Annotated in this window: 57 protein-coding genes and 1 riboswitch (2 of these 58 running past the window's edge); of the genes, 32 read left to right on the forward strand and 25 right to left on the reverse strand. The window is 72.0% G+C overall.

Annotated features, from left to right (window positions below):
* Both ACSMX9_RS16595 and ACSMX9_RS16600 read right to left on the reverse strand, forming a co-directional pair.
* On the reverse strand, positions 1-356 hold the start of the coding sequence (locus ACSMX9_RS16595) for an aspartate dehydrogenase domain-containing protein (protein WP_445394884.1). Its footprint begins 451 nt before the window's first position; 356 of the gene's 807 nt are visible here — the first part of the coding sequence; its start codon is at positions 354-356; the stop codon falls past the left edge of the window.
* Positions 353-1,276: a VOC family protein gene (locus ACSMX9_RS16600; RefSeq protein WP_445394885.1), complete on the reverse strand. Its 924-nt coding sequence runs from the start codon at positions 1,274-1,276 to the stop codon at positions 353-355. The genes ACSMX9_RS16595 and ACSMX9_RS16600 overlap by 4 nt, the downstream gene beginning before the upstream one ends.
* Positions 1,277-1,838: 562 nt before the next feature.
* Between ACSMX9_RS16600 and ACSMX9_RS16605 the strand changes: the two genes are divergently transcribed.
* The 6 genes from ACSMX9_RS16605 (at position 1,839) to otsB (ending at position 9,469) form a co-directional block, all read left to right on the forward strand.
* Complete coding sequence (locus tag ACSMX9_RS16605) at positions 1,839-2,417, forward strand: MarR family winged helix-turn-helix transcriptional regulator (RefSeq protein WP_445394886.1); 579 nt, start codon at positions 1,839-1,841, stop codon at positions 2,415-2,417.
* Positions 2,418-2,817: 400 nt separating this feature from the next.
* A complete protein-coding gene (locus tag ACSMX9_RS16610) occupies positions 2,818-4,014 on the forward strand; it encodes a M24 family metallopeptidase (protein WP_445394887.1) in 1,197 nt (398 codons plus the stop codon).
* A gap of 405 nt (positions 4,015-4,419) precedes the next feature.
* A complete protein-coding gene (locus ACSMX9_RS16615; RefSeq protein WP_445394888.1) occupies positions 4,420-5,529 on the forward strand; it encodes an ABC transporter substrate-binding protein in 1,110 nt (369 codons plus the stop codon).
* A gap of 2 nt (positions 5,530-5,531) precedes the next feature.
* Complete coding sequence (locus ACSMX9_RS16620) at positions 5,532-7,328, forward strand: ABC transporter permease (protein WP_445394889.1); 1,797 nt, start codon at positions 5,532-5,534, stop codon at positions 7,326-7,328.
* Between the two features lie 10 nt (positions 7,329-7,338).
* A complete protein-coding gene (locus ACSMX9_RS16625; protein WP_445394890.1) occupies positions 7,339-8,478 on the forward strand; it encodes an ABC transporter ATP-binding protein in 1,140 nt (379 codons plus the stop codon).
* A gap of 136 nt (positions 8,479-8,614) precedes the next feature.
* Positions 8,615-9,469 (forward strand): trehalose-phosphatase, encoded by an 855-nt coding sequence (otsB, locus tag ACSMX9_RS16630; RefSeq protein ID WP_445394891.1) that lies wholly within the window; start codon positions 8,615-8,617, stop codon positions 9,467-9,469.
* A gap of 19 nt (positions 9,470-9,488) precedes the next feature.
* On the opposite strand, the gene ACSMX9_RS16635 is transcribed toward otsB, so the two are convergent.
* The 3 genes from ACSMX9_RS16635 to ACSMX9_RS16645 all read right to left on the reverse strand — a co-directional run bounded on the left by ACSMX9_RS16635 (position 9,489) and on the right by ACSMX9_RS16645 (position 12,434).
* Positions 9,489-10,922, reverse strand: coding sequence for an alpha,alpha-trehalose-phosphate synthase (UDP-forming) (locus ACSMX9_RS16635; protein WP_445394892.1), 1,434 nt, complete (start codon positions 10,920-10,922; stop codon positions 9,489-9,491).
* A complete protein-coding gene (locus ACSMX9_RS16640) occupies positions 10,903-11,184 on the reverse strand; it encodes a hypothetical protein (protein WP_366117256.1) in 282 nt (93 codons plus the stop codon). Before ACSMX9_RS16640 ends, ACSMX9_RS16635 begins: the two co-directional genes overlap by 20 nt.
* 290 nt (positions 11,185-11,474) lie before the next feature.
* Positions 11,475-12,434: a glucosyl-3-phosphoglycerate synthase gene (locus ACSMX9_RS16645; protein ID WP_445394893.1), complete on the reverse strand. Its 960-nt coding sequence runs from the start codon at positions 12,432-12,434 to the stop codon at positions 11,475-11,477.
* Between the two features lie 132 nt (positions 12,435-12,566).
* Positions 12,567-12,743, forward strand: a riboswitch (SAM riboswitch).
* Positions 12,744-12,760: 17 nt separating this feature from the next.
* Between ACSMX9_RS16645 and thrC the strand changes: the two genes are divergently transcribed.
* The 4 genes from thrC to groL all read left to right on the forward strand — a co-directional run bounded on the left by thrC (position 12,761) and on the right by groL (position 17,130).
* Complete coding sequence (thrC, locus tag ACSMX9_RS16650) at positions 12,761-14,056, forward strand: threonine synthase (protein WP_445394894.1); 1,296 nt, start codon at positions 12,761-12,763, stop codon at positions 14,054-14,056.
* A 115-nt stretch (positions 14,057-14,171) separates the two neighbouring features.
* Positions 14,172-14,447 carry a MoaD/ThiS family protein gene (locus tag ACSMX9_RS16655; RefSeq protein ID WP_351243525.1) on the forward strand — a complete coding sequence of 92 codons (276 nt, stop codon included), beginning with the start codon at positions 14,172-14,174 and terminating at the stop codon, positions 14,445-14,447.
* 423 nt (positions 14,448-14,870) lie between these two features.
* Positions 14,871-15,074 (forward strand): cold-shock protein, encoded by a 204-nt coding sequence (locus ACSMX9_RS16660; RefSeq protein WP_037910665.1) that lies wholly within the window; start codon positions 14,871-14,873, stop codon positions 15,072-15,074.
* 433 nt (positions 15,075-15,507) lie between these two features.
* Positions 15,508-17,130: a chaperonin GroEL gene (groL, locus tag ACSMX9_RS16665; protein WP_351243527.1), complete on the forward strand. Its 1,623-nt coding sequence runs from the start codon at positions 15,508-15,510 to the stop codon at positions 17,128-17,130.
* Between the two features lie 84 nt (positions 17,131-17,214).
* Here groL and ACSMX9_RS16670 read toward each other — a convergent pair whose 3' ends face one another.
* The 3 genes from ACSMX9_RS16670 to ACSMX9_RS16680 form a co-directional block, all read right to left on the reverse strand.
* A complete protein-coding gene (locus tag ACSMX9_RS16670; protein ID WP_445394895.1) occupies positions 17,215-17,460 on the reverse strand; it encodes a hypothetical protein in 246 nt (81 codons plus the stop codon).
* Positions 17,457-17,681 (reverse strand): hypothetical protein, encoded by a 225-nt coding sequence (locus tag ACSMX9_RS16675; RefSeq protein ID WP_445394896.1) that lies wholly within the window; start codon positions 17,679-17,681, stop codon positions 17,457-17,459. The genes ACSMX9_RS16670 and ACSMX9_RS16675 overlap by 4 nt, the downstream gene beginning before the upstream one ends.
* Before the next feature lie 461 nt (positions 17,682-18,142).
* A complete protein-coding gene (locus tag ACSMX9_RS16680) occupies positions 18,143-18,412 on the reverse strand; it encodes a hypothetical protein (RefSeq protein WP_445394897.1) in 270 nt (89 codons plus the stop codon).
* A gap of 116 nt (positions 18,413-18,528) precedes the next feature.
* Here ACSMX9_RS16680 and ACSMX9_RS16685 point away from each other — a divergent pair, with 116 nt between their 5' ends.
* The 4 genes from ACSMX9_RS16685 (at position 18,529) to ACSMX9_RS16700 (ending at position 21,722) form a co-directional block, all read left to right on the forward strand.
* Complete coding sequence (locus ACSMX9_RS16685; protein ID WP_445394898.1) at positions 18,529-19,398, forward strand: helix-turn-helix domain-containing protein; 870 nt, start codon at positions 18,529-18,531, stop codon at positions 19,396-19,398.
* Positions 19,391-19,603, forward strand: a complete 213-nt coding sequence (locus ACSMX9_RS16690; RefSeq protein ID WP_445394899.1) for a DUF397 domain-containing protein — start codon at positions 19,391-19,393, stop codon at positions 19,601-19,603. The genes ACSMX9_RS16685 and ACSMX9_RS16690 overlap by 8 nt, the downstream gene beginning before the upstream one ends.
* A gap of 131 nt (positions 19,604-19,734) precedes the next feature.
* Positions 19,735-19,947 carry a DUF397 domain-containing protein gene (locus ACSMX9_RS16695; RefSeq protein WP_445394900.1) on the forward strand — a complete coding sequence of 71 codons (213 nt, stop codon included), beginning with the start codon at positions 19,735-19,737 and terminating at the stop codon, positions 19,945-19,947.
* Between the two features lie 257 nt (positions 19,948-20,204).
* Complete coding sequence (locus ACSMX9_RS16700) at positions 20,205-21,722, forward strand: alpha/beta hydrolase (protein ID WP_445394901.1); 1,518 nt, start codon at positions 20,205-20,207, stop codon at positions 21,720-21,722.
* A 61-nt stretch (positions 21,723-21,783) separates the two neighbouring features.
* Here ACSMX9_RS16700 and ACSMX9_RS16705 read toward each other — a convergent pair whose 3' ends face one another.
* Together ACSMX9_RS16705 and ACSMX9_RS16710 are read right to left on the reverse strand one after the other, a co-directional pair.
* On the reverse strand, positions 21,784-22,140 hold the full coding sequence (locus ACSMX9_RS16705; protein ID WP_351241560.1) for a hypothetical protein: 357 nt from the start codon (positions 22,138-22,140) through the stop codon (positions 21,784-21,786).
* Positions 22,141-22,257: 117 nt separating this feature from the next.
* Complete coding sequence (locus tag ACSMX9_RS16710) at positions 22,258-22,623, reverse strand: SH3 domain-containing protein (protein ID WP_445394902.1); 366 nt, start codon at positions 22,621-22,623, stop codon at positions 22,258-22,260.
* A gap of 228 nt (positions 22,624-22,851) precedes the next feature.
* Between ACSMX9_RS16710 and ACSMX9_RS16715 the strand changes: the two genes are divergently transcribed.
* On the forward strand, positions 22,852-23,469 hold the full coding sequence (locus tag ACSMX9_RS16715) for an HAD-IA family hydrolase (protein WP_445394903.1): 618 nt from the start codon (positions 22,852-22,854) through the stop codon (positions 23,467-23,469).
* A gap of 298 nt (positions 23,470-23,767) precedes the next feature.
* Here ACSMX9_RS16715 and ACSMX9_RS16720 read toward each other — a convergent pair whose 3' ends face one another.
* From ACSMX9_RS16720 to ACSMX9_RS16750, 7 genes are all read right to left on the reverse strand, one after another.
* Entirely contained in the window at positions 23,768-24,181 is a 414-nt protein-coding gene (locus ACSMX9_RS16720) for a hypothetical protein (protein ID WP_445394904.1), read from the reverse strand.
* A 34-nt stretch (positions 24,182-24,215) separates the two neighbouring features.
* Complete coding sequence (locus tag ACSMX9_RS16725; RefSeq protein ID WP_445394905.1) at positions 24,216-25,733, reverse strand: PTS transporter subunit EIIC; 1,518 nt, start codon at positions 25,731-25,733, stop codon at positions 24,216-24,218.
* Between the two features lie 59 nt (positions 25,734-25,792).
* A complete protein-coding gene (gene murQ / locus ACSMX9_RS16730; protein ID WP_445394906.1) occupies positions 25,793-26,755 on the reverse strand; it encodes an N-acetylmuramic acid 6-phosphate etherase in 963 nt (320 codons plus the stop codon).
* Between the two features lie 80 nt (positions 26,756-26,835).
* Entirely contained in the window at positions 26,836-27,801 is a 966-nt protein-coding gene (locus ACSMX9_RS16735; protein ID WP_366117237.1) for a MurR/RpiR family transcriptional regulator, read from the reverse strand.
* Between the two features lie 150 nt (positions 27,802-27,951).
* Positions 27,952-28,218, reverse strand: a complete 267-nt coding sequence (locus ACSMX9_RS16740) for a DUF4031 domain-containing protein (RefSeq protein WP_445394907.1) — start codon at positions 28,216-28,218, stop codon at positions 27,952-27,954.
* 10 nt (positions 28,219-28,228) lie between these two features.
* Positions 28,229-28,600, reverse strand: a complete 372-nt coding sequence (locus ACSMX9_RS16745) for a hypothetical protein (protein ID WP_445394908.1) — start codon at positions 28,598-28,600, stop codon at positions 28,229-28,231.
* Between the two features lie 69 nt (positions 28,601-28,669).
* Positions 28,670-29,506 carry an SDR family NAD(P)-dependent oxidoreductase gene (locus ACSMX9_RS16750; RefSeq protein WP_445394909.1) on the reverse strand — a complete coding sequence of 279 codons (837 nt, stop codon included), beginning with the start codon at positions 29,504-29,506 and terminating at the stop codon, positions 28,670-28,672.
* 87 nt (positions 29,507-29,593) lie between these two features.
* On the opposite strand from ACSMX9_RS16750, the gene ACSMX9_RS16755 reads away from it, so the two are divergent.
* The 3 genes from ACSMX9_RS16755 (at position 29,594) to ACSMX9_RS16765 (ending at position 31,940) form a co-directional block, all read left to right on the forward strand.
* Positions 29,594-30,166: a TetR/AcrR family transcriptional regulator gene (locus ACSMX9_RS16755; protein ID WP_351241534.1), complete on the forward strand. Its 573-nt coding sequence runs from the start codon at positions 29,594-29,596 to the stop codon at positions 30,164-30,166.
* Positions 30,167-30,318: 152 nt separating this feature from the next.
* Positions 30,319-30,897, forward strand: a complete 579-nt coding sequence (locus ACSMX9_RS16760; protein ID WP_445394910.1) for an EF-hand domain-containing protein — start codon at positions 30,319-30,321, stop codon at positions 30,895-30,897.
* Positions 30,894-31,940 carry a terpene synthase family protein gene (locus ACSMX9_RS16765; protein WP_445394911.1) on the forward strand — a complete coding sequence of 349 codons (1,047 nt, stop codon included), beginning with the start codon at positions 30,894-30,896 and terminating at the stop codon, positions 31,938-31,940. Before ACSMX9_RS16760 ends, ACSMX9_RS16765 begins: the two co-directional genes overlap by 4 nt.
* Before the next feature lie 25 nt (positions 31,941-31,965).
* Here the strand turns inward: ACSMX9_RS16765 and ACSMX9_RS16770 are convergent, their stop codons facing one another.
* Both ACSMX9_RS16770 and ACSMX9_RS16775 read right to left on the reverse strand, forming a co-directional pair.
* Positions 31,966-33,201: a Cmx/CmrA family chloramphenicol efflux MFS transporter gene (locus ACSMX9_RS16770; protein ID WP_351241596.1), complete on the reverse strand. Its 1,236-nt coding sequence runs from the start codon at positions 33,199-33,201 to the stop codon at positions 31,966-31,968.
* Positions 33,202-33,443: 242 nt separating this feature from the next.
* Positions 33,444-34,142, reverse strand: a complete 699-nt coding sequence (locus tag ACSMX9_RS16775; RefSeq protein WP_445394912.1) for an HD domain-containing protein — start codon at positions 34,140-34,142, stop codon at positions 33,444-33,446.
* 435 nt (positions 34,143-34,577) lie between these two features.
* Between ACSMX9_RS16775 and ACSMX9_RS16780 the strand changes: the two genes are divergently transcribed.
* Positions 34,578-35,276 carry a copper homeostasis protein CutC gene (locus ACSMX9_RS16780; RefSeq protein WP_445394913.1) on the forward strand — a complete coding sequence of 233 codons (699 nt, stop codon included), beginning with the start codon at positions 34,578-34,580 and terminating at the stop codon, positions 35,274-35,276.
* Positions 35,277-35,304: 28 nt separating this feature from the next.
* Here the strand turns inward: ACSMX9_RS16780 and ACSMX9_RS16785 are convergent, their stop codons facing one another.
* The gene (locus ACSMX9_RS16785) at positions 35,305-37,425 is read right to left on the reverse strand and encodes a HelD family protein (RefSeq protein ID WP_445394914.1); all 2,121 of its coding nucleotides are present in this window, start codon (positions 37,423-37,425) and stop codon (positions 35,305-35,307) included.
* Positions 37,426-37,632: 207 nt separating this feature from the next.
* Here ACSMX9_RS16785 and ACSMX9_RS16790 point away from each other — a divergent pair, with 207 nt between their 5' ends.
* From ACSMX9_RS16790 to ACSMX9_RS16820, 7 genes are all read left to right on the forward strand, one after another.
* Complete coding sequence (locus ACSMX9_RS16790; protein ID WP_445394915.1) at positions 37,633-38,139, forward strand: SRPBCC family protein; 507 nt, start codon at positions 37,633-37,635, stop codon at positions 38,137-38,139.
* 243 nt (positions 38,140-38,382) lie between these two features.
* Positions 38,383-39,276 (forward strand): glycosyltransferase family 2 protein, encoded by an 894-nt coding sequence (locus tag ACSMX9_RS16795; RefSeq protein WP_445394916.1) that lies wholly within the window; start codon positions 38,383-38,385, stop codon positions 39,274-39,276.
* Positions 39,277-39,330: 54 nt separating this feature from the next.
* Positions 39,331-39,807: an RpiB/LacA/LacB family sugar-phosphate isomerase gene (locus tag ACSMX9_RS16800; protein WP_445394917.1), complete on the forward strand. Its 477-nt coding sequence runs from the start codon at positions 39,331-39,333 to the stop codon at positions 39,805-39,807.
* 37 nt (positions 39,808-39,844) lie between these two features.
* Positions 39,845-40,375 carry a DegT/DnrJ/EryC1/StrS family aminotransferase gene (locus ACSMX9_RS16805; RefSeq protein WP_445394918.1) on the forward strand — a complete coding sequence of 177 codons (531 nt, stop codon included), beginning with the start codon at positions 39,845-39,847 and terminating at the stop codon, positions 40,373-40,375.
* Between the two features lie 49 nt (positions 40,376-40,424).
* Complete coding sequence (locus ACSMX9_RS16810; RefSeq protein ID WP_445394919.1) at positions 40,425-41,045, forward strand: DegT/DnrJ/EryC1/StrS family aminotransferase; 621 nt, start codon at positions 40,425-40,427, stop codon at positions 41,043-41,045.
* Between the two features lie 64 nt (positions 41,046-41,109).
* Complete coding sequence (locus tag ACSMX9_RS16815; RefSeq protein WP_445394920.1) at positions 41,110-42,915, forward strand: B12-binding domain-containing radical SAM protein; 1,806 nt, start codon at positions 41,110-41,112, stop codon at positions 42,913-42,915.
* Complete coding sequence (locus tag ACSMX9_RS16820; protein WP_445394921.1) at positions 42,912-43,703, forward strand: nucleoside phosphorylase; 792 nt, start codon at positions 42,912-42,914, stop codon at positions 43,701-43,703. Before ACSMX9_RS16815 ends, ACSMX9_RS16820 begins: the two co-directional genes overlap by 4 nt.
* 102 nt (positions 43,704-43,805) lie before the next feature.
* Here the strand turns inward: ACSMX9_RS16820 and ACSMX9_RS16825 are convergent, their stop codons facing one another.
* Complete coding sequence (locus tag ACSMX9_RS16825; RefSeq protein ID WP_445394922.1) at positions 43,806-44,324, reverse strand: hypothetical protein; 519 nt, start codon at positions 44,322-44,324, stop codon at positions 43,806-43,808.
* 191 nt (positions 44,325-44,515) lie between these two features.
* On the opposite strand from ACSMX9_RS16825, the gene ACSMX9_RS16830 reads away from it, so the two are divergent.
* Positions 44,516-44,707 (forward strand): hypothetical protein, encoded by a 192-nt coding sequence (locus ACSMX9_RS16830; RefSeq protein WP_445394923.1) that lies wholly within the window; start codon positions 44,516-44,518, stop codon positions 44,705-44,707.
* 66 nt (positions 44,708-44,773) lie between these two features.
* On the opposite strand, the gene ACSMX9_RS16835 is transcribed toward ACSMX9_RS16830, so the two are convergent.
* The 3 genes from ACSMX9_RS16835 to ACSMX9_RS16845 all read right to left on the reverse strand — a co-directional run bounded on the left by ACSMX9_RS16835 (position 44,774) and on the right by ACSMX9_RS16845 (position 49,412).
* Entirely contained in the window at positions 44,774-45,040 is a 267-nt protein-coding gene (locus tag ACSMX9_RS16835; RefSeq protein WP_445394924.1) for a hypothetical protein, read from the reverse strand.
* 9 nt (positions 45,041-45,049) lie between these two features.
* Positions 45,050-46,699 carry a DNA repair helicase XPB gene (locus ACSMX9_RS16840; protein ID WP_445394925.1) on the reverse strand — a complete coding sequence of 550 codons (1,650 nt, stop codon included), beginning with the start codon at positions 46,697-46,699 and terminating at the stop codon, positions 45,050-45,052.
* A 184-nt stretch (positions 46,700-46,883) separates the two neighbouring features.
* Positions 46,884-49,412, reverse strand: a complete 2,529-nt coding sequence (locus tag ACSMX9_RS16845) for a helicase-associated domain-containing protein (protein ID WP_445394926.1) — start codon at positions 49,410-49,412, stop codon at positions 46,884-46,886.
* Between the two features lie 170 nt (positions 49,413-49,582).
* On the opposite strand from ACSMX9_RS16845, the gene ACSMX9_RS16850 reads away from it, so the two are divergent.
* The 4 genes from ACSMX9_RS16850 to ACSMX9_RS16865 all read left to right on the forward strand — a co-directional run bounded on the left by ACSMX9_RS16850 (position 49,583) and on the right by ACSMX9_RS16865 (position 53,700).
* Positions 49,583-50,680 carry a hypothetical protein gene (locus tag ACSMX9_RS16850; protein WP_445394927.1) on the forward strand — a complete coding sequence of 366 codons (1,098 nt, stop codon included), beginning with the start codon at positions 49,583-49,585 and terminating at the stop codon, positions 50,678-50,680.
* Between the two features lie 391 nt (positions 50,681-51,071).
* Positions 51,072-51,539: a hypothetical protein gene (locus ACSMX9_RS16855; protein WP_445394928.1), complete on the forward strand. Its 468-nt coding sequence runs from the start codon at positions 51,072-51,074 to the stop codon at positions 51,537-51,539.
* A 35-nt stretch (positions 51,540-51,574) separates the two neighbouring features.
* On the forward strand, positions 51,575-53,059 hold the full coding sequence (locus tag ACSMX9_RS16860; RefSeq protein WP_445394929.1) for a hypothetical protein: 1,485 nt from the start codon (positions 51,575-51,577) through the stop codon (positions 53,057-53,059).
* Positions 53,060-53,226: 167 nt separating this feature from the next.
* Positions 53,227-53,700 (forward strand): hypothetical protein, encoded by a 474-nt coding sequence (locus ACSMX9_RS16865; RefSeq protein WP_445394930.1) that lies wholly within the window; start codon positions 53,227-53,229, stop codon positions 53,698-53,700.
* A gap of 190 nt (positions 53,701-53,890) precedes the next feature.
* On the opposite strand, the gene ACSMX9_RS16870 is transcribed toward ACSMX9_RS16865, so the two are convergent.
* Positions 53,891-54,439, reverse strand: coding sequence for a DUF1062 domain-containing protein (locus ACSMX9_RS16870; protein WP_445394931.1), 549 nt, complete (start codon positions 54,437-54,439; stop codon positions 53,891-53,893).
* A 369-nt stretch (positions 54,440-54,808) separates the two neighbouring features.
* Between ACSMX9_RS16870 and ACSMX9_RS16875 the strand changes: the two genes are divergently transcribed.
* Positions 54,809-55,495, forward strand: partial view of a class I SAM-dependent methyltransferase gene (locus ACSMX9_RS16875; protein WP_445394932.1) — the 5' portion only. Its footprint extends 135 nt past the window's final position; 687 of the gene's 822 nt are visible here — the first part of the coding sequence; its start codon is at positions 54,809-54,811; its stop codon lies off the right edge, out of view.

The raw sequence follows: 55,495 nt of genomic DNA on the forward strand, positions 1-55,495 counted from the left end.
CCCGAGGTGATCAGGTAGCGTCCCGGGCCGGCCGCGTCGAGTGCCGCCGCGACCTCGGGGTCGCAGAGGGCACCGACCGAGGTGACCAGGAGGTCGACCCCGTGGTCGAGGATGGTCGGGCCCGACTGGGCGATCACGGTCCGCCCCGCGCATTCGACGATCACGTCGGCCCGCTCCATCGCCTCGGCGAGACTGATCTGCGGCAGGCCGAGGTCGCCCGTCCGACGGTCGTTGACGAAACCGACGGGCTCGACTCCGGGCAGACGCCCGGCCCTGAGGGCGCCGATCACCGTGGTCCCGATCGCTCCGGCGCCGATGACCGCGGCGCGTACCGGTTTCGGCACGGGGCGGGTCACCGGCTCTGCTCCGTTCCCGTGAACGCTCCGCGGTCCTCGACGCCGGCCATGTGGCTGCGCACCTGGCGCGAGGGCGGACCGGCGGTGCCCCACAGGTCGGACAGCTCCGGTACCCGGCGCCAGACCCGGCACAGCCACTGGTCCTCGACGATCTGGGCGACGTCCGAGGTGTACTCGCACACGAGCCCTGCCGGGTCCGCGAAGTAGGAGAAGGTGTTGTTGCCCGGGCCGTGCCGCCCGGGGCCCCACAGGGGGGTGATCCCGTGGTGCTTCAGCGAGCCGATGCCGCGCATGAAGTGGTCCATCGACGGCATCTCGTACGCCACGTGGTTGACCGAGGTCCATGCGGCCTGGTTGAAGGCGATGCTGTGGTGGTCGGCGTTGCAGCGCAGGAACGCCATCTGGTGCTCCGACCAGTCCGACACCCGCATGCCGAGCACCTCGGTGTAGAAGGTGACGGCCGCGTCGATGTCGACGGTGTTGAGGACGACGTGCGTGACACCGGTCGGCACCGCCCCGTCGTGGCCCTGCGGGGTGACCGCGTGCACCTCGCAGCTCAGTTCGATGCGGCGGCCCTCGGGGTCGACGAGCTCCAGCCCGTAACCACCGCCGACGGCGTCGAGGGGGCCCGGCTCGCGCAGCAGCGGCACGCCCCGGGCAACGAGCCGGCGGCCGGCCTCGTCGACCTCGGCCCGGGTGCGGACGGCGAAGCTGATGCTGCCCAGCGCGTTCCGTTCCGTACGGGAGAGCTGGAGCACGTGGTGGTTCGTGCCGGTGCCCCGCAACCAGGTGTCGTCGGAGTCGCGCTCGACGACCGAGAGTCCCCAGACCTCCGAGTAGAAGTCCGTACAAGCGGCCAGATCAGGCACCTTCAGCTGCACCGAGCGCAGTGAGTGCAAACGCACGACCGGCTGTTCCATGACCCACCTCCATTTACCTCAGGGCTTAATTATTAAGAGCTGAGAGGCTTATAGTCAAGATGTCCCTTGCGGTGCGTCATCTCGGGGAGGCGTGCAGTCGCCCCCTCGCAGCCCCGTGTCACCGTGTTGGCCGCACGTGCGGTGCGGGGTCCGCCTTGCCTTCTCCGTCGGCCCGGGTCGGCCGCTCGGTCGGGGCGGGGTGACGGATGGGTGGGGTCGGTTCGGTCGCCGAGGCGGTGGGTCGGCGCCCGCCCTCCGGTGTCGGGTTCGCCCCGGGGGTCGGCTCGGCGAGTCGACCGGGCGGGTCGGAAAGGCCGCTGCCGGGGGTCGGCGGGCCGTGGTCCGTCCGGCTCGGGTCGCCCGCCGGGTGGCCGGCGCAGCCGCCGGGTCGCGTCCGGAGGGGCGGTGCACCGCCCCTCCCTGGTCGTAGGTGCCGACGACCCTTGTGTACCGGTCCGGACGGGAATAACTACTTTGATCTAAGCATCTCAGAGCGTCAATACATAGGGCTGTTACTCTTCACGCCCAGCCTTTCCCTCACAACCCGAAGGCAGGGGTACTCGTGAGCCAGCGAACCGCCAAGCGTTCCGCACTGTCCCGACCGGCACCTCAGGAGCCTGGGGATGCGGGCCCGGCCCCTGAGGGCCGCCCCGACGAAGTGGACCGGATCATCGCCGAATGGCGGACCGAACGGCCGGGGCTCGACGCCAGCAGTGTCGACGTCGTGGGGCGGGTCACCCGCTGCGGACTGCTCGTCCGCAACCTGTCGAACCGGATGCACGACCGCCACTCCATCAACGAGTCCATGTTCGACGTGTTGGCGAGCCTGCGACGGATGGGCCCGCCCTACCGCAAGACCGCGCGGGAGTTGGCGTCGTCGTCCCTGCTGACGTCGGGCGGGATGACGATGCGGCTCGACCGGATGGAGCGGGACGGGCTGATCAGGCGGATCCGCTCGGAGGAGGACCGGCGGAGCGTGTACGCCGAGCTGACCCCGGCTGGCTTCGCCCTGATCGACCGGGTCATCGACGAGCACCTGGAGCGGGAGCGGGAGATGCTGGCGACGCTCAGCGGCGAAGAGCGGGAGCAGCTCGCCGGGCTGTTGAAGAAGCTTGAGGCGCGGCTGCGCGACCTGGACTGACCGGGGCCGCCACCTGCGCAGACTCCCGGCCCCTGGGGGAGTCGCGCCGCGCCTCCGAGGGTCGGTGCCGTCCGGCTCGCCCGCGAAAACATCTCAGATAAAAGCTTCTTTGGTCTAAGTATTGTGGATTCGGGAGAGTGGGGTTTATGGTCTCGGCACACAGATCGATCGTCCGGATCACGGGCCCTCCAGCGCCAAGCGCGTCGCCCCTGCGGCCCGGCGGACGGCCGACCACAAGGACTTGAGTCCACGCCCCTCCCCGTCCCCCGCGCGGGAGACCTCCCGAGGGGCCCGAAGGGAGCCATCCGTGCCGACTCCGACCACCGCCGGGACCGCCCCGCGAAACACATCAGCGACTGTGACCTCCGAGGGGACACCGCACGACGAGCGCGCCTTTCGGATGCGTCGCACCCAGGAGTTCATGGACGCCCATGACCTGGACGGGCTGCTGGTCTTCGGCGCCGACCGGAGCGACCGGTACGACGCGGGCCAGTACCTCTTCCGCGACCGCCGCTACCAGCACTACGTGGTGCCCCGGCACGGCGAGCCGGTCATGGTGGCCTTCGCCGCCCAGGTCCCGGCGCAGAACCTGCTCACCCGTGAGCGCGGCCTGGAGACCTGGATCGATGACATCCGCGTGGGGTCCGCGCCGGAGCTCCTGCCCGAGATAGCCCGGGAGAAGGGGCTCGGCAGCGGCCGACTCGGCGTGATCGGGGCCGGGTACGGATCACCGTTCTACCCGGGCGGCTGGGTCTCCCGGTCCGTCTGGGACGCGATCGGCGAACGGCTCCCGGACGCCACGCTCCTCGACGTCACCCGCGACTACGGGCTGGTCATGGCCCGGCGCAGCGACCAGGACCTGGAGCACCTCGCCACCGCCGCCGCGGCGGGGGACGCGGCGATCGAGGCCATGATGGCGCTCGCCGCGCCCGGCGTGGACGAGAAGGCGCTGTACGCCGAGGGCGTCGCGACGATGCTGCGCAAGGGCATGCGGGTCACCTGGATGCTCTTCCAGACGGGTCTCGACAACTACGCCTGGGGCGAGCCCACTTGGCTGACCCGCCCGGAGCCGGCGAGGCGGCTGGAGCGCTCGGACATGGTGTGGGCCGAGATCTTCCCCAACTACGCCGAGCTGAACACCCACGTCAACATGAGCTTCACCCTGGGGACCCCGCCGGCCGAGACCCTGCGCTGCGCCGAGGCGGCCCGCGCCTCCTACGAGGCCGGCGTCGCCGCCGTGCGGCCCGGCGCGTCCTTCGCGGGGGTGTGCGCGGCGATGGAGGAACCCCTGACCGAGGCGGGGATGTGGCATCTCACCCCCCAGTTCGCCTCGCTCAACCCGCTGCTCTCCGGTGGTGGCTCGGGCCTCGGCGTACGGGAGCACATCGCCGGGTTCGCGGGCGCGTACCCCCTGGCCGACGGACACGAGAAGCCCTTCTTCGACTTCGAGATCGAGCCCGGCATGACGTTCTCGCTCCAGCCGGACGCCAGGCTCGGCAGGCGGGGCGCGATCGTCGGCGGCGTGGTCGCGGCGACGGAGTCGGGCTGCCGCGAGTTCAACACCGTGTCCACCCGCCTGAACTCGGTCGAGGCGTAGCCCGCGGCGGGAGCCGGGCCCGGAGGGCACGGCCGCCGCGCCCCGCACCTTCCGGGCTCCGCCTCCGCCACCAGGAGCGGGGCACCCACCCCCAAAACGGCACATTCCCTTCACATGTGCTCGGGCCCCCGCCGCGCGCGGTCACCACCGTCGGCCCGGGCCCGGCGCCCCCTGGCTCGATCCTGCGCGATCACGTGCCCGTACACGTGTCACCAACTCCCGCCCGCCATCAGTCCGGCGCCGGGAGCCGGCCCGCCCCTCGGGCCCGCAACCGGCCTCGCACCACGACAGAGTTCCCGGCCCCCGCAGCCGGTTCCCCCACCGCCGGACACCCCACGCCCCGGTGCCCTGCCCCCCTTTCCGGCCGGACCGTCCGGCCATCCTCCCGGCAAGGTGGTATTGATCATGAGAAAGCGCTCCTCGTCGCTCGACCGGCGGTCCCTTCTGTACGGCATGGCAGCAGTGGGAGCCGCCGGTCTGCTGACCGCCTGCGGCGACGGCGACGGCTCCGGCAAGACCGGACCGAAGTCCGGTACCGGGGCCGGCGGTACGCTGCCCTCCTCCCTCCGACCGCTCGCCGACGAGGCTGCGAAGGAGGGGAAAGTGCGGGTCTTCGTCAGCACCGACTCCCGCACCCCCGCCCATGCCCGCAAGCTCTCCCGGGCCCTGCGCGCCGACACCGGCGTCGACCTCGGGATCGAGTTCGTCGGTGGCGAGCCCGACCCGGCGTTCGCCAACAAGCTCGTCCAGGAGGCGAAGGCGAAGGTCGCCCCGTCGATCGACGTGTTCGCCACCACGCCCCTGGTGGTCAAGCAGCTCGGCGGCGGGGGCCTGGTCCACCCGGTCGACTGGGCCGCCATGGAAGGCGTGGCCGCCACCGACGTCTGGACCGGCCACCACGGCATCGTCGTCGCCGAGATCGCCCGGACGGTGCTCTACAACACCAAGAGCGTCAAGGCCGAGGACGCCCCGAGGACCCTGGACGACCTGCTCTCCGACCGCTGGCGCGGCAAGATCGTCACCTCCGGGCTGCCCGACGTGTTCAGCCCGCTCGCCGCCGGCCTGGGCGCCGACGCCACGCTGGACTTCGTTCGCCGGCTGCTGGAGAAGGGCCGGGTGTCGCTCGCCTCGGTGCCGACCGCCATCCGCACCCAGGTCAGCAGCGGCGAGTTCCCCGTCGGCTACGGGATCCGGATCGGCGAGCGCCAGCGCACCGCCAAGGCGCCGGTCGACTACGCGCCCGTCAAGGTGCCCGTCGTGCCGCGCGCAGGGCTCGTCGTCAAGGGCGCCAAGAACGCCTCCGCCGCCCAACTCTTCCTCTACTGGCTCAATGCGACCGAGCAGGGCCGCCAGCAGGCGTACGAGGTCCTGGACTGGCCCCGTCACACCACTCCCGGCACCGATCTGCACGCGCTGGCCCAGAAGGCGGGCGGTGTGATGACCGCGGACACCGACTGGTGGATGAACGAGTACGAGCAGGTCAACAAGCAGGTCGCCGGCCTGCTGAGGAAGTAGCGATGCCCGAGAAGACCTCTGCTCCGGCCGCCACCCGTACCGCCGCCGGCGGCCGGAGCACCGCACCCGGGGGAGCGTCGCCGCCCGGCGCTCCCCCGCCGGGGCGCCGCTCCCGGCGGCGGATCGACCCCCCGCTTGCCGTGGTCGGCGTCCTGATCGTCCTGCTGTGCGTCGTGCTCGTCATCCCCCTGGCCGGACTCGTCTGGGCGGCCTTCGGCCCGGGCGAGGGCTTCGGCGGCGGAGACCTGTCGCTCGACAACTTCCGCACCGTGCTCGCCTCCGACGGCCTTGCGGGGACGCTGCTGCGGACCCTGGCGCTCGGCATCGGCAGCGTGGTCGTGATGTTGGTCGTCGCCGTCCCGCTGGCCTGGCTGTACACGCGGACCGATCTGCGCGGGAAGTCGGTCATCCTCTTCCTCGCCGCCGCGAAGACGGCGATCCCCGGCTTCCTCGTGGCCCTCGGCTACATCTTCATGTTCAACCCGAGCAACGGGATCATCAACAGCTGGTGGGCGGGATCGGGAGGCGATCCGCTGACCGACGTCTACTCCCTGAAGTGGATCATCCTGCTCCAGGGGTTGGACTTCGCCGGCCCCGCCTTCTTCATGCTCGTGCCCACGCTCCGGGTGATCGACGTCAACATCGAGGAGGCGGCGGCGGTCCACGGCATCCCCCGGTGGCGGGCGGCCCTGCAACTGCTGCTGCCGGTCGCCGCGCCCGCGATCGCGGGGGTGTCGGTGTTCTTCTTCATCGTCGCCGTCGAGGTCTTCGACTACGCGGGGATGCTCGGGATGCCCGCCCGGATCACGGTCCTGTCCACTCTGATCTACCAGTACACGCAGGGGACCACCGGCGCCCCCGAGTACGGCAACGCGGCGGCCGTCGGGCTCGGCATGGCGCTCGGGATCGGCCTGATCATGTTCGCCTACTACCGGGCGACCCGGCGGGCCGGGCAGTTGGCCACGGTCACCGGAAAACGGGCCGCCCGCGAGCCCATCGCGCTCTCCCGGGCCGGCCGGGTCGGCGGGTACGCCTTCATCGGGCTGTACGCCCTGGTGGGCGTCGTCCTCCCGGTACTGACACTGGTCTGGGCCTCACTGGTCCCCTATTTGCAGCCGCCGTCCCTGGAGGCGTTCGGGGAGTTGTCGCTGGACGCCTACCGCGACGCGTCCTACGACCTGGGCGAGGTGCTGCCCACCACGCTCCTGATGGTGGCGGTGGTGCCGACGGTCGCCGTGGCGTTCGCCGCCTGCGCCGCCTGGCTGGTCACCCGCACCAAGGTGTGGGGCCGGCGCGGGCTCGACGCGCTGATCATGATGACGCTCGCGGTCCCGTCGATCGTCATGGCGGTTTCGTTCGTGTACGTGGGCCTGTCCTCCTACCAGTGGCTGCCGCTCTACGGAACCGTGGCCTTCCTCGCCCTCGTGGTGGCCTGCCGATTCGTGGCGACCGCGTACCGCACCCTGCACGGAACGATGCTCCAGGTCCACGGCGAACTGGAGGAGGCGGCCGCCGTCTCCGGCGTCCGCCGAGGCCGCGCCTTCGTGTCGGTCGTCCTTCCCGTGGTGCGCGGCAGCCTCGCCTACGCCTGGTTCTGGACGGCGCTGCTGACCATCCGTGAGCTGACCATCACGCTCATCCTGTCGAGCGACGGGACGGACGTGATGTCCACCCGGATCTTCGGCTACAGCTCGGCGGGCGAGACGAGCCTGTCGGCCGCCCTCGGGGTGGTCCAGCTCGGCCTGATCACGGTCCTGCTCGTGGCCTTCACCCGCGTGGCCCGCCGCCAGTCCTTCTAGGAGTCCCACCATGATCGAACTCGAAAGTGTCACGAAGTCCTTCCCCCAGGGCCGAGGCCAGGTCCCTGCGCTGCGCGGCGTCTCGCTCTCCGTCGCCGAGGGCGAGTTCTACGTCCTGCTCGGGGCGTCGGGCTGCGGAAAGACCACCACGCTGCGCATCGTGGCGGGCCTGGAGCAGCCGGACTCCGGGGTGGTGACCATCGACGGACGCCGGGTCTCGGGCGGTACTCCCTCGGTCTGGGTGGGGCCCGAGGAGCGCCCCCAGGCCATGGTGTTCCAGTCGTACGCGCTCTGGCCCCACATGACGATCCGACAGAACATCGCCTTCCCCCTGCGCCGGGGCGTGCGCCGCACGAGCCGGGAGGAGGCGGCCACGCGGGTCGAGGAGGTGCTGGAGCTGTTCCGGCTGACCGAGCAGGCGGACCGGAAGGTGACCCGGCTCTCGGGCGGCCAGCAGCAGCGGGTCGCACTGGCCCGGGCGCTGGCGCTGCGGCCCCGGGTCCTGCTGATGGACGAGCCGCTCTCCAACCTGGACGCGAGGCTCCGGATGGACCTCCGGATGGAGCTGAAGGAACTCTCCCGGCGCACCGGCGTCACCTGCCTGCTCGTCACCCACGACCAGGAGGAGGCCATGATGCTCGCGGACCGGGTCGGCCTCATGGAGGGCGGGGGCATCGTCCAGGAAGGTCCCCCGGAGGAGCTGTACACGGCCCCCGTGTCGGAGTTCGTGGCCGACTTCCTGGACCGCATGAACCTCGTCCGGGCGGCTGCGGTGACCGCCTCGGACCCGGGCGGCCTGGAGGTCACCGTGGGCGGGCTGCGGTTGCGGACCGGCCCCGGCGTCCACCCCGTGGGCAGCGGACTGACCCTCGGCATCCGGCCCGACGACATCGTGTTCGAGACCGACGGCGGCGGGGCCGGTACGGGAGCGGCCGGGGAGAACCTGGTGACCGGCACCCCGGTCGACCACCACTACGTGGGCGGGAGCTACCTCCACCGGGTGGAGACCCCGCTGGGACTGCTCACCGTCCGCTCGCCCGCGGGCCCGGAGACGGTCGTCTCCGGCACGGTCCGACTGCGGCTGCCCGCGGAGAAGCTGATCACCATGGCGGCGGCGAACAGCGGGGGTGAGGAGACGGCGGGGTCCTGAGCCGACCTCCGCCGACGGCGAGGGCTGCCGGCGTGGCGGAGGCCGGCCCGCTGGGGCGCGGCGCGGAGCCGGACGCGGGGGCGTCCCGGGCCGGAGTGCGGCGGGTGGCGGCTGGTGTGACGTTAGGCTCGAAGCCATGGGAAGCCCTCGTGACTCCGTGCCCGAGCCGACCACCCCCCAGGGCCGCGAGGCCCTGGCCGCCCTCCTCGCCGACCCCGCGCACGCGGTGGCGGCGCTGGACTTCGACGGCACCCTCGCCCCCATCGTCGACGACCCCGAGCGAGCCCGCGCCCACGCCGGCGCACTGCCCGCGCTGGGCGCCCTCGCGCCCCGGCTGCGGGGGATCGCCGTGGTCACCGGACGGCCCGCCGCGGTCGCCGTGCGGGCGGGCGGGTTCGACGGCGCCCCGGGCCTCGACCGCCTCACCGTCCTCGGCCACTACGGCGCCGAACGCTGGGACGCCGCCACCGGCACGCTCACCGCCCCGCCCCCGCACCCGGGCGTCGCGGCGGTCCGCGCCGAACTGCCCGGGGTGCTGGCCGCGGCCGGGGACCACCCCGGCACCTGGACCGAGGACAAGGGGCACGCGGTCGCCGTCCACACCCGCCGCGCCGCCGACCCGCAGGGCGCGTTCCAGGCCCTGCGCGCCCCCCTGGCCGAGCTCGCCGACCGGCACGGGCTGGTCGTGGAACCGGGCCGGATGGTGCTGGAGCTGCGCCCCCCGGGCGTCGACAAGGGCGTGGCGCTCACCGCGTACGTACGGGAGAGCGGCGCCCGTGCGGTGCTCTACGCCGGTGACGACCTCGGCGACCTGCCCGCCTTCGCCGCGGTGGCCGCCCTGCGCACCGAGGGCGTGCCCGGGCTGCTGGTGTGCAGCGGCAGCGGCGAGGTCACCGAACTCGCCGACCGCGCCGACCTGGTGGTGGACGGCCCGGCGGGCGTGGTCGCCCTGTTGGCCGCCCTCGCCGCGGCGGTCGACGGACGGGGCTGACCGCCGGCCCCGGGGCGGATCAGGCGTCCAGGGCCCGCAGTTGGTCGAGGAACCAGCGGGCCGGGGGGAGCGCGGTGGCCGCCGCGGCGAGGCGCTCGGTCCGCTCGGCGCGCTCCGCCTCGGGCAGGGTCAGCGCGGTGTGCAGGGCGTCCGCGGTGGCGGTGACGTCGTACGGGTTGACGGTCAGCGCGTGCTCCCCGAGCTCCTCGAAGGCGCCCGCCTCCCGGGACAGCACCAGCACGCAGCCCCGGTCGGAGACCACCGGGACCTCCTTCGCCACCAGGTTCATCCCGTCCCGCACCGGGTTCACCAGTGCCACGTCCGCCAGCCGGTACGCGGCCAGCGAGCGGGCGAAGTCGTCCTCCACGTGCAGCACCACCGGCGTCCAACCCGGTTCGCCGTAGGCGGTGTTGATCTCCTGCGCCAGCCGGGACACCTCGGCCGTGTAGTCGCGGTAGACCGCGAGGTCCTGCCGCGAGGGGTAGGCGAACGCCACGTGCACCACCCGGCCCCGCCACTCGGGGCGGCGCTCCAGCAGGTCCCGGTAGGCGAGCAGCCCGCGCACGATGTTCTTGGAGAGTTCGGTGCGGTCGACGCGGACGATCGTGCGGCGGGCGCTGCCGTCCGGGGCGGTGCCGATCTGTCCGCGCAGCACCGCCATCCGCTCCTCGACGTCGGCGCGGTGGGCCCGTTCGCGCAGGAAGTCGGCGTCCGCACCGAGGCCGTGCACCCCGATCCGGGTGGAGCCGGTGCCGCCGGTGATCGCCTCGCAGCAGGCGGTGAACGCGTCCGCCCACCGGCGGGTGAGGAACGCGGCCCGGTCGGCGCCCAGGACGCCCCGCAGCAGCTGCTCGGCCACGTCGTCGGGGAGCAGCCGGAAGTAGTCCACCGGGGCCCACGGGGTGTGCGAGAAGTGGCCGATCCGCAGGTCCGGGCGGAGCTCCCGGAGCAGCCCCGGGACCAGCGCCAGGTGGTAGTCCTGCACCAGCACCGCCGCACCCTCGGCGGCCTCCTCGGCCAGGGCCCGGGCGAAGGCGGCGTTGTACTCCTCGTAGGCGGCCCACCGCACCCGGAACCCGGCGTCGAACACCGGCTCCAGCGGGGTCTGGTACAGCATGTGGTGGACGAACCACAGCACGGAGTTGGCGATGCCGTTGTAGGCGTCCGCGAACACGTCCGGCGGGACGTCCAGCATGCGCACCCGCTGACCGCCGGTGTCCGCGGGATCGAGGACGCCGCCCGTGCGGCGGACCGCCTCCCGGTCGCCGTCGCCGAGGGCCGCGCACACCCAGACCGCATCGGCGTCCGGCCCGATCGCGGACAGCCCGGACACCAGCCCGCCGCCGCCCCGCCGGGCGGTGAGCGCACCGCCCTCGCCCACCGCGAAGCTCACCGGGCCGCGGTTCGACGCGACCAGGATGCCGGCGCCCTGCTCACCTTCGGAAGAAGCCATACGGCGATACCTCGCCCACCTCGTCGGCCCCCAAACCCGGGCCCGCCCGGCCGCCGCGGGCACCCGTCTTGCTGCGCACCGTCGCCACCAGCAGCCCGCCGACCGCGCCCAGCGAGAGCGCCAGACCCGCGTACAGATGGGGCGAGAACTCCGGGTCGGGGGCCCGGCGCTGCACCGTGCGCCCCTCGGTCGCCGGGGGGACGACGACGGTGGCGCCCGCACGGGGGAGGCCCACCGGATACGCGGCCGGAGCCGACGTCACGGTGAGCACCGATGCCGCGAGAACCCCTGCCGTCCACACGGCGCGCCGTCGGACGCCACCACTGTGCCCCTTACCCGCCCCGGTGGAGAAGAACCTAAAAATGCGAAAAATACTGAAGAATCCACGCACGAGCTGACAATCTAGGCGGCGGTCCGAACGGGCGCCCGCGCGCCACGCGGTCCGCACCGCCCCGTGCCCCGATCACCGCACGCGCTCACCGCACCCGCAGGAGGCGCGGGGGTCCGCATCCGGCCGCTCGTCCCGCTCCGGTGGCCCCGCGCCACCGCCCCTCACGCCACCCGTCGCGCCGCGTACTCCGCCACCGAGGCCATCGGTGGACGCTCCTCCGTGTCCACCGGGTACGTCCGCGGCTCGAAGCCCCGCGCGCCCCGCTCGAACTGGGTCAGCTCGGGCCACAGCAGATGGTCCCGGGCCAGCCGCAACTGCGCCGTCCGGTAGACCGCCGCCGCCATCCGGCCCAGCGCCTGGCCGTCCTGGTGCCGGTGCCGGCGCACCCCCACGTCCACCTGCGCCAGGGCGTCCAACCCCACGCTGTGCAGGGCGTCCACCAGCAGCCCCAGCTCCACCCCGTACCCCACCGGGAACGGCAGCCGTTCCAGCAGCGAGCGCCGGGCCGCGTACTCCCCGCCCAGCGGCTGGACGAATCCGGCCAGCCGCGGCCAGTGCATGTTGAGCACCGGGCGGGCCAGCAGTTCGGTGACCCGGCCGCCCTGCCCCGCCCCCGCGGCGGGGGCGCCGCCGAACGGCCGGTCGTACATCGCCTTCACGAAGTGCACGTCCGGCTCGGTGAGCAGCGGGCCGAGGATGCCGCGGACGAAGTCCGCCGAGAACTCGCGCAGGTCCGCGTCCACGAAGCAGACCACGTCCCCCCGGGTGACCAGCAGCGACCGCCACAGCACCTCGCCCTTGCCGGGCAGCGCGGGCAGCCGCGGCAGGATCGCGTCCCGGTGCTCCACCCGTGCCCCGGCCGCCCCGGCCACCTCCGCCGTCCGGTCCGTGGAGCCGGAGTCGACCACCACCAGCTCGTCGACCAGGGGCGTCGGTCCGGCCATCAGCTCGGTGCGTATCACGGACACGATCTGGCCGACCGTCTCCTGTTCGTCCAGCGCGGGCAGCACCACACTGACCGTGGACCCCGAGGCCCGTTTCGCCGCGACGAGCTGGTGCGGCGGACGGTCCGCCACGGACCAGGAACGCCTGCTCAACCAGGACTCGACCTCTTCCAGCACGGTCAGTGGCTCCCTACTGTGACCCATCTCGCGGTGCGGACGGCTATCTCAACCGTCCTGGCCTTCGGTTACAGTCTTGAGCAACGCGCACGGCCGCCGCACGTCGGGTCCGCAGCGCTGACAACCGCATACCGCTCATCCAGAGGGGCAGAGGGACACGGCCCGTTGAAGCCCCGGCAACCCTCCAGTCGGTTCTCGTCGCCGCCGCCGAACGATCACGTCGATCACGGTGGACGGCCCGCGAGGCTCCCGACTCGGGAAGGTGCCAATTCCGTCTCGTGACGAAACGCGTCACGGGGAAGATGAGGAGAGAGGGCCTCGCCACCATGGCTGTTCAGACCGCCGCGTCCACCACCGACACCACCACCGTGGACCTGGGTCCCGCCGCGGCACTCTCCTGCCGGGAGTGCGGGGAGCGGTTCGCACTCGGCCCGATCTTCGCCTGCGAGCTCTGTTTCGGGCCCCTCGAAGTCGCCTACGACTTCCCGGTCGGCGACCCGGAGGGGCTCCGCAAGAAGATCGAGTCCGGCCCCGAGAACGTCTGGCGCTACGCCCCGCTGCTGCCCGTCCCCGCCGACGTGGCCAGCAAGCCCAACCTGAACCCCGGCTGGACGCAGCTCGTCAAGGCCGACAACCTCGCCCGCGAGCTGGGCGTCACCGGCCGGCTGTACGTCAAGGACGACTCCGGCAACCCGACGCACTCCTTCAAGGACCGGGTCGTCGCCCAGGCCGTCGAGGCCGCCCGCGCCTTCGGCTACACCACGCTCTCCTGCTCCTCCACCGGCAACCTCGCCGGCGCGGTCGGCGCCGCCGCTGCCCGCGCGGGGCTGCGCTCCTGCGTCTTCATCCCGCACGACCTGGAGCAGGCCAAGGTCGTCACCGCCGCCGTCTACGGGGGCGAACTCGTCGCCATCGAGGGCACCTACGACGATGTGAATCGTTTCTGCTCCGAACTGATCGGCGACCCGCTGGGCGAGGGCTGGGGCTTCACCAACGTCAACCTGCGCCCGTACTACGGCGAGGGCTCCAAGACCCTGGCGTACGAGATCTGCGAGCAGCTCGGCTGGGAGATCCCGGACCAGATCGTCATCCCCGTCGCCTCGGGCTCCCAGCTCACGAAGATCGACAAGGGCCTCCAGGAGCTGATCAAGCTCGGGCTGGTCGCCGACAAGCCCTACAAGATCTTCGGGGCCCAGGCCACCGGCTGCTCCCCGGTCTCCACCGCCTTCAAGGCCGGCCACGACGTGGTCCGCCCGCAGAAGCCCGACACCATCGCCAAGTCGCTGGCCATCGGCAACCCGGCGGACGGCCCCTACGTCCTCGACATCGCCCGGCGCACCGGCGGCGCGGTGGAGGACGTGGACGACGCCGCGGTCGTCGAGGCGATCTCGCTGCTGGCCCGGACCGAGGGCATCTTCGCGGAGACCGCGGGCGGCGTCACCCTCGGCGTCACCAAGAAGCTCATCGAGAACGGGCAGCTCGACCCGACGCTGACCACCGTCGCCATCAACACCGGCGACGGGCTCAAGACCCTGGACGCGGTCGCCGACCGGGCCCGTCCCACCGCGACCATCAAGCCGAACCTCGACGCCTTCCGTGCGGCGGGCCTCGCCACCGACTGAACCGCCACCCCCTCCCGCCCCCTGACGTCCCCGGGGCGGGAGGTCGCGAAACTCCCCCCGCCCTTCCCTCCACTTCTCTCCGGTTCTCTCCGGAAACGACCGGAAAGGTCTTCTCATGAGTGTCACCGTTCGCATCCCGACCATCCTGCGCACGTACACCGGCGGCCAGGCCGAGGTTCCCGCCGAGGGGGCGACCCTCAGCGAGGTCATCGCCGACCTGGAGAAGAACCACGCGGGCATCGCCGGTCGGGTCCTGGACGACCAGGGCAAGCTGCGCCGCTTCGTCAACGTGTACGTGAACGACGACGACGTCCGCTTCGAGCAGGGCCTCGCCACCGCCACCCCGGACGGCGCGGGCATCTCGATCATCCCGGCCGTCGCCGGCGGCTGAGCCTCCGCCGGGGCTGACGCTCCGTCATCACCTCGACCCCCTCCGCAAGAGAAGCGGAGGGGGTCATTCATGAGGATTGAACGCGGTAGGGTTGGGGAAATGGCTCGCGCATTTGTACTTCACACATATGACTTCTCAGCCGCGCGCCGACAAGAAGCAGCCAAAGAGCATTACCGAATTGGCCCTTTCATCACATTTGACCGGCCCGAGTTGCCCTGAATTCGCGCCGGTCATCCGTGTTTCTCCGAGCAGCCGCTCCCGGATTTCTCGTCCAGTTGACCTGTTGCAGACGGCAGTTGGACAGATACATTCAGCGGCGGTCGACGCGTTCCGGCGCACACCCCCAACCGTTGGGGGGTGGAGGTCTGACCCGGGCCCGCGAAGTGCGGTCCTGTGCAAGGGCCAGTAATAGGGGAGTTAGGCATGGCTCAGGGCACCGTCAAGTGGTTCAACGCGGAGAAGGGCTACGGCTTCATCGCGGTCGACGGTGGTGCGGATGTTTTCGTCCACTACAGCGCCATCCAGATGGACGGGTACCGCACCCTCGAAGAGGGTCAGCGGGTCGAGTTCGAGATTTCGCAGGGTCAGAAGGGGCCGCAGGCCGACATGGTCCGTTTGGCCGTCTGACGCCGGCGTCGACTGGCTGCGACGTTCCGGAGGGTCCGCACCCCACAGGGTGCGGACCCTCCGTACTGTCCGCCCCCGCCCGCCCCCTGTCGCGCCCCCGCGCCCCGGCGGCACCGTTCCCGCATTCGGTCGCGCCCCGGTCGTGCTTCGGTTGGCCGAACCGCCCTGACCTGCACGGAAGCGATGGCGGCGGTATCTCGCAAGGGCAAGCCGCTTGCACTCGCACCGGTCGAGTGCTAATCATTGGCGTTAGCACTCTACGAGTGAGAGTGCTACGAAGGACCGGGTCGGTGAGGCCCGCGGACCGGGCGGGGGCATCCTCCACCCGGTGTCGCAGGTCGTCCGTCGCGGGCGCCAGCGCGGTCCGAACCATCCGCTCCCACGCCGTAAGGGCGCGGGTAGGACCCCCTTCAGTCCGGGAGGACCACTTCACATGGCCAAGATCATCGCGTTCGACGAGGAGGCGCGGCGCGGCCTTGAGCGCGGTATGAACCAGCTCGCCGACGCCGTCAAGGTCACCCTCGGCCCCAAGGGCCGCAACGTCGTCCTTGAGAAGAAGTGGGGCGCCCCCACGATCACCAACGATGGTGTCTCCATCGCCAAGGAGATCGAGCTCGAAGACCCCTACGAGAAGATCGGCGCCGAGCTGGTCAAGGAGGTCGCGAAGAAGACGGACGACGTCGCCGGTGACGGCACGACGACCGCGACCGTCCTCGCCCAGGCGCTGGTCCGCGAGGGTCTGCGCAACGTCGCGGCGGGCGCCAACCCGATGGCCCTCAAGCGCGGCATCGAGAAGGCCGTCGAGGCCGTCTCCGCCGCCCTGCTGGAGCAGGCCAAGGACGTGGAGACCAAGGAGCAGATCGCCTCCACCGCCTCCATCTCCGCCGCCGACACCCAGATCGGCGACCTCATCGCCGAGGCGATGGACAAGGTCGGCAAGGAAGGCGTCATCACCGTCGAGGAGTCCCAGACCTTCGGTCTGGAGCTGGAACTCACCGAGGGCATGCGCTTCGACAAGGGCTACATCTCGGCGTACTTCGCCACCGACATGGAGCGTATGGAGGCGTCCCTGGACGACCCGTACATCCTGATCGCCAACTCCAAGATCGGCAACGTCAAGGACCTGCTGCCGCTGCTGGAGAAGGTCATGCAGTCCGGCAAGCCGCTGCTGATCATCGCCGAGGACGTCGAGGGCGAGGCCCTGTCGACCCTGGTCGTCAACAAGATCCGCGGCACCTTCAAGTCCGTCGCCGTCAAGGCCCCGGGCTTCGGCGACCGCCGCAAGGCCATGCTCGGCGACATCGCCATCCTGACCGGCGGCGAGGTCATCTCCGAGGAGGTCGGCCTCAAGCTGGAGAACGCGACCCTGGACCTCCTGGGCCGCGCCCGCAAGGTCGTCATCACCAAGGACGAGACCACCATCGTCGACGGTGCCGGTGACACCGACCAGGTCGCCGGTCGCGTGAACCAGATCCGCGCCGAGATCGAGAACTCCGACTCGGACTACGACCGCGAGAAGCTCCAGGAGCGCCTGGCGAAGCTCGCCGGCGGCGTGGCCGTCATCAAGGCCGGTGCCGCCACCGAGGTGGAGCTCAAGGAGCGCAAGCACCGCATCGAGGACGCCGTCCGCAACGCGAAGGCCGCCGTCGAGGAGGGCATCGTCGCCGGTGGTGGCGTGGCCCTGCTCCAGGCGTCCGCCGTCTTCGACAAGCTGGAGCTGGAGGGCGACGAGGCCACCGGTGCCGCCGCCGTCAAGCTGGCCCTGGAGGCCCCGCTCAAGCAGATCGCCGTCAACGCCGGTCTCGAAGGCGGCGTCGTGGTGGAGAAGGTCCGCAACCTGACCCCGGGTCACGGCCTGAACGCCGCCAGCGGCGAGTACGTCGACATGATCGCCGAGGGCATCCTCGACCCGGCCAAGGTGACGCGCTCCGCGCTCCAGAACGCCGCGTCGATCGCCGCGCTGTTCCTCACCACCGAGGCCGTCATCGCCGACAAGCCGGAGAAGGCCGCTGCTGCCGCTCCCGGTGGCATGCCCGGCGGTGACATGGACTTCTGAGCCTCCGGCTCGGACTTCCGCACCACCCGTCCGTCCGGACGGACCGAGGGCGGCACCCCGCAGGGGGTGCCGCCCTCGGGCGTTTCACGCTGCTCCTTCGAGCCCCTCTCGCCCTTCGAGCCCTTCGGCTTCCGGGGCGAACTCGTCGCCGAAGGGGCCGGGGGCGACGGAGGACACGTGGGCGGGGCAGGCGTAGAGGGTGACGGCGTTGCCGCCGCTGAGGCTTCCGGCGTGCCGGACGGCCACGGGCGCCGTGGTGCGCCGGTGGCAGACGACGCACCGTGCGGTGAACGGCTCGGGCGGGGGACCGGTCAGGGCCTCGCGCGTCACGGGGACACCACCCACAGGTACGCCGGTGGCTGGGGTCGGGGTCGGAGTCGTTGGGGGTCGGGTCGGTAGGTGTAGCCCTGGGCCGCCCATGCTTCGGCGTAGAAGAGTTCCTGTTGGGCGGGGTCGAGGTGGTGTGCCTCGGGGGCGTGGAACACGGCTCGGGCCTGTGCGCTGGAGGGCCCGGGCCAGGGCCTGGCCCAGGGGCTGTCCTCCTGCACCACGAGCGCCTCCGGCCCCGGTCCCGGCCACGTTGCCGGTCCCGTGGCTGTCCCGGCCGGTGGGTGGTGGGTGGCGGTGGTGGCGCCGGTGTGGTGGGGGGTCCGCGTCAAGCGGATACGAGTCAGTACCCGTACGAGTGCACGGACGATAGGCTCACGCATGTCGATGCCAGCTCCTTCGAAGCTGTGTCGGCGTGGCCCCGGCGGGTGTTGCGTCACCTGCCGGGGCCTTCTCGTCTTCTGTCCTGCGGTGGGCGGGGCGTGGCCCGTCCCACCGGCCGCGGGGTGGGGATGACCCCGGCGGCCGGCGGGACGGGTTCCGTCCCGGTCCCCGGGCGCGGCCGACGCCCGGGGACCAGGTGGGGGCGGAGTGTGCGTTCTCCGCGCCCCTTCCGCCCGGCCTCCGTCTTCCACGGCGACCGGGCGGGGCTTCGGGGAACCGGCCCTGGTCGGGGGCCGGGTGGTTACGGTTGGTTCGGGTCGACGGACCGGATCGATCGCCGATGGGCGTTGCCCTCACGGACCTTGGCCCGCAACTCGCTCAGCGCCGGGCTGTCCGGCACCTCCGGCTCCGGTTCCGGCTCGGCCTGCGCGGCCGGGGGCACCGGCTCCGCCTCGCCGTCGTCTTCGGACTCCCGTGCCCGGTCCGGGCATTGGGGGTAGCCGCAGGCGCAGGGCGGGAACGTCAGCGCGGTGGCGGGAGGCAGAACCTCTCCCTCGTCATTGAGGAACATCGGTCGTCTCACCTGATTCTCGGGACCCGGTCTCGGCCGGGGTTTGTTTCTCGATGTGACCACAAGGTTGCTGTGGGTGAGTAGAGTTGACGGAGGGGGGCTCAAGACCCAAACCGGTGTTCGAGTTGCCGGTTCGCAGGAAGGGGCAGGTCATCGCGATGAAAGATGACGAACCATCAGAGTTTTTGAATCCACTTGAGACGTTCGGTGTTGACGTTCGGGAGCTGCGCAGGACCCGTCGCATCACTCTTCAGGCCCTGGGCAAGGTGACGGGCTACTCGCCGAGTTACGTCTGCAAGGTGGAGAAGGGCGTCGTCCACCCCAGCGAGCGGTTCGCCGTCGGCTGCGACAAGGCGTTCGGCACCGGCGTCATGCTGACCCGCCAGCGAGAGCGAGCCCTGGAGGGCGACCACCCCAGTTGGTTCCTGCCGTACGTGACCTACGAACGCAAGGCGGCGCGGATCTTCGACTACTCGACCCTCTACGTGATGGGGCTCCTACAAACTCCGGAGTACGCCCGCGCCTCCTACCGGCTGACCATGCCGGGTACGACGACGGAGTCGATCGAGTCCAAGGTGGCGGCACGGATGAGCCGGCGCGAGCTGTTCACCCGTACTGAACCGCCGCCCCCGAAGCTGTGGGTGGTGCTCCATGAAGCTTGTCTGCGGGTGCGGGTGGGAGACTCGAAGGTGATGGCCGGGCAGCTCGGCCGTCTCCTCGAAGACGGCGAACGGCCCGAGGTGACCTTGCAGCTGATGCCCTTCGACGCGGTGCCGGCCGTGGCGACACCCTTCACATTGATGGCCTTCGAATCCCGTCCTACGCTGCTCTACACAGAGGGTCCTGTAGCGGGACGGCCGCAGGACGCGCCCAAGATCACTGCGGCTGCGGCGGAGGTCTACGATCAGCTACGGGCCGAGGCGTTGGGCCGTCGCGCGACCTCTGACCGGATCTGGCGAATGCGTGAGGAGTACAGGCGTGAGTGAGAACGCTTACGGGGCGGCGAGTTGGGTGAAGAGCACCTACAGTGCACCCAACGGCGGCCAGTGCGTCGAGTGGGCACCCGCTGTCGCCTCGACGCGCGGTGTGGTTCCGGTGCGGGACAGCAAGGTGTCCGGTGGCCCCGTGCTGCTGGTGAGTTTGGAGAGTTGGACGGGTTTCGTGACGTTGGTGCGTGCGTCCGACGTGTGATCCCCGGGTCCTTGGTTCGGCTTGACTTCGCCCTGCCTCCCCGGCGTTCGGGGAGGCAGGGTTCTTCCTAGAGGCGTTGGGCCGTCGCGCGACCCTTGACCGGATCTGGCGAATGCGTGAGGAGTACAGGCGTGAGTGAGAACGCTTACGGGGCGGCGAGTTGGGTGAAGAGCACCTACAGTGCGCCCAATGGTGGCACGTGCGTCGAGTGGGCGCCCGCCTTCGCCTCGACGCGCGGTGTGGTTCCGGTGCGGGACAGCAAGGTGTCCGGTGGCCCCGTGCTGCTGGTGAGTTTGGAGAGTTGGACGGGTTTCGTGACGTTGGTGCGTGCGTCCGAGGTGTGATCCCCGGGTCCTTGGTTCGGCTTGACTTCGCCCTGCCTCCCCGGCGTTCGGGGAGGCAGGGTTCTCCGTGTCGAAGCCCTCCGACGCCGGGGTGGTGGTGCGGCGGGGGAGGGGCACGGGACTCTCGACCCGTGCGGTGCGGCCCCCTCCGCCGTGCGGGCGTCGCCGTGCTGGACGACCGAGATCGTGCGGTCGGTGGACGACACGTCGCCGTTGGCCGGGCGGTGTCCGGTTCGGGGGCGGTAGCGTCGCGGAGCGTGAAGAGGATCAGCGTGCTCGGCCTGGCCGTCCTCTCGGTCGCGGCACTCGGACTGGCGCCCGGGACTTCCGCTCCCGCGTCGCGGTCCGGGTCCCCCGACGGCCTGGACCGGTTCCGCAACCAGTCCGTCGACTGGGGAAGGTGCGCGGACGCCTCGCTCACCGCGAGCGGCACCGAGTGCGCGCACCTCACCGTCCCGCTCGACTACGCCCACCCGCGGGGGCGCACCATCAGGATCGCCGTCTCGCGGATCGCGGCGGGGGAACCGGCCCGGCGGCGCGGCATCCTCCAGACCAATCCCGGCGGCCCCGGGTCCCGGGGGCTCGGCATGCCGGCGGACCTGCGGAAGGCGATGAGCCCGGCGGTCGCGGCGGCGTACGACGTCATCGGCATGGACACCCGCGGGCTCGGCGCGAGTACTCCGGTCGACTGCGGACTCGACCGGAGCAGCTGGCTGTTGTACGCGCCCGGCACCGGTCGGGCCGGGTTCGAGGAGAGTGCGCGGCTGTCCCGCGAAGACGCCCGGAAGTGCTGGCGCAACGCGCCGGAGTCCGTCCCTCATCTGTCGACGCGCAACATCGCACGGGACGTGGACCTCGTCCGTGCCGTGTTGGGCGAGCGGCGCACGTCGTGGTTCGGGCAGTCCCACGGAGCGATCCTGGGTGCGACGTACGCGCAGATGTTCCCCGGCAGGGTGGACCGCCTGGTCCTGGACAGTGCGTCCGACCCTGCCGAGTACCCGCTCCGGATGGTGCGCCGCCAAGGCGCCGCCTACGAGGGGGCCCTCGACGACTTCGCCCGCTGGGCGGCGCCCCGGGACGGTGCGTACGGTCTGGGCGCCACGCCCGCGGCAGTGCGCGCCGGCGTCGAGGGGGTGATCGGGCGGGCGGCCCGGGAGCCGATCAGGATCGGCGAGCACCGGATCACCGACCACGAACTTCCCTTGTTGCTCTACCTCGCGCTCATCGACGACCGGGCGAACCCCGAGGCCGCGGGCATGCTGCGGGTCCTACGGGACGCTGCCGAGGGGCGGCCGGTCATCGTGCCGCAGGCGCTGCGGGCGACCCTCGACCTGATGTTCGCGGGCCCCGGGAGCACTCAGGCGACGGACTACTCGGCCTCGCTCGCCATGATCTGCGCCGACGCGGCGGTGCCCCGCAGCCCTGGCCACTACCGCCGGGTGGTGGAGCGCAGCCGCCGTTCGCAGCCCGTCTTCGGACCCCTGACCCATGCGCCGTTCCCCTGTGCGTTCTGGGAGCGGGAACCGTTGCAGCCCCTGGTCCCCATCGACAACGGAGTCCCGGCTCTCCAGATCCAGGCCACCGGGGACCCCCGTGCCCCCTACCCGTCAGGTCTGCGGATGCACCGGGCGATGCGCGGCTCCCGACTCGTGACGCTGGCCGCCCGGGCGCACACCGTCTACCTCAACCACTCCGACGACTGCGTGCGGCGCGCCGTCGACGCGTACCTGCTGCACGGCACCCTCCCCGCCCGCGACACCCACTGCCCCGGGTGACCCGAGGGCACCGGCACCCTCCCGGACCGACAGGGGTGCCCGGAGGCTGCGCCGTCGCCGGTCAAGCCCCCCATCCGCCACTGCATTCCATGGCCACGTAGCGTTTGACCCCGTTGTAGATCACCGGCGCCCAATTGTTGTACTGCGGTTCGCCCGCATTGCACCGGTACGACGATCCGGTCTCCTCGTACTCGCAACCCTGGGGAGTGAGGCGAGTTCCCGTGTACTTGACGATCAGCCGGGAAGTCGAGCTCTTGGCGGCACGGACGTTGAGGTATCCGACGCTGGGACTGACGTACACGTAGCAGGCTGCGGAGGCGGTGGACTTCACCGATTCCGCGTGGGCCGGGGCGGCCACGAGGCCGAGGACGAGTGCGGTACCGATCCCCGCGCTGGCGAAGGCTCTTTTCCCACGCATGGAATTCTCCTGGTTCCGTGTGAGGGGCGTGCTGGTGAGTCGGCGCGCGCACGGCCGGGGCCGAGCGGGCGGAGCGGTGGGCGGCGGGCAAGGTCCCGGTGCGGGCGGTGCCGCCGGCTAGCACCTGCCGGGGTCGCTCGACGGGCCGCCGTGTTCCTGAACGATGTATCCACGCACCCCGGTCGTGTTGTTGGTGATGCGCCACCAGTACGTTTCCAGGGGACCGGGGGTGCCGCAGTGCACGGTGATGCGGTGGCTGCGGTACCCGAGCCCCCGCACCGTGGCGTTGAGCCGCGGTGCGTTGCGGATGTTCACGCCGTCGGAGTAGAACCGGCCCGGGAGCGCGCGGGCGTCCGAGGAGGCGGCCTGCGCGGTGGGGGAGGACACGAGCACCGCGGGCGCGACGAGAACTGCGGCGAGCAGGGTCCGGGACGCACGGCGGGCCAAGGAGTTCCCGGATTTCTTGCGTGACTTCCCAGACATCACCTTTCTCCATTCGTTCCTGATGCTTCTCCGGGTGGGTGTTCACGGATGATGGTCGGGGCTCCTCCGCCACCGGTCAAGGCAAGAAGCTGGCCAAGCTGGGGTGCCGGAGATTCTCACTTGATCGTGAATCCGGAACGCATGACCCTTTTCCGCGGGGCCGCACGGGTATTGCTGTGATCGGTGTTCGCCCTTCGCTGAGCGTCCGTGCAAGGATTCGGGCATCGCATGCGGAAATCTCGTACCCGAAGGTCGGTACGGAGCGCCGCGCCCCGCACGGACCCGCCCGAGGTGATCTCCTCCTTCGAGGACCGGGAACGCCTCCGTCGAGGCACCTTCCTCCGGGCCTGGGCCGACCCGCGGGGCCAGGAACTCTTCCGGAGGCTCGAACTCGGACAGATCGCCCAGACCGAATGGAACGCCGGGTTCGCGGCCCTGCTCGGCGTGGTGCCGGACGACCTGATGGCCCGGTACCTCCACGACGCGTTCCCCGCGTACGGCATGCTCGGAGTGGCGCGTCAGGCCCGGGCCGCCGGGATCAGGACCGCGGTGCTGTCCAACAGCCTCGGGCGGGAGCCGTACGACCCCTACGCGGGGTTCGACCTGGCGGGCACCTTCGACGAGGTGGTCCTCTCCGCTGACCACGGTCTGCGCAAACCCGACCCCGCCGTTCTCCGCCTGGTGCTCGACAAGCTCGGCGTGCCGGCCGAACGGTGCCTGCTCGTCGACGACAGCGAGGAGAACCTCGCCGCGGCCCATCGGATGGGCATCACCCCGTTGCTGGCCCTGGACGACCAGGTGGCGGCCAAGCGCCTGCGTCGGTTGCTCGGGCTACCCGAGGTGTAGGAACTCGCGTACCGCAGCGTGCGAGGCGTGCGGCGCCAACCTCGCGCGGAGTGCCTTCAGTTCGGATGCCGAGCGGACCGAGTCGCCTGCGGCGTCCGAGCCGCCCCGGGGTGACGCACCGACGCCCGCCCGCGCCCATGCCTGCCTGCTCGCGACCGCGGAGGGCGGGGGCCGGGAGGTCGTGGGCCCGGACCACCCCTCACGGGGCCGGCACGAACTCGCCCTCGGCGACGCCGTGCGCTGGCCCCTCCGCGTCTGACGCCGTACGCGGTTCTCCCTCGCTCTCGATCCCCCGGACTCACCCCGGACAAGGCGCCGTTCGGGCCGACAGGCCGGTGTAGCGGGCGCTGGGGCGGGGGTCGGTGCGGGTGACGCGGAGGCAGACCCGGGCGTCCTCGGTGGAGACCTGGTAGAGGTGCGGGGCGCGGGCGTCCTCCCGGGAGGTGTCGTGCGGGGCGTCGACCCGGACCACGAACACCTCGTCGTCGGGGCCTCTGCCGGTGTCGCCGACGCGGTGTTCGATGGCGTCGCCGTAGTTGAGGACGTAGGGGTGCGGGCCCTTGTTGAGGTTGTCCGTCACCTCGGCCACCGCGGAGCGCAACGCCGCGCCGTCCCACTGGGGTTCGCGCCCGGCCCACCAGGCGCCGGCCGTGACGGCCGCCACGCCCACCAGGGCCGTTGCCGCGATCAACCCCCGTCGTCGGTTCGTCATCCTGCCATTGTGCCGGGCGACGCCCCGGCGGACGTCAGACGGGGGCCGGCTCCCGGCCGGTCCGGGCCTCGGGGGCCGGTTCCGCGTTGAGTTCGGCGAGGGCGCTGCGGGTGAGGCCGAAGAAGTAGGTGGCCAGGAAGCCGACGGCGTAGCCGGCGAGCAGCCCCCCGGTGTACACGGCGAGGGTGGTGCCGAAGCCCCGGTTGCCCTGGACGAGCGGGAACAGCGCCCAGCCGGAGGGGCCGATCGCGGTGGAGCCGACCTTGGTGCCGAGCATCGAGAACAGTCCGACCACCGCGCCGCCCGCGGCGCCGCCCGCGCAGGCCGTGACGAAGGGTCGGCCCAGCGGCAACGACACCCCGTAGATGAGGGGTTCGCCGACGCCCAGCACTCCGGCGGGGAGCGCGGAGCGGATGGTGGCCCGGATCGTCCGGTTGCCGCGCAGTCGGACGAACACCGCCACCGCCGCGCCCACTTGGCCGGCCCCGGCCATGGCCAGGACCGGCAACAGCACAGTGTAGCCCTGCTGTTCGATGAGGGTGGTGTGCAGCGGGATCAACGCCTGGTGCAGCCCCAGCATCACCAGCGGCAGGAAGAGTCCGCCGAGGACCAGCCCGGCGAAGACCCCGGTGTGGACGAGCAGCCAGTCCGCGCCGACCCCGATCGCCCGGGCGGCCCGTCCCGCCGGGTACATCAGCGCGTACACCGTGACCAGTCCGGTCAGCAGCAGGGTCAGGGTGGGCGTGACGATCACGTCGAGGGCTTCGGGGACCCAACGGCGGCACCACTTCTCGATCACGGTGGCGAGCAGCGCCGCGCCGAGCGCGCCGAGCACCCCGCCCTGGCCGGGGACGAGCGGTTGGCCCAGCACGCTGATCGCGTCGACGCCGGGGTAGACGACGACCGCGGCGACGGCCCCGCCGATGACCGGCGTGCCGCCGAACTCGCGCGCGGTGTTCAGGCCGACGAACACCGCGATCAGCGCCATGAAGGCGGAGGCGAGCGCGCCGAGCACCGGGGTCAGGCCCGGGAGGAGGCCCGCGTTGACGAGGAGGCCGTTGAGTCCGGCGAGCATGCCGCAGCCGATGAGTGCGGGGATCAGCGGGACGAACACCGCCGCGACGCGCCGCAGCAGGAGCTTTCCGCGGGTGGCGTTGCGCCGGGCGCGGTCCGCGCGCAGGGCCGCGCCCCGGGCGGCGAGGTCCTCGGCGGTGACGGGGGCGGTGACGGCGGTGGCCGGGGCGGGGGCGCCCGGGGTGCGGGCGAGGAGCGCGTCGAGGGCGCGGGTCACCCGGGCGGCGCGGCCGGGGCCCAGCACGATCTGGTAGGCATCGCCGTCCTCCACCACCCCGAGGACGGCCGGGTGGGCCCGGACCTCGGCGTCCCGGACCCGGGCCCGGTCGTGGAGGACGAGCCGGAGCCGGGTCATGCAGTGGGTGGCGGAGGCGATGTTGTCGGGGCCGCCGACCAGGGCGAGGAGGGTGTCGGCGGTGGCCCGGTGGGGGGCGTCGGCGGCGGGTTCGGGCGGTTCGGGGGGCGGGGTGGTGGCCATGGGGACCTCGCTGTCGGGGTGGGGCCCGGGAGGGTGGGGGCGGTGGCTCCGCCGCCGGTTCAGCCGGCTGCGGCCAGGGCTTCGCGCAGCTGGCCGCGGGCGGTGTGCAGGAGCCGGTCGGCGGTGGGGGCGTCGACGCCGGCCAGGATGATCAGGATGGCGTTCTTGACCTCGCCGCCGGCCGCCTCCAGGGCGGCCTCGACGGCGGTGTCGTCGGCGCCGGTGGCGAGGGTGACGATGCGCCGGGAGCGGGCGTGCAGCTTCTCGTTGGAGGCGCGGACGTCGACCATCAGGTTCCCGTAGGTCTTGCCGAGCCGGATCATGGTGATCGTCGAGATCATGTTGAGGACGAGCTTCTGGGCGGTGCCGGACTTGAGTCGGGTGGAGCCGGTGAGGAACTCGGGGCCGACGACCACCTCGATCCCGTGGTCCGCGGCGGCGGCCAGCTCGCTGTGCGCGTTGCAGGACAGACCCACGGTCAGCGCCCCGTACCGCGTGCGGGCGTGCTCGACGGCGCCGACCGCGTACGGGGTGCGGCCGGAGGCGGAGACGCCGACGACGGAGTCGTCGGCGGTGAGGACGAGCGCGTCCAGGTCGGCGGCGGCGAGTTCCCGGGAGTCCTCGGCGCCCTCGGCGGCGTCCACCATCGCGGCGGCGCCGCCGGCCAGCACCCCGACCACCTGCCCGGGACGGGTGTTGAAGGTGGGCCCGCACTCGCTGGCGTCCAGGACGCCGAGCCGTCCGGCGGTGCCGGCGCCCGCGTAGACCAGGCGCCCCCCACGGGCCATGCGGGCGGCGATGGCGTCGAGGGCCGCGGTGATCTCCGGCAGCCGCTCGGCGACGGCGGCGGCGACCCGGCGGTCTTCGGCGTTCATCAGCCGGGCGATCTCCGCGGTGGGCAACAGGTCGACCTCGGCCAGCTCCGGGCGGTGCGCCTCGGTGGTGAGGGCGGCGAGCCGGGTGCGCAGCTCCGGGGCCGGGTCGGGTGTGTTCTCGGTGGTGCGGGTGGTGGAGGTGGGCATGGCGGGCTCTTTCCGGGGCGGACGGGGACGGGTGGCAGGGGGCGGGTGCGCCGGCCGGTCGGACCGGCGCACCCGACGGGTCAGCGGCGCGGGCGCGGGGCGCGGTGGGTGCGCCGATGGGCCAGGGCTTCGTAGGAGGCGGCGAGGGCGGGGCCGGCCCGGTCGTAGGTGCGCTGCGCGACTCCGACGAACAGGCAGTCGACGACCAGGAGTTGACTGGTGCGGGACGACATCGCGGCGGGTCTCAGTTCGCTCTCGCGGGCCGCGGAGGTGGTGAGGACGTGGTCGGCGTACTGGGTGACGGGTCCGTCCGGGAGGCCGGTCATCGCGAGGGTGGTGGCCCCGCGCTCGAACGCGACCCGCAGGGGTTCGATCACGTCGAGGGTGGAGCCGGAGTCGGTGATCGCGACGGCCACGTCGCCGGGGCCGAGTTGGACCGCGTTGGTGACCGCGAGGTGGGGGTCGTGGTGGGCGTGGGCGACGACCCCGATCCGCAGCAGCTTCTGGGCCAGGTCCTGGCCGACCAGCCCGGAGGCGCCGATCCCGTACACGTCGACGCGGCCCGCGGCGGCGAGCGCGGTGACCGCGGCGCCGAGTTGCTGGACGTCGAGGGTGGCGGCGGTGTCGGCGAGGGTCTGGCTCTCCTCGTGGGCGAGCTTGGCGACCACGTCGGTCAGCGGGTCGTCGACGTGGATGGTGGCGGTGACCGCGGGGGCCCGGCCGGACTCCTGGTGGGCGGCGAGCCCGGCCAGGGCCAGCCGCAGGTCCCGGTAGCCGGGGTAGCCGAGGAGGCGGGCGGTGCGGACCACGGTGGCCTCGCTGGTGCCGGTGCGCTCGGCGAGTCCGGTGACCGTCAGGGCGGCGCAGCCGGCCGGGTCGGCGGCGACCGCTTCGGCGACCCGCTGCATGGAGCGGGTCAGGGTGGGGGCGAGGGCGCGGACCCGGGAGGCGAGGGCGGCGGGTGGCACGGGGTGCGGTGCCGGCGTGGTGGGGGCGGGGAGCGTGGGGGGCGGGGGGGTGGAAGTTTCCTTCACTATGTCCGTCACGACGGAAAGGTATTTTCCCGTACGGGGGACGGTCAAGGGTTCGGCCGCCGCCCGGGTGACGTTCCGCCGCGGCCGGTACGCGGAGCGTGCCCATGTCGGGGTCATGTCATGCGCGCCGGCGTGGGCGCCCCTGTGCGGGGGCGCGGGCACTCAGACGCGCCGGTGCTTGGGCCGGCGCAGACCGGCCTCCGTGAGCCGGCGCAGCAACTCCTTGGAGCCGACCTCCACCGCGCCCGCCCGCACCGCGTCCGGATGGCGGTGGGCGGGCAGGTCGTAGTGGTCCCGGTCGAAGGCGTGCGTCGGGACGCCGATCCGCTCGGCGAAGGCGTGCAGCTCCTCGAAGGACTCGTCGCTGACCAGATGGGACCAGAGCCGGCCGTGTCCGGGCCAGGTCGGCGGGTCGATGTACAGGGTCACCGGCCGGGGCTCACGGACCGGCCGTGCCGGGCAGCCGCCCCAGCGAACCCACCGGGGCCACCGAGACGCCCGCCTCGCTGCACACCCAGTGCGGGTCGGCGCCCAGCTCGGGTTCCACGTCCAGGGCGTGCGGCTCGCCGGAGGCGCACACCGGGCAGAGCGGCCACCGCCCGTACCGCTCCAGCAGCGCGTCCTGCACGTCCTGGGCGACCAGCCCGGTCAGGTACGCGGCGCCTTCCGGCCACTGCTCGGCCCACCAGCGACGGTGCGTCACCGAGTCCTCCACCAGCGAGACCACGTCCGCTTCGGCGACGTTCCTCGCGGCCAGGTCGGCCATCACCAGCGCCTGCGCCGCGTGCAGCGCCTGTTCGATTCCGGACATGTTCTCCACCCTGCCATTGTGCGCCCCGCCGCGGGTGCGGGGTGAACCGGCGGCTGCGGGGCGGGGGCGTCACAGGGTGGCCTCGACCAGGGCCGTCAGCCGTGCGCACTCCTCGGCCTCGCGGGGACCGGCGGCGAGCGGGCGCCGGGTGCCGCCGCGGTACGCCGCCCGCCCCGGAGCGGGGTCGTCGAGGAGCCGGACGAGCGGGCGGACGGCGGTGGCCGGGCGCTGCCCCAGCAGCCCCCCGAGGACGGTGACGCCGAGCCTGGCGGCCGTGCCGAACTCGCCGGCGAAGCCGGAGCGGACCAGCCGGGCGGGGCCCCAGGTCACATAGGCGAGGTCGGGATCGAGCCCGGTGGCGAGGACGCCGAGGAGTTCGTTGGCCCTCCGTTGCTGGGCGTTGGACCGGGCGAAGGTGAACCCCGTGGCCATCCCCGGGTCCTCGAAGTCGATCGCGTCGGGGCGGGCCCCGGGGACCGCAGCGTTCACGACCACCGGCCGGGCCGCCGCTGCCAGGACCGGGGCGACCCCGGTGACCAGCAGGTACTTGCTCAGGAAGAACAGCGCCCAGGAGGCTTCGTGGCCCTCGGGCGTCAGATGCCGGCGTCGGCGGACGAAGGACGCGGCCAGCACCAGGGCGTCGATCCGCGGGTGCCGCTCCGTCAGCCGGCCGACCGTGCGGCGGGCCTCGGCGACCGAGGACAGGTCGGCGGCGAGGAACTCGGCCCGAACCGCCACGGGCGGCCCGGCGTCGCCCCCGCCCGTGGCGGACGCCTTCGCCACCAGCGCCTCGAACTTGGCGCGGTCCCTGCCGATCGCCACGACCCGGTCACCCGCCCTCAGGTAGTGGTGGGCCAGGGCCGCGCCCATCCCGTCGGCGCCTCCCGTGATCACGATCGTGCGCACGTGGACCGCCTCCCCTTTTCCGGAACACCTGTTCCGGTAACGATTAACCTAAGAGGAACACCTGTTCCGGATTGATAGGGTCGCGGCATGGCACAGGACCGCAGACAGCGGCGCGACGCCGCCGCCAACCGGGAACGCATCCTGACCGCGGCCGGCGAGGCGTTCCGCCGGGCGGGGATGGCGGTGGACATGCGGGCCGTCGCCACGGCCGCCGGGGTGGGCGTCGGCACCCTCTACCGGCACTTCCCCACCCGCGAACACCTCGTGCACGCCGTGACGGGCGCCGACCTCGCGGCGCTGGCCCGGGTCGCCCTGCCCGCCGGAGCCACCTCGATCGACGCCCTGCGCACCTACTTCACCGCGATGCTCACCGCCCTCGCCGGCAACCGGGCGATGGTCGACGTGCTTGCCGCCGGACCGCCGACCGGCGCCGACCTCGAACGGTGCCGCGCCCATCTGACCGCGATCGGTCGGGACGCCGTCGAACGGTCCCGGACGGACGGCGCCCTCGCCCCGGACGTGACCGCCGAGGACGTCGCCCACCAGTTCCTCGGCCTCGTCCGGATCGTGCAACTGCTGCCGGACGCCGGACCGGTCCCCGTCGCGCACCAGGTGGACCTCGCGCTGCGGGCACTCGCCGCCCCCGGGCCCTGGAGCTGACGCAAGGGTCCCGTGGTGCGTTCACTCATCAGTGGGGCGGATGTTGACAGCCCGGTGCGACGTCCCTAAGCAGAAAGGGGAGTCGACATCCGCGCGGCACCGGAACGGACGTTCCGGGGGCGGTGCCCGAGCGCGGGGAAACGGAACCTGCCATGGACGCGGGACGCCTGCTGGCCAACAAGCTCGACTGGTCGTACCTCCACATCGACGCCGACCGCAACGGCCTGATCGAGCGCCAGGACCTGCTCGGACTCGCCGCCCACCTGCTCCTCACCTACGCGGAACCCTCGTCCACCCCGAAGGGTCAGGCCCTGATGGGCGCCTTCGACCGGTTCTGGGACACCCTCTCCGCCCACTGCGACACCGACCGCGACGGCCGGATCACCCCGAGCGAGTACCGGGACGGGATGCGGGCCGCCTACGTCGACGGCGACCGGTTCGACGCGATCTTCCACCCCGCCGCCACGGCCCTGGCGCTCGTCGCCGACACCGACGGGGACGGCGGGATCGACCGGCCCGAGTTCCTGGCGATGGAAGCCGTGCTCGGGGTGTCGCAGGCCGAGGGGCGCACCGCGTTCGAGCGTCTGGACACCAACGCGGACGGCGCGCTGGACGTCCCGGAGTACCTCACCGCGGTCCGCGAGTACTACACCAGCCCCGACCCCGACGCCCCCGGCAACTGGCTGTACGGGGCCACCTTCCGGTTCCCGTTCCCCGCGGCACCGCGGTGACGGGCCCCTTCCCGCAGGCCCCGCCCGGGCCGGGGTCCGCGACGGCCCCCGGGCCGGGCGCCCGGCCCGCGCTGTCCACGGCCACCCGCTGGCTGTCCGCCCCGTACCGCCGCCACCGGCACGCCGCCGAGCTGGAACGGCTGGCCCGGCAGTGGGCCGCCGGGAGCGGGCTCGCCGTCGGCCCGGCGGCGGTCCGACTGCGCGCCCACGGCCTGGACCGGCTCGCCGCCGTCGTCCTGTCCGAGGAGCGGGACGAACAGGTCCTCCTCTACGCCCGCTGGCTGATCTGGGTGTTCCACCTCGACGACCACGTCGAGTCCCGCACCACCCCCGGGGCGGTCGAGGCCCTCTTCGGGGGGCTGCTGGACCGGATCGGACCGCCCGGCACCGTCGCCCCCGCGCCGCGCGGGGAAGCCGACGGGGACGGGCGGGCGGTGGCGGAGGCGCTGACCGACCTGTGGCGGCGGACCGGCCGGGGCATGAGCGACCACTGGCAGCAGCGGTTCCGCCGCCATCTGCGCCAGCAGCGCGCCGGCTGCCTGCGCGAGCACCTGCTGCGCGCCACCGGCACGGTGCCCACCCCGCAGGAGTACCCGCGGCTGCGCCGGTGGTCCAGCGGCCCGTGGCTCTACGACCTGCCCGAGGCGGTGCTCGGCGTCGAACTGCCGCCCGCCTTCGCCGCCACCGCCCTGTGGCGGGAGCTGACCTACCACGTCGGCGACGCCGCCAACGGGTGCAACGACCTGCTGTCCGCGGAGAAGGAGAGCGCCGGCCGGATCACCGTGAACCACCTGCTCGTCGCCCGCCACCGGAAGGGACTGACCGGGGCGGAGGCCGTGCGGTGGGTCACCGAACACGTCGTCGACCGCTTGGACCGGGCGGCGGAGCTGGGGCGGCGCACCCCGGCCGCCGCCCAGGACCTCGGCCTGTCGCCCGCCGCCGTCCGCGAGGTCAGCCGGGTCGTCTGCGCCACCCTCAACTTCCCTGCCGCCTACCTCACCTGGGCCCTGGGCTCGGCGCGCTACGCGCCCCCGCCCCCCTGACGCCCCCGCCGGGTCACGGGCCCGGTCACGGTGCCGTGGCCGCCCCGGCGCACCTCGGCTCGGCCCCGTCCAACGGCACCGCGCGCGGGGTGCCGGCGACGATGCGGGAGGAGGCGGTCCGCCGGTGCAGCCGGAGCGAGGCCGCCACCAGCCCGATCGCGGTGAGCAGCATCGCGGCGCCCGCCCATGCGGTCGCCGCGTAGCCCCAGCCGGCGTCGATCACGGTGCCGCCCAGCCAGGGGCCGCCCGTGTTGCCGATGTTGAACGCGGCGGTGGTGGTGGCCCCGGCGAGGGTCGGCGCGGCACCGGCCACGTTGAACATCCGGGCGTTCAACGCGGGGGCGGTGTAGAAGGCGGAGACGCCCAGCAGGAAGGAGAGGGCGACGGCCGCCACCGCCCACTGGCCCAGCAACGCCAGCGCGGTCAGCAGCACCGTCGAGGCGGCGGTGCCCGACAGCATCACCCCGAACAGGTGGGCGTCCGCGAACCGGCCGCCGAGCAGGGTCCCGATCAGCGCCCCCAGCCCGAACAGGCCGAGCACGACGGGCACCCAGCCCTCGGTGAGGCCGGCCACGTCGGTCAGCAACGGGGCGAGGTAGCTGAACGCGCAGAACACGCCGCCCGCGGCGAGCGCGGTCACCGCGATGGCCAGCCACACCTGACGATCGCGGTAGATGCGCAGCTCGCCGCGGAGCCGCGGCCGCTCGGCGGGCACCGGAATGCGCGGGATCAGGGTGAGGACGCCCACCAGCGCCACCACCGAGGCCAGGCCGACCGCCCAGAACGCGGACCGCCACCCCAAATGCTCGCCGAGGAACGCGCCGGCCGGGACGCCCAGGACGTTGGCGATCGACAGCCCGCCGATCATCACGGCCATGGCCCGGGCCCGCGCGGTGACCGGCACCATCGCGATGGCGACCGCGGCCCCCAGCGCCCAGAACCCGGCGCACGCCAGCGCGCTCACCACCCGCGAGGCGAACAGCACCTCGTAGTTCGGGGCGAGCGCACCGGCCACCTGGCCGAGCCCGAAGGTGGTCAGCAGCGCCACCAGCGTGGCCTTGCGCGGCAATCGGAGGGTCGCCACGGCGAGCAGCGGCGCGCCCACCACCATGCCCACCGCGAACGCGGAGATCAGCAGCCCGGCCTGGGGGATGGTGACGCCCATGTCGCGGGCGATCGGCGGCAGCAGCCCCGACAGCATGAACTCGCTGGTGCCGAGCGCGAAGACGGACAGCCCGAGGATGTGGACCGCCAACGGCATGCGGGTGGCGGAGCGGGGGTCGGCGGGGGACGGGGGCCGGGTCGAGGGGGCCTGGGAGGGGCTCGCGGCGTGCTCCGGGACGTGGGGTATCGGCTCAGGCATGTTCGGTGACAACGGGTCCGCGACGGATGGGCATTCCCGCATCCGGTGTGTTTCCGGTCGCATCCGGCGTTCTCCGCGGACGCCACGAAGCGGGCCGCCGGCGGACCCGGCCCCCGGCGGCACGGCCGGGGCGGCGCCGGTCAGGCGCGCCGGGCGGGCGGAGCGGCGAGTTCCGCGAGCTCGGCGGTCAGGTTGCGGCGTGCCGCGGCCTCCCAGTGCCGGGCGCCGTGGGGCGTGCCGTAGAGCCGGGGGAGGGCCAGCAGCCGGCGCAGGACCTCGGCCCGACCGGTCCGGAACGCCGGATCGGGCACGAAGTGGTACTCGGCGCGGACGGCCTCCGCGTAGGCCCGGTACCGGGCGGGGGTGCCGGCGAGGACGGCCAGGTCGGCGTCGCACAGCACCGCGCCGTTGCGGTCGCCGTCCCGCACCGCGTGGTCGGCGGTCAGCCGCACCAGTCGGACCACCTCGTCGATCGCGGACGGGTCGAGCCCCAGCTCGGCGAGCGCCCGCTCGGCGAGCCGGGCGCTGCGCTCCTCGTTCTCGGAGCGGTCGGGCCGGTACACCGCGTCGTGGAACCAGGCGGCGAGCCGGACGAGCGCGGGCTCGGCGGCGTGTGCGGCCAGGGTGTCGACGTGCTCCAGCACCGCGCTCAGATGGGCGACGGTGTGGTACGCCCGGGGCTCCTCGCTCCAGCGCCGCAGCAACTCCGCGCCGTACGCCCGGACGCCGGGGTCGGTCGCCGCCGCGGGGGTGCCGGTGGCCTCCCGCACGGCCTCGCCCCAGCGCGCCAGGAGTGCCTCGTCCCGTTCCGGGCCCGGGCCCGCGTCCACCGCCGTCATGTCCTCATTGTCGCCGGGCCGCCGCGGGCCGGGCGCGTGGGGGAGGCGGCCGGTTCGGTGCGGGGTCCGGAGGGGCCCGGGCGGTGGCGCCTCGGCCACAACGGGGCCCGGGCCGGTTCCGGCACGGATCGGGCCGCGGTGCCGGCGCACGCCGCTGGCCAGCGGGTTTGCCGCTGAACGGGAAGGAAAGGGCGTACCGTGGGCGGCGGCATCCCGCCACCATGGCCACTTCCACCCGCTTTGCGGGGCGGGCCGTCTGTTGGTGAAAGCCCTTGCGGCGTAGGCTGGCAATGGACTAGACCTGTTGAGCTACTCGTTGGTACGCGCACGCGTCACGCGGTGCTCCGGCGGGCAGCGGCGGCAGCGAGTCCGCCGACGTACACCGCAGCAGGCTCCGGGAGCCCCCGGGCCGACCGCCGAGAGATGGGGTCCCCCATGAGCAAGCGTGCACTCCTGGAGGTGATCGCCCTCGATGCGAGGGACGCCGTCGCCGCCCGGGCCGGAGGCGCGGACCGCTTGGAACTCGTCGCCGACATGGCCGCGGACGGGCTGACCCCGTCCCGCGAGACCTTCGCGGCGATCCGGGACGCCGTCGACATCCCCCTACGGGTCATGCTCCGCCTCAGCGACGGCTTCGCCGCCGGTGACGCCCGGTCCATCGAGGCGCTCGCCGAAGCCGCCCGCGACCTGCGCGCCGAAGGCGCGGACGAGTTCGTCCTGGGCTTCCTCACCGACACCGACGAGGCCGACCTGTACGCCGTCGAGGCGCTCGCCGCCGAACTGGCCGGCTGTCGCTGGACCTTCCACCGCGCCATCGACCGCGCCGCCGACCGGGACGCCCTGCGCAAGCAACTCGCCGACCTGCCGGGTCTGGACACCTACCTCACCGCCGGCTCCGCCGCCGGCGTCGGGGACGGCCTGGGCACCCTCCTCGCCGAGGCCGCCCGCAGCGGCGAGCCCGGCTACGAGCAGCAGATCCTGGTGGGCGGCGGACTGCACCTGGAACACCTCCCCGCCCTGCGCGCCGGCGGGATCGACGGCTTCCACATCGGCGGCGCCTCCCGCCCCGAAGGCTGGGACGGCCCCGTCTCCGCGGACGCCGTCCGCCGGTGGCGGCTCGCCCTCGACGGCTGAGCCCACCCGCCGCCCGTCCCGCCCCGGATCAGCCGTCCAGGGCGGGCGGCAGCGGCTCGGCGTGCACCACCACCAGCCCGGACACCGCCCGGGTCAGGGCCACGTACAGCCGCCGCAGCCCGGTCCGCTCGTCCGGCTCGCCCGCGACCACCGCCGCCGGCTCGTCCAGCACCACCCGGTCGTACTCCAGGCCCTTGGCCAGCGAGGCCGGAACCAGGGCGAGCCGCACCTCGGCCCGGGTCTCCTCACCCGGCGCCAGATGGGGCACCCCGGCCGCCGCCAGGGCCGCAGTCCAGTCGGGAACGCGCACGTCCGCCGCGATCAACCCCACCGAACCCTCGCGCCCCAGCGCCTCCGCCACCGCCGACAGCACCGCCGACTCCCGCTCCTCCGGCTCGACCTGACGCACCGTCAGTGAACCCGGGGCTTCCCGCACCGACTCCACCGCGGCCAGCCCCGGCGCGATCCGGGGCAGCAGCCGCGAGGCGTACCCGATCACCTCCCGCGGCACCCGGAACCCGGCCGTCAACTCCTCCACCACCGCATCCGCCTTGCCCAGGTGCCCCAAGGCCGTGGCCCAGTCACGGGTCGCCCACGGGGTGGTGCCCTGCGCCAGATCGCCCAGCACCGTCGCCGACCCCGTCGAACAGCGCCGCCCCACCGCCCGGTACTGCATCGGCGACAGGTCCTGCGCCTCGTCCACCACCACGTGCCCCAGCGACGGGGTGCGCTCCACCAGGTCCCGCGCCTCGTCGATCAGCACCGCGTCCGCCGTCGACCACCTGGCGCTCCGCACCCCGCGTGACGCCCGCTCCCAGAGCACCGCCCGCTGCTCGGCCCCGTCCAACAGCCCCGCCGCGTGCTCCGCCAGGAACTCCGCGTCGGAGAGCAGCCGCCACACCAACGTCGCCGGGTCGACCGGCGGCCACACCCGCTTGACCGCCGCCTTCACCGCCCGGTCCCGGGCCACCGCGTCCTGCACCCGGTCGTCCGGGGCCTCGCCCGCCTGCTCCATCCGCACCAGCACCGCATGCGCGATCCGCTGCGGCAGCGCCTCCCGCGCCGCCCCGTACCGCAACCCCCGCCCCAGCAACTCCTCGACCATCTCCGCGAGTTCGTACGCCGGCACCCGCCAGCGCCGGGAACCGCGCACCACCACCACCGGCTCCTCGACCACGGTCACCTGCGCGTACAACGCCCGCCGCAACACCTCGGCCATCCGTGCGTCGCCCTTCACCACCGCGGCCCGCGCGCCGTCCACGGCGCGCACCTCCACGTGCCCGACCAACTCCTCCAAGGTGGCCTGCCGCACCTGCACCTCGCCCAGCGCGGGCAGCACCTGCTCGATGTACCGCAGGAACGACCGGTTCGGCCCGATCACCAGGGTCCCGGTGCGGGCCAGCCGCTCCCGGTGCGCGTACAACAGGTACGCCACCCGGTGCAGCCCCACCGCCGTCTTCCCGGTGCCCGGCCCGCCCTGCACGCACACCGTGCCGGTCAGCCCGCCGCGCACGATCTCGTCCTGCTCCGGCTGGATCGTCGCCACGATGTCCCGCATCGGCCCCACCCGGGGCCGTTCGATCTCCCGTTGCAGCAGCGCGCTGGCGCCCGGCCCCCCTTCGGCCCCGGGGCCCACCGGATCCGACAGCCGCTCGTCCTCGTACGCGGTCAGCTCCCCGCCCGTGTAGCCGAACCTGCGGCGCAGCCCCACGTCCAACGGCTCCGCCCGGGAGGCCCGGTAGAACGCCTGCGAGACGGGCGCACGCCAGTCGATCACCATCGGATCGCCCGCCGCGTCGTGCACGTGCCGGCGCCCGATGTAGAACCGCTCGCCCGCCGCCTCCGCTGCCGGTTGCGGGCCCGGAGCGGTCAGGAAGTCGACGCGCCCGAAGAACAAGGGCGTGTGCGCGTGGTCGGCCAGCGCCTCGATCCGCAACTCGATCTGGTGTTCCAACGCCTCCCGGTTGACCCAGTTCGCCGTCACGTCCCGGATGTCGAGGGACTCCACCTCGTCCCGCATCACCCGCAGCGCCGCCCGGGAAGCGGCGAGGTGCGCCCGCTCCCGCACCAGCGGATCACCGTCCGGGGCGGCAGCGGGCGGGGGAGCGGGGACGGCGTCGGCAACGGGATCGTGGTGCGTGCGGGGCACGGGTGCGGGCCTTCCGGACGGGTGCGGGCAGGACGATCGGGCCGTCCGGTTCCGACCGGGCGGCGGCACTCCGTGCGGGAGGCGGGCAAGGGCGGAGAGCTTAGGCGAGACGGGCACTCCCGCGCCAACGGGTTTCCGTCCCCGGCCGTCACCGATGGCTTACCCTTCGCGCATGGACGAGGTGCCCACACGCACGGAGGACGCCGCATGACACCGCAGCTCACGGGCCGGCTCCTGGCCACGGGCGAGGGCACCGACCTGGTCCTCGCCCGCGGTTTCGACGCCCCCGTCGCCGACGTCTGGGCGAGCCTGACCGAGCCCGAGCGCACCGCGCTCTGGTTCGGCCCCTGGGAGGGCCGCGCCGCCCCCGGCCGCACGGTACGGGTCCGGATGGCCTTCGAGGAGGGCGAGCCCCGGTCCAGCGTCCGCATCGAGACCTGCGAGCCGCCCCGCCGGCTGGTCGTGACCACCCAGGACGCCTTCGGCTCCTGGCACCTGGAGGCCCGGCTCACCGAGACCCCGGGCCCGCACACCGAGTTCACGCTCGTCCACCACCTCGCCGGCACCGAGGGCCTGGGCGAGATCGGCCCCGGCTGGGAGTGCTACCTCGACCGCCTCGTCCACGCCCGCGAGGGCGGCGAGCCCCCGCGCTTCGGCGACTACTACCCGGCGCTGAAGGAGCCCTACGAGAGGCTGCGGGCCGTCCCGGGCTGAGGGGCGCGGAAACACGCGGGCGGGAGACCAGAGGCGGACACCTGCCCGTGTCCGGAACCGTTCACACCGGGTTGGTGAACAGGCCACTGAGCGGGTACACAGAGTTCTTGCCGAAGTGTCACGGGCGCTACGCTGGGCTGCACCGATCAGGCCCGTCCTTCGGACCACCCTCACATCCCTCCCGATTCCGTGTGTGCCCAGCCGTAGGCGGGCGTCAGTCCAGTAGGAGAAAGACAGGTCACGGTGAGCAGGGAAGAGTTCGCTGCGAAACGCACAGTCGATGTCGTCGTCCTCACCATGAATGACCGGGATCAGGAGTTCCGTGCGGCGATGGCTTCGGTCGTCGCCCAGCAGGGAGTCGATCTACGCCTGGTCATCGTCGGGAACGGCGTAGAGCCGGACTACGTCCCTGAGGGCGCGATGAGCGTGGCACTCGAAGTCAACGAGGGCATTCCCGAAGGGCGCAACGTCGGGGCCGAGGCGCTGGCGACGGGAGGCGCCGAGTTCGTGCTTTTTTTCGACAACGACGCCGTGCTCCCCGACCCGCACACCCTCACGCGACTGATCGCCCAGTTCGACCGGCGTGCGGACCTCGCGTACGTACAACCGAGGATCGCCGACCCCGTGACCGGCGAGACCCTGGGACGGTGGGTTCCCCGGCTCCGGCCCGGTGACGCCCGACGTTCGGGTGTCGTCACCCTCATGGCAGAGGGAGTCGTGCTCGTGAGACGGACGGATTTCGATGCAGCGGGTGGCTGGCCCGGGCACTTCTTCCTCTTCCACGAGGGAGTGGACCTCTCATGGCGGTTGTGGGACCTCGGACGGGTCGGCTGGTACGCCGGTGACGTCGAGGTGCACCATCCCGCGACCAACCCGGCCCGACATGGTCCCTTCTACCGGATGGTCGCGCGCAACCGCGTCTGGGTCGCTCGTCGACGCCTTCCCGCACCGCTGATTCCCGTCTACCTGTTCGCCTGGGCGGTGATCAGCGCATGGCGGTTCCGTGCCTCCGGGAATCTGACCACAGTGTTCAAGGGGTTCGCCGAGGGACTGCGCGGAGGTCACGGAGAACGCCGGCCGATGTCCTGGCGGACGGTGTGGCGACTGACCAGGGCCGGTCGTCCGCCGATCATCTGATCTTCACCCCCTTTCGGCTCGGGCCCAGAACTCACGACTCTGGAGGTCGCGTTCATGCCCGCGGGACTACGCGTAGCCATCGGCTCCGATCGGGCCGGCGCTGCCTACCATCCGACTCTCGCTGATCAACTGCGACGCCACCCCAGGGTCCGGCAGATCGTCGGCATCGGTACCGCCGACTTTCCGCGCGCCTATCCCGAGGTCGGCTTTGCTGCCGCGCAACTCATCGACGCGGGCCTTGTCGACAGGGCCTTGCTGATGTGCCACACCGGTTTGGGCATGGCGATCACCGCCAACAAGGTTTTCGGCGTCCGTGCGGTCACCGCCCATGACCCGCTCAGCGTGGAACACGCCGTCACCCACAACAACGCCCAGGTCCTGTGCCTGGGCGTTGGCGTCATAGGAGCGGCTCTCGCCCGTCAGCTCACCGAGGAGTGGCTCACCCACACCTACGACCCGGCTTGCCGCGCCGCTGCGAAGCTCTCGTTGATCGCCGAGTTCGAGCACCGTCGCCAGCCTGATTCCGGCTGATCACCCCCGTCCAAACTGCGCGCTCGGGAGGATCCGTATGCCCACTGACGCCACCACTGTGCCCCGTAGCCAGACACCACGGCGCTGGCCTGACGAACCGGCTCAGGGAGGGCGGTACACCGAAGCCGAAGAGGCCGCCGTTCGGGAAGCGATGGCTGACTCCCAGCCGTGGCGGATTGGGTGGCGCGGAAAGGACTGCATTGCTGCTTTCGAAAATGCATTCCATGACAAAGCTGGTGCTCGATATGCGGTGGCCTTCAACGGTGGTGGAACCGCGCTGGAGATGGTTCTGAAGTGCCTGGACTTCCAGCCTGGAGACGAGGTGATCAGCTGCGCGCTGAACTTCGTTGGCACCCACCTGCCGGTCATCCACCAAGGCGGGAACCTTGTCTTCGCCGAGCCTGATCCGTTGACCCTGAACCTCGACCCCGTGGACGTCGAGCACCGACTCACCAGTCGTACCCGTGCCATCCTCGTTACCCATTGGAACGGGCTTGCAGCGGACTTGCGTCCCTTCCTCGCCATGGCCGAACGGCACCCCAACCGCACCATGGTCCCCCGGCGGTGATCGTAGAGCCGCGCGTGCCTGCGGAGGCACCACACCGTCCGGGCTTCCGGTGGGAGCCGAGGGGTGGGCGACGATCTTCAGTTTCGAGGCCAAGAAGTTGATGACGACGTTCGGGCAGGGAGGCATGGTCACCACCGACGACCCCGCCCTCGCCGACAGACTAAGGAGGCTGCGCACCTACGGACTGAGTCAGGAGTGGGGAACGAACCAGCAACTCACCAAGATCCAGGCAGCGGTCGGACTCGCTCAACTCGGTCGCTTGGACGAGATGAACGCAGCCCGTGTTGCCCGCGCCCACCAGCGCACCCGACTCCTGGAGGGCATCGGGCACCTCACTCTGCCCCCGTTCCTCCACGGTGGCCAGCACGTGTACTACCGCTACAACCTTCTCGTGCCCGGGAGTTGGGCGGGAGAAGGTCGGGATGCGCTCATGGAACTGCTCGCGGATGACTACGGGCTCGGCAGCATCATCAATGACCCACCCACCTACGCCAGTCACGACTACATCCGCACTCACGCCGACGGCCAGACCTGTCCCCGAGCTGCGTGGCTCGCAGCCCGTCTCCTCTGTCCTTGCTTGCATCCACTCATCACTGAGGACGAAGAGCGCGAGATCTGTGCCGCCATTCGGGAGGCCACCGCGCGCGTCGCCCGGAGCTTCGAGGTCTGACGCTTTCCGTATCCCCGTACGTCTGTTGGCGTTCGTCTCCATTTCGTCGACGAAGGAATTCGACATGTTCCAGATCGCTCAGGAGATCGCCTCCATCCAGGCCCGCGAGACGCTGCTCGGCCCCCCGTACCCCACGAGGCACGCGGAGGACGACCTGAGGGTGGTTTTCATGTTCCCCTACGGGCACGGATATTCCCTGATGTGCAACGGGCCGATGGCTCTGTACGACCTCATCAACCGTGACCTCACCTTGCCTGCCTATGCGGAACGGGCCGTGCAATACGACTGCCTGACTCAATACGGCAATCGCCTGGTCACTCCTGGTGATGAGCCGTACCGGAGCATCGAGTCCGCCGTGCCGATCCATGAGGCGGATATCCTCGGGCTGTCAGTGACCAATGCCGGCGACCTGCATTCGGTCTTCCGTCTCCTGGACCTCGCAGGAGTCCCACGTCGTGCTGTTGACCGCGTACCCGGTGTTCACCCCCTCGTCGTCGGGGGGCAGGGTGGCCTGGCCAACCCCGAAGTCCTGGCTGACTACTTGGACGTCATTGCCCTCGGCGAGGCCGAGAAGTCCCTGCCCGAACTTTTGCGAACGGTGCACGCCCATCGGCGCTCTCCCGATGGCTACACCTCGCTCCACGAGCAACTCGCTCGAATCCCTGGCCTGTACGTACCAGCCATGTACGAGTGTGACTTGGTCGCGGGAGGAGGGGTGAGCGCAGTGAGGCCCAGGACACCCAAAGTGCCCGCCCGGGTACGCGCTCAATGGCTTGCGTTGACCGAGTTGCACGATGCGCACTTCGTGCATCCGATCACGGACGGTACGGCTTCCGGATTAGTTCCACTGATCGGATGCCGCCATAAGTGCTCCTTCTGCACTTTGCGGACGCCCCCATTCCGGCAGGCGCCACTGAACATGCTTATCTCCCGTATTGACCGCCTTGAAGAGCTCGGTGTTCCCACCATCATCATCAGCGCCCCCACATTCACCCAGTATCAACACCGTGCCGAACTCCTTGCGCGAATTCGCGCCTACCGGGAGGAGGCTGGGGCGCGGGGTGTCAAGGTAAGCACGATCATCGGATCGGTCCGCGCTGACGAGATGACTCCCGACTACCTACGTGATGTCAACGAACTCGGCGATTTCGGACACTTGTTCACCGAATTGAGTCTTGCGCAGGCTCGCGGCATCATCACCGTGGCCCCGGAGTTCGCCGATGCCGATCTGATCGCCGTGTACGGAAAAACCATGACGCCCGAGCGGGTTGACCGTGCCATCGACCGGTGCCGCGAAGTCTCCGACCTCATCAACACGATGATGCTCTACTTCATCATCGGAGCGCCCGGCGAACGCCATGAGGACCGACTCGCGATCGCTGACCGCGCTCGTGAAATCCGCGATCGACTTGGCCGCCCTGACGCCTCGGTCATCATCAAGTTGCATCAGTTCATGCCAGAGCCGGGTACTCCAGCGCAGCGGCTGGCCATGAGCGACCCCGTCCGAGTTGACGGCTACGTCGAGGAAATCACTGCTCGCCTGCGTGACCTCGTCGGCGCGGATGCGTTCAACCAGCACTACCGCGTTCAGTACGGCGAAACCAACCGCCTTTACCTCGAAGCGCTGTGTCTACGTGGAGACCGTCGGGTCGGGCACGTCCTGGAGCAACTCCACCAAAGTGAAGTCGACTTCGCGTCCCTGAATCCTCAGGATCTGATGCGCGCGATGGCGGACCACGGCCTCGATTTCGAACGGCACTTGCGGTACATGGACGATGTCGTGCTTCCTTGGCACATCGTCAACGAAGTTGATCCGGATGAGGAACGACAACTCGCTGAGGCGATCCGGAGGAGGACGACCTCTTCGTGAACGTCTCAAGGCGCGACGTCGTGCTGCCGGCCGGGAAGCACCGGCTGCCTTCGCTGACCCATCCCTTCGAGCATGCGTCCTACGTCCGCGCTCGACGACCTGAGGCGGACCTCACCCGCGCTGCGGGCGTCGTCCTGCTGTACCAGTCGTCGATCGCGAAGATCGCAGCGCGCCGCTGCGGTACCCGACCACTGGACCGTTGGGTGTCCGCCGATCTTCATCTGGCGGTCGACAACGTCGTGTTCTGCTCCGGATTCGGGCGTGGCGCACCAGCTGCCGGCCTCATAGTCGAACAGCTCGTCGCTCTCGGTGCCCGTGCTGTGATCACGATCGGCACCGCCGCTGCCCTGGTCAAAGACTTGGTTCCGGGCAACCTGGTGATCTGTAGTGAGGCCCTACGTGGTGAAGGGCTTTCCCACCACTACCTGGCACCCGACCGTTACAGCGCTCCCGACACAGGGTTGACGGCGCTCCTGACCCACGAGGTTGGAGGTCTTGGATCCACCGTACGTTCGGGACGTGCTTGGACCACCGACGCTCTGTACCGGGAGAGCGCGGCCGAGGTGAAAGCGTACGCTGCCGAAGGCGCGGTGTGCGTGGAGATGGAAGCCGCTGGGGTGCTTGCTGTCGCTAGCTACCGGCAGGTTCCAGCAGCCTCCGCCTTCGTCATTGCGGACTCGCTCGTCCAGCGAACGCCACGGCGTGAGTCTCCTGAGGTGGTGGAGGGTCTTCGTGTGCTGCTCGATGCAGCCGTCCGCGCCCTCTGCGGACGAGTGGTCGTTCGGTGATCACAACACGGGCGGTGGACGGGAGTCCGTGGCCCGGCCGGCCGTTGCGCACGCCGCGCGCTCCCGCGGCACCGGGCGCTCACCGCACCAGCGGAGCGCCCCTCACCGCACGCCCCCCGCCGGGGTGTCCGCGCTCCAGCCGGCGAGCCGGTCGGCGAGCGGACCGCTGCCGTCGAGGACGTGGCGCACGAACGCCTCGCGTTCGTGCGCCAGCAGCGCGGCCTCCCAGACGCAGGGGCCGAGGCCGGCACGGCCCGGGCGGAGCCGGTCGGGGCGCCCGGGAGGTCCGGTGAAGACGGCCAGGTCGGACATGTGCCCCTCGATCCAGCTGTGGACCAGGACGTAGTCGCCGTCGCCACCGGCGTGCACGATCAGGACCGCGAGCCCGAGCGAGCCGCGGAGGCCGCCCGACCCCAGGTGCCCCGCCGCGACGCGCAGTGCGGCGGCCACGTCCTGCTCCGTCACCGTGCGGCCCGGAGCCCGGAGGACGTAGACCTTCACCAGGTGGCCGCCGACCTCCCGGGTGCCGACGGCCCGTGCCTCGCGCTCGTGGTGCCCCCGTGCCAGGGCCAGCAGTGCTTCCGCGTCCACCGCCGCCGGCAGTGCCTCGTGCTCGCTCATCCCGCCATCATGCGCGGCCGCGGCGCGGCCCCGTTCCGCGGGGGGCCCTCGTCCGAGAGGCTGAGGCCCGTCCCCCCTGAGGCGTAGGGGACGAGCACGGGGTGCCCGTGGCACCTGGGGAGGACCCCGGCGGCCACGGGTTCCGTCCTCGGACAGATGCCCCCGGCGTGCGGGAAACCGACACTGGAGGTATGAGCAGCGCAACCATCACCCCCGGTCCCGTCCCCGTCGACCTCGCCGGTGCCACCGCCGTCACCGGCGAGCACCGCGCCCACCGGGTGGGCGACGCCCTGCGGGTCCTCAAGGTCTTCGTCTCGACGGCGTTCGGCGTCGCCGTGCTCGGCGAGTACGCCCGCGAGGCCGGCGTCCGCACCCGCGGCTGACCCTCCGCCCCCCGGCCCTTCCCGCCCCGACCGCCTGCGACCCCGCACCCGGCCAGGGCGCCCGGCTCACGCGAAGGGGTCGCCGACCGCCCCGCTCAACCGCACCAGCCCCGGCGAACCCCGGTCGTCCGCCACCACCAGGTACACGGTGTACGTCCAGCCGTGCTCGGCCGCCCGCGCCGCGGCCCAGGCCAGGACCTCCTCCACGTCCCGCTCGCCCAGCACCTCGTACTCCTCGGAGGCGCCGGCCGCCCGGTCCCGGAAGTACACGCGGTAGCGGCCGTGGTCCCGCTCCCACTCGACGTCACGGGGGTCGACGCCTCGGATCTCCACGATCGGATCCTAAGCGGGGGACCCCCCGAGCAACTCGTCCGCGTCGACGATCCGGTACGCGTACCCCTGCTCGGCCAGGAACCGCTGGCGGTGCGCGGCGAAGTCCTGGTCGATGGTGTCCCGGGCCACCACCGAGTAGAAGCGGGCCTCGTGCCCGTCCGCCTTCGGCCGCAGCACCCGGCCGAGGCGCTGGGCCTCCTCCTGACGCGACCCGAAGGTGCCCGACACCTGGATGGCGACCGTCGCCTCCGGCAGGTCGATCGAGAAGTTGGCGACCTTCGACACCACCAGCACCGAGATCTCCCCGGCCCGGAACGCGTCGAACAGCTTCTCGCGCTGCGCGTTCGAGGTCTCGCCCTTGATCACGGGCGCGTCGAGGTGCGCCCCCAACTCGTCCAGCTGGTCGATGTACTGGCCGATGACCAAGGTCTGCTCGCCCCGGTGGCGGCGCACCAGCGCCTCGGTGACCCGCCGCTTGGTCGCGGTGGTCGCACAGAACCGGTACTTCTCCTCCGGCTCCGCCGTCGCGTACGCCAGCCGCTCGGCGTCGGTCAGGTTGACCCGCACCTCCACGCAGTCGGCGGGGGCGATGTACCCCTGGGCCTCGATCTCCTTCCAGGGGGCGTCGAAGCGCTTGGGGCCGATCAGCGAGAACACGTCCGACTCGCGGCCGTCCTCGCGGACCAGCGTCGCGGTCAGCCCGAGCCGGCGGCGGGCCTGGAGGTCCGCGGTGAACTTGAACACCGGCGCGGGCAACAGGTGCACCTCGTCGTAGACGACGAGCCCCCAGTCCCGGGAGTCGAAGAGCTCCAGGTGCGGGTAGACGCCCTTCCGCCGGGTGGTCAGCACCTGGTAGGTGGCGATGGTGACCGGCCGGATCTCCTTCTTCGTCCCGCTGTACTCGCCGATCTCGTCCTCGGTGAGCGAGGTCCGGCGCACCAGCTCGTGCTTCCACTGCCGGGCCGAGACGGTGTTGGTGACCAGGATCAACGTGGTGGCCTTCGCCTCCGCCATCGCCCCGGCGCCGACCAGCGTCTTGCCCGCCCCGCAGGGCAGCACCACGACCCCGGAACCGCCGTGCCAGAAGCCGTCCACGGCCTGCCGCTGGTAGGGGCGCAGCGCCCAGCCGTCCTCGGCCAGCTCGATCGGGTGGGCCTCCCCGTCGACGTAGCCGGCGAGGTCCTCGGCCGGCCAGCCGAGCTTCAGCAGCGTCTGCTTGATCTGCCCGCGCTCGGAGGGGTGCACGGCGACGGTGTCCGCGTCGATCCGGGCGCCCACCAGCGGGGTGATCCGCTTGGAGCGCAGCACCTCCTCCAGCACCGGCCGGTCGGTGGTCGTCAGGACCAGCCCGTGCGCCGGGTGCTTGCTGAGGGTGAGCCGCCCGTAACGGTCCATGGTCTCGGCGATGTCCACCAGCAGTGCGTGCGGCACCGGGTACCGGCTGTACTCCACCAGGGCGTCCACCACCTGCTCGGCGTCGTGCCCGGCGGCCCGCGCGTTCCACAGGCCCAGCGGGGTGATGCGGTAGGTGTGGATGTGCTCGGGTGCGCGTTCCAGCTCCGCGAACGGCGCGATCGCCCGACGACAGGCGTCGGCCCGGTCGTGGTCGACCTCCAGGAGGAGGGTCTTGTCCGATTGGACGATGAGTGGTCCGTTCACGTCCGTGCATCCCTTCCGCGCCGGCCAAACCTCCAGTTTGCCGCATGGGCGGGGAAAGCGGGGGCGACGGTGAAGGCGCGCACGGTGACGCGGGAGGAGCGGGACCACGGGGACGCGGGCACGCGTCCGGGTCCGCACCGGAACGAGCCGACGCGGGCGGGGCCGCAGGTGTCGGCGTCCGGGATCACTCCTCCTCCGCCAACTCCGCCACCCCCGTGATCCGGTGCAGCGGATAGGTGCGGACCTCGTCCGCGGTGTGGTCGTAGGCGGTGACGAAGCCGCCCTCGACGCGGACCGGGGCGATCACGCGCTGGCTGGCCGCGCCCTCCGCGCTGACGTAGCCGATCCACAGCGCCTGACCGGTGAGCACCGCCGCTTGGAGCGTGGCCAGGGTCTCCGGCGGGCTGGTGCGCGGGAGCGCGCCGGGCTGCTCCGGGGCGGACTTGTGGGGCGCCGTGGCCGCGTGGTCGCCGGCGCGCACGGCGCGCACCGCCGCGCGCAGCAGCGTGTCGTCCGGGCGGGCCGGGCCCTCCTGGACCGGCTCCGGCGGGGTGCGCGGGCCGGTGCGGTAGGAGTCGGCGCGGGCGATCATCACATCGCCCTCCGGGGTCTCCGCCGCCGGGGCGAAGCCCATCGCGCGCAGCCCTTCCAGCAGGGTCGCCGGGTCGCTCTGCGAGGCCAGCACCGTCGGTGCCAGCCGCCGCAGCCCCAGCCCCTCGGTGCGCCGGTCCGCCAGGATCTCGCTCAGCAGGCCGTCGTCGTCGCACCGCACGTACGCGGCGGCGGCCCCGATCCGGAGCCGGCCGTGCCGGCGGGCCACGTCGTCGATCAGGTACGACAGGGGTTGCGGGACCGGGGTGCGGGAGTGCGCGGCGAGGAAGGCGTGCAGGTCGCTCGCGGTGCGGCCGGCGTCCAGCGCCCGCCGTACCGAGGCCGGCGTGAACCGGTACACGGTGGCCCCGCCCTTGGACTCGACCTCCGCGAGCACCGCGAGAACGTCCGCCAGCGGGCGTTCCAGCGGGCCCGGTGCGACGGCGGTCAGGTCGGCCTGGAGCAGTACGTGGTCCAGCGGGTGCGGGACCAGGGGGGCGAGCCGGGCGACGGCCCGTGCCACCGCCCCGGCGCCGACCCGGCCCGCCCCGTCCGCCGCGGGCCCGTCCGGCGCGCCGAGCAGCTCCCGGCCGTGCGCGGACAGCGCGCCCCGCCCGGTGATCCCGAGGAGTTCCGCCTCGTCCAGCGCCCAGCGCGCGAGCCGGGTGCGCGGGTCGTCCGCCGGAGCCGCACCACCCGCACGCGCCGGCGCGACCGCCCGGGGCGGATGCTCCCAGCGCAACCGGGCCACCACGGCCTCCGGGTCGGGCGCCGACCCCGGCGGCACCTCGGCGAGCAGGGCCAGCACCCGGTGCCGCACCTCCGGCGCCGCGGTCCGGTCCAGCCCGGGCCCCAGCGCCGACAGCGAACGGTCCTTCGCGTCCCGCCCGCCCACCAGCCCCGCCGTACGGGTGGCCGGCAGCCAGGCGGCGGCCAGCACCGCCCAGCGCTCCGCGGCCGGCCGCTGCGCCCACTCGTCGCGGGCCGGGGTCACCGCGTACCGCTCGTCCGCCTCGCCGTCCGAGGCGAGGAGCCCGGCCGCGTACGCCAGTTCCACCCAGAACGCGGCCATCGGCTCGGACACGTCCAGCGCGACCGCCGTGCGCTTCAGGTCGCGCACGCTGAGCCCGCCCGCGCGCAGCACCGCCGGCCCGCCCTCGTCCCAGTCCCGCAGCAGGTCCTCCACGACCGTCACCGCCGTGTACGCCTGCCCGGCCGCCGTCGCGTCCACCACCTGCGGCCGGTGCTCCGCCCGGACCCCGAGCGGCGGCGGCGACGGCTCCGGCCGGCGGTGCACCCGTCCGCCCCGCAGGTGCAGCGCCACCTCACGGGGGAGGACGACCGTGCCCGGCGAGGTCGGCAGCAGCAGCCCCCGGTCCAACAACCAGCGCAGCCGGGCCGCCGGTTCGGCGGTGACCTGCCCGTACGGCGGCCCCCACACCAACCGGTCCAACACCTCCAAGGACTCGGCGGGCGCCTCGGCCAACAACGCGTCCATCCGGGCGCGGTCCCCGAACAGGGCGGCCAACGCGGCCACCGCCGACACCGAGTCGTGGGTGGACGCCAGCCCGGCCGTCGCCACGATCGTCTGCACCCGCCCCGGCGACATGCCCGCCGTCGTCTCCGCGACCGGCGGCCCCAGGCCCGTCGGCGAGGGGTGCTGCGGACCCGGCGCCAGCAGCTCCCGCGCGGTGCGCACCAGCCGCAACCGCGCGTCGTCGCCCCACACCAGCGCCTGGGCACGCAGGGTGGCCAGCGCCCCCGGCAAGGCCCGCTCGATCGCCGCGCCCCCGTCCTCCCCGTCCCGCTCCGCCCGTTCCCCGGCACCGTCAGCACCGTCGGCACCGCGCATCAACCGGAGCAGGTCCCCGTACCCGGTCGGTTCCGGGGCGACGGCCAGCGCCTCGGCGACCTGTTGGGCGAACCGGTCCAAGCGCTCCAGCGCCCGCACCACGCTCGCCCGGGTCGCGGCCCGGGTCGCCAACTGGGTCAGGTCCCCGGGCAGGGGAGTGAGCAGATCGGGCCGGGCCCGCAGCAACTCCGCGAGGAACGCGTCGTCGCGGGCGCGCAGGGCTTCCGCGAGGGACCGGGGCGAGACGCTTCCGGGTGACTTTCCGCTCATCCGGCTCACGGTACTGGGTCCCCGCGGAGCACGAGGGCTCCCGCCCCCGAGCGCGCCGCACCGAGCCCCGGCCCGGACCGGCGGCGCGCGCGGGGGCGCGCCACGACGGCGGGCGACCCGGTACCGTCACGCCGAGGGGTTTTGGCAACCGGCCACCGCGGAGGGGCCTCGTGGGGATCGAGAGCGACCGGCTCGTCTTCGACTACCTGAGTCGAGTCGGCGACCTGGCACAACAGCAACAACTTCCGTCGTCCGCCCGGATGCGGCTGGTGGCCGAGCTGCGTGACGAGATCGACCGGCACCGGTCGAAGGCGTCCACCGACAGCCCCGCGTCGGTCCGTCGCATCCTGTCCCGGATCGGCGACCCCGACGAACTCGTCGCCCAGGCGGGCACCGGTGCGCACCCCGCCACCGACGGCACTCCCCTGGCCGTCCCCGAACAGCGCACCGTCGAAGCGCCCCCACCCCCGCCCCCGGCTGAACCCCTCGTTCCCGCGGCCGGGGAGCCCCAGGACCCTTCGGGCCCCGACGAACCCGCCGGGCGACCGACCGCCAAGTCCCTGTGGGGCCTCGTCCCCCGACCCCGCAAGGCCGCCGCGCCCCACGACGACCCGCCGACCCTCCCGCCCGGACTCGACGACGACCACCGGGCCCCGGCCCCGCCGCACCTCGCCCCCCTGGACGAACTCGGCTCCCCGTCCGGCAACCGCGACTGGTGGCGGGTCGACACCGGACCGCGCGAACCCTTCGACAGCGTCCCCGGCTTCGTCGGCGGCATCGAGATCCCGGAGATACTGAAACCGCCGCCCGCCGCCACCGACCCGAAGGACGACGCCGCCGAACCCGCCGCCGGAGCACCGGCCGCGCAGGACACCGCCGCGCTCGCCCCGGCCGCCACCCCCGGCACCCGCGCGGCCCGGGCCCTGCTCACCGGCTGGTCCAACCCGCTGCTGCTGCTCGCCGTCGCCCTGCTGGTGTTCGGCGCGCTCGCCGGGAACCTGTTGGCGCTGGCCGGGGGATGGGCCATCGCCTGGCTCTCCCGACGGCTCACCCCCGCCGAGTCCCAGTTCGCGGTGGTCTGGCTGCCCGGCCTGTCCCTCGCCGGGGGCGTCGTCTGGCTGTGGGGCCGCGCCGCCGGCCACTGGGGCCCGAAGCTGGTCGACGAACGCTTCGACCAGGCCATCGGGGAGACGTGGCCCTGGGTGCTCAAGTCGGCGGCCCTGGCCAGCGCCGCGTTCCTGCTCTGGCGCTCGCAGCGCAAGTCCTGACGGGTCGTCCAGGGCGCCGCCGCCCGCCGGGCGGGTCCGATACGTCGGGGGTGACGCCCGGTGGGGCACGCACGGGGGAGAGGCCGGTACCCCGGTCGCACGGTCACAGGCTCGACGGACACGCGAACCGATCACCCGATCCCGGCCTCACCGGTGGGCGCCCTGCGTAGGGTGTGCGTTGCCGATCGTCGGACTCGTGCTCCTGGAAGAGCAGTTGGCGCACCCGACCCAGTTCGCCGAGCTGCCGGCGTCGTTCTCCGGGCGGACCGCTTCTCCGGGGGAACCACCACGGGAGAGGCGCCCGTCCTGGTCCTCCGGGACGTCTCGGCGACACCTGCGGGACCAGCGCACGAACGGATCGTTCCACCATCGCGCACAACGGGGAGGGCTCATGGCCTGGGAAGAGTGGGAGCGGGCCAAGTCCGCAGTGCGGGCGCGTCACGAAGCCGGAATGCAGTTGAACCAGTCCGCGCCGGGGAGTGGCGGTGGGGGCGAGGACCTCGTCGTGAACCAGGACGACTTGGGGGCGGTCGGGCACGAGGCGTCCGTCCTCCACGGCGAGTTGAGGAAGCGGGCCGACATCGCCGGGAAGGGTGCCGACGAGAACGGGTCGGGGTCGACCATGCAGGCTTCCGCAGTGCTCGCCGGCCACAACCTACGCCTCGGCGGGGAAATTGCTTTGACCGTTGAGGTCTGGAGTTCGCAGGTGAAGCATGTTCTCCAGGCCTGTGCGCACATCTCGAACCATCTCGACTACAGCAAGAAGTTGCATGCTCAGGAGGACGCCAGGATCGCGGACGAGCTTTGTGGTCGGACGGGCCCCCTGCCCGTCTCGGCTCTGAACGACTACTTCAAGTAGGAGGGTCTGTGGGGGACTTTTCGTACTCGGATCTCATGGCCGTGGATCTTGCCGGGCTCGGTGCCGCGGCGGGCGACTGGAGAACCATGGCCGGGGAACTGGCCAAGCTCGCCGACGAGGTCCGCGACGGACTGACGAGGAAAGCGGGAGTGGCTCGCTGGCAGGGTGTCAATGCCACGGTGACCAGGGAATTCGTTGGCAAGACGGCCAAGGAGTTTGCCGACCTCCAGAAGGAGGCGGAGAGCATAGCGAACGTTCTTACGGATGCCCACGCGGAACTCGTACGCTGCCAGAAGAATGCCCGGGGGCATGCGGAATCGGCTGGCAGGGGCGACCCATCCCGCCAGCCACCGGACCCCGGGCTGCTGATTTCCGACGGCCCGAACGGCACGGTTCGAGTAACCGAGGCGATGTGCACCCCGGAGGGCCCCGACCAACGGACCGCGGATCGCATCCAGTGGTATGCGGACACCCTCACCTCGATCGTCCAGCACGCGGCCGAGATCGACGCCGCAGCCGTACGCGCACTCCGCAAGAGCCACGGTGGTGACCCGCAGAACGCCGGCCACGCGCGCCATACCTCACTCGACGAGGAGCAGCTGCCACGAGCGAAGGAACTGGCAGGCCTCGGCGCGGACGCGAACCCGCAGCAGCGGGCGGAACTGCGACGACTCTGGGATTCCCTGAGTTCGACCGCCCGAGCCCGAGTCTGGCTGGATCAGAAGGCCGACCTGATGGCGGCGGGAATTCTTGGTCCGACCGCACCGCAGATTGCGGCGGATGCAGGATCCGGAAAATATGGTTCCGAATCGCCAGGCTTCGATGATCTGGCGACGAAACAGAGGATGGAGTTGCTCGCGGAAGGTGCTGACTGGAAAGGGATGACGGATGCCTCTCGTCATATGTCTCACTATCTGGGGAATAGTGGTAGCCCCTTGAATCTTCCGGTGGACAAGATGATGGTAGATGTGCCTGAATTTCAATCGTACATCGACAAGATTGTTCAGGAAAACCGGGGAGGCTGGCATGAAAGGGCTTTAGGTGAGTTTCGTGAAAATAATGGAAAGCCGGCTTCCTTCTCTTTCGAGGTGAAGGGAAGTGAAGGGTTCTATTTTATCGGGGATGACAATGAGAACTGGTTCTACGCAGTGGGTGGGGTGAATTCCAACGTCACCGGGGTCGTGACGGTCGTGCCGGACGCGCACGGCAACCCCAAGGTTGCCGTAGATTATCAGGCGAACGTCTGGGATCGCTACAACTGGGACGAGGGTAAGGGTGTAAATATCGGCCCGATGAAAATTCCCGACGGGGAGATGGCGAAACTTCATCGCGTGGGGCTGGCTCAGGAATTCGATATGTTTGGCAGTAGTAGCGTCCAGCACTATGAATTGGGTTCCGTGGAACCCAATAACGACCCGCTGCCGGGTCCGGAAGAAGGCAGGGACGGACGGATGAATCCTGGACGGGAGCAACAGCAGGACCGCATGACCGATGCGCCAGGGAGGACCGCAACTCGATGACTGACTGTCACAGGGAGTCCACTCGCGTTGGGCGGCGGACCGTACGGGCCGTGGCCGGATCGGCAGCCGTCCTGCTCGTGGTGGCGGGGTGCGATGGGCAGAGCGAGAGCGGCGGCGATGACCGCCTGAGGGTCTCCAGGTGGGCCCCCGGCATCACGCCCGAGTGGATGAGCAAGCAACTGGGCCTCGCGGTGCCGCCCATGGCGAAGTCCCTCAAAGCCGCTTACAAAATCACTATCCAGTTCGATACTGGCTTGCTGACCTTCACGCTCACCAGGTCCGAGGCCGAGACGTATCTGAAGGAGAACCCCCCGAAGGGCAAGTGGTTGGATTCCCCGGAGCCCATCGACGTTGCCCCTCGCGACTTCGCCCATTTCGGCCTCCCGGAGCCGGAGACTCTCAAGAGCGGTGTGCGGGAAGGCTACGTCTGTCCGAGCGGTGACGAACCCAGCTCGGTGGAAGTGTCTCCCAGTGCCTCAGAAGATCCGCTCGACTCGTCCTACGTGGCCGGCACTTACGATGAGCGCTGCGTCAAGTTGTACGCGCACGACTACTCCCCCGAACGCACCCGTATCTATCTACGGAATCACTACGAGCCCGGGATCTCTCCCCTCCCGGTGGCCCCGTCGTCGACCGACTGAGGGAGCCCAGCCCTGGGCCGCCACCGCACAGCCCGGTGTTCACCGACACCCGTACCCGGGCCCGGCCGCGCCGCCACGGCGCTCGCGCAGCGGACTGCCGTCATTTCTGCTGTGGTCCTGACCTGGCGGGCGCCCCCGGGCCCGGTCCGGCGGCGGAATCCGCCGGACCGGGCCCGGGGAGCGACGCGGCTCAGCGCTTCAGCGTGAACGTGAAGTCGTCGGAGAGCTTGCCGCCCAGCCGGACCGCCGACACGAGCCTCCCCTCCGTGATGAGCCGCTCGACCGCGGTCCGGGTGAGCCCGCAGCCCTCGGCGACCAACCGCACCGGCCGGACCGGGATCCGCGCCGCGAAGCGGACCGTGACGTCGAGGACCTCGTGGTCCCGGCTGACCGGCGCGCCGGTGTCGAGGCGCCAGGCGCCGGCCCAGTCGAGGGCGACGCGATTGCGACGCCACACGGCCGGGTCTTGGAGCAACTCCGCCGTCAGGACGGGGTCGTTGTCGTGCAGCCGGTCCAACAGCGCGGGCCGCACGGAGCGGACGTTCATCCGTTCGAAGACCGTGAGCTTGGCGGTCTCCCCGCAGGCGGAGCAGAGCACGAGGAGCCAGGCGTCGAGGAGCTTGTGGTGCGCGTTGACGCGGAACCTGCCGCTCGCGCGGAACCGCTCGGAGGGGCATGCGTGACAACGGCGTCGGACGAGGGGCAGGCAGGTGGGCATGACGGCCCAGGTGGTGAGCACAGGAGTACACCGGTTTCCGTATGAGAAATCCGCAGCAGGGAGCCGCACGGCGCACGGGTGCGTCGCGCGACGGTTCAGCGCTTGGGAGGTCTCACAGGGTGTACAACGGCGCGTCCTTGCCTAGACGACGTGGTTCGGCCGCACGCTAGCGGCACACTGCGGCTTCGTTCCACCGGATTTCGCGTGCCGTCCGTCCTCGCCGGGTCCACCGTGCGGGCCCGGGGGCGTCGGCCGGGTCTTCCCGCGACCGGGGCAGGGCGAAGAGCGGGTTCGGGCGAACTTCGTCGTCCCGGGCGGCGGGTATGCCTTCAATTGCAACTCTGGACTCCACACGGATCAAGTGGCTCTGACGGAACGGGAGAAACCCTCATGAGCGAAGCGACCGAAGCGACCGAAGCGCCTGAAGCGACCCAAACGACCGGCGGCGCGACCGGCGCCCCCGCCAACCAGTACGAGGCCATCGGCGACAAGTACCGGTCCTTCAAGGACGCCTCCACCCGGGAGAGCCCGGAACAGGCCCATGTCGCCGAACTGTTGGGCGACGTGCGGGGGTTGCGGGTCCTCGACCTGGGCTGCGGGCACGGGCACTACACCCGGTACGTCAAGGGGCTCGGCGCCGAACGGGTCACCGGGGTGGACCTGTCGCCGGAGATGGTCCGGCTCGCCCGCGAGGCCCTGCCCGAGGACGCGACGGGCATCGACTTCCGGGTGGGCGACGCCGCGGACCTCGGCGCCATCGGGGAGTTCGACGTGGTGATGGCGGTGTGGCTGTTCCCCTACACCGAATCCGTCGCCGCGCTGAAGGGCATGATGGCGACCGTCGCCGGCAACCTGGTGCCGGGCGGCCGGCTGGTGGCCGTCACGGCCCACCACTCCTTCGACCCCGAGCGGCAGGACTGGGAGCCGCACGGCCTGCGCGTCCTCTCCCACACCGCGCTGCCGCGCCGCCACCGGATGACCGCGGCGCTGCTCGCGCCCAGCGGCGAGATCGTCGTCGAGTCGTCCCTCTGGGAGGAGGACGTCTACGCCGAAGCGGCCCGCGAGGCCGGCCTCTCC

This window comes from Streptomyces sp. LE64, assembly GCF_052606915.1.

Coding starts and splice junctions, on each gene's coding strand:
- ACSMX9_RS16600 (WP_445394885.1), bottom strand. CDS start 1,276: ATGGAACAGCCGGTCGTGCGTTTGCACTCACTGCGCTCGGTGCAGCTG.
- ACSMX9_RS16610 (WP_445394887.1), top strand. CDS start 2,818: ATGCGTCGCACCCAGGAGTTCATGGACGCCCATGACCTGGACGGGCTG.
- ACSMX9_RS16615 (WP_445394888.1), top strand. CDS start 4,420: ATGAGAAAGCGCTCCTCGTCGCTCGACCGGCGGTCCCTTCTGTACGGC.
- ACSMX9_RS16620 (WP_445394889.1), top strand. CDS start 5,532: ATGCCCGAGAAGACCTCTGCTCCGGCCGCCACCCGTACCGCCGCCGGC.
- ACSMX9_RS16625 (WP_445394890.1), top strand. CDS start 7,339: ATGATCGAACTCGAAAGTGTCACGAAGTCCTTCCCCCAGGGCCGAGGC.
- otsB (WP_445394891.1), top strand. CDS start 8,615: ATGGGAAGCCCTCGTGACTCCGTGCCCGAGCCGACCACCCCCCAGGGC.
- ACSMX9_RS16635 (WP_445394892.1), bottom strand. CDS start 10,922: ATGGCTTCTTCCGAAGGTGAGCAGGGCGCCGGCATCCTGGTCGCGTCG.
- thrC (WP_445394894.1), top strand. CDS start 12,761: ATGGCTGTTCAGACCGCCGCGTCCACCACCGACACCACCACCGTGGAC.
- ACSMX9_RS16655 (WP_351243525.1), top strand. CDS start 14,172: ATGAGTGTCACCGTTCGCATCCCGACCATCCTGCGCACGTACACCGGC.
- ACSMX9_RS16660 (WP_037910665.1), top strand. CDS start 14,871: ATGGCTCAGGGCACCGTCAAGTGGTTCAACGCGGAGAAGGGCTACGGC.
- groL (WP_351243527.1), top strand. CDS start 15,508: ATGGCCAAGATCATCGCGTTCGACGAGGAGGCGCGGCGCGGCCTTGAG.
- ACSMX9_RS16680 (WP_445394897.1), bottom strand. CDS start 18,412: ATGTTCCTCAATGACGAGGGAGAGGTTCTGCCTCCCGCCACCGCGCTG.
- ACSMX9_RS16705 (WP_351241560.1), bottom strand. CDS start 22,140: ATGCGTGGGAAAAGAGCCTTCGCCAGCGCGGGGATCGGTACCGCACTC.
- ACSMX9_RS16710 (WP_445394902.1), bottom strand. CDS start 22,623: ATGTCTGGGAAGTCACGCAAGAAATCCGGGAACTCCTTGGCCCGCCGT.
- ACSMX9_RS16715 (WP_445394903.1), top strand. CDS start 22,852: ATGCGGAAATCTCGTACCCGAAGGTCGGTACGGAGCGCCGCGCCCCGC.
- ACSMX9_RS16720 (WP_445394904.1), bottom strand. CDS start 24,181: ATGACGAACCGACGACGGGGGTTGATCGCGGCAACGGCCCTGGTGGGC.
- ACSMX9_RS16725 (WP_445394905.1), bottom strand. CDS start 25,733: ATGGCCACCACCCCGCCCCCCGAACCGCCCGAACCCGCCGCCGACGCC.
- murQ (WP_445394906.1), bottom strand. CDS start 26,755: ATGCCCACCTCCACCACCCGCACCACCGAGAACACACCCGACCCGGCC.
- ACSMX9_RS16745 (WP_445394908.1), bottom strand. CDS start 28,600: ATGTCCGGAATCGAACAGGCGCTGCACGCGGCGCAGGCGCTGGTGATG.
- ACSMX9_RS16755 (WP_351241534.1), top strand. CDS start 29,594: ATGGCACAGGACCGCAGACAGCGGCGCGACGCCGCCGCCAACCGGGAA.
- ACSMX9_RS16760 (WP_445394910.1), top strand. CDS start 30,319: ATGGACGCGGGACGCCTGCTGGCCAACAAGCTCGACTGGTCGTACCTC.
- ACSMX9_RS16770 (WP_351241596.1), bottom strand. CDS start 33,201: ATGCCGTTGGCGGTCCACATCCTCGGGCTGTCCGTCTTCGCGCTCGGC.
- ACSMX9_RS16775 (WP_445394912.1), bottom strand. CDS start 34,142: ATGACGGCGGTGGACGCGGGCCCGGGCCCGGAACGGGACGAGGCACTC.
- ACSMX9_RS16780 (WP_445394913.1), top strand. CDS start 34,578: ATGAGCAAGCGTGCACTCCTGGAGGTGATCGCCCTCGATGCGAGGGAC.
- ACSMX9_RS16790 (WP_445394915.1), top strand. CDS start 37,633: ATGACACCGCAGCTCACGGGCCGGCTCCTGGCCACGGGCGAGGGCACC.
- ACSMX9_RS16800 (WP_445394917.1), top strand. CDS start 39,331: ATGCCCGCGGGACTACGCGTAGCCATCGGCTCCGATCGGGCCGGCGCT.
- ACSMX9_RS16805 (WP_445394918.1), top strand. CDS start 39,845: ATGCCCACTGACGCCACCACTGTGCCCCGTAGCCAGACACCACGGCGC.
- ACSMX9_RS16815 (WP_445394920.1), top strand. CDS start 41,110: ATGTTCCAGATCGCTCAGGAGATCGCCTCCATCCAGGCCCGCGAGACG.
- ACSMX9_RS16825 (WP_445394922.1), bottom strand. CDS start 44,324: ATGAGCGAGCACGAGGCACTGCCGGCGGCGGTGGACGCGGAAGCACTG.
- ACSMX9_RS16830 (WP_445394923.1), top strand. CDS start 44,516: ATGAGCAGCGCAACCATCACCCCCGGTCCCGTCCCCGTCGACCTCGCC.
- ACSMX9_RS16845 (WP_445394926.1), bottom strand. CDS start 49,412: ATGAGCGGAAAGTCACCCGGAAGCGTCTCGCCCCGGTCCCTCGCGGAA.
- ACSMX9_RS16855 (WP_445394928.1), top strand. CDS start 51,072: ATGGCCTGGGAAGAGTGGGAGCGGGCCAAGTCCGCAGTGCGGGCGCGT.
- ACSMX9_RS16860 (WP_445394929.1), top strand. CDS start 51,575: ATGGCCGTGGATCTTGCCGGGCTCGGTGCCGCGGCGGGCGACTGGAGA.
- ACSMX9_RS16865 (WP_445394930.1), top strand. CDS start 53,227: ATGAGCAAGCAACTGGGCCTCGCGGTGCCGCCCATGGCGAAGTCCCTC.